Below are 56,349 nucleotides of genomic sequence, written 5' to 3'. Positions count from 1 at the left end.
TTGATGTAAGTGCGTACCATGGAACGCAGGCTAGCGTTATGCTGGCGACGTTTCTCTGCCTGGCGAGCGCGTTTACGAGATCCTGCGGAATTTGCCACAGTCCGGCTCCTTAAAATTAGTTGATAGTAAAATAGTCGGTGTAGCCACCGAAAAAATCAGAGGCGAGATTATTCATATTTGTGTCCTCGCTGTCAATAAAACAGCAGAAATTTTCTTGTTGAGACGGTAATATTCGCTCTCTAATGAGTTCTATTCATAAATTATTGGATTTAATCGGTGTCTGGCGAACAAGCACAGAGTAAGAAAAGGGCAGGATTACTGCGTTCCAGTGCGGTTGTCGGTGTAATGACCATGCTTTCCCGTGTGCTGGGTCTGGCGCGTGATGTGGTGGTGGCCAGTTATTTTGGTGCCAGTGGCAGTGCTGATGCCTTTTTTGTTGCTTTTAAGATCCCCAATTTCTTGCGCCGCCTGTTTGCAGAAGGGGCTTTCTCTCAGGCATTTGTGCCGGTTTTATCTGAATACAGAACGCAGCGCGATCTGGAGGCCGTTAAGCAACTGGTGAATTATGTTGCCGGTACTCTAGGTAGCATTCTAATTGCGGTTACGGTTCTGGCAGTTATCGGTGCGCCGATGCTGACAGCCCTGTTTGCTCCGGGTTTTTATATGGGGGATGAGGGTAAATTTGAGCTAGCCGCTCAGATGCTGCGTATTACTTTCCCTTATCTACTGCTGATCTCCTTAACTGCCTTTGCGGGGGCTGTGCTGAACAGTTACGAGCGCTTTGCGGTACCCGCGTTTACACCGGTGTTATTGAATATCTCTCTAATTGGGTCGGCGATATTCTTAAGTCCGTTATTTGATCCACCTATTCTGGCGCTGGCCTGGGGGGTGATGATTGCGGGTGTGCTTCAGTTAGTATTTCAGCTGCCGTTTATGGCGCGCATTCATCTTTTACCGAAGCCGGTCTGGGGTTGGCGTGATGAGGGGGTGCAGCGTATTATGAAGCTGATGATCCCGGCTCTGTTTGGGGTTTCGGTTACGCAGATCAATCTGTTGCTGGATACTGTGCTGGCTTCATTCCTGCAGACTGGTAGTGTTTCCTGGCTTTACTACTCTGACCGACTCGCTGAGTTGCCGCTGGGTGTGTTTGGGATTGCTATCGCCACGGTTATTTTGCCAAGTCTCTCGCGTAAACACGCAGAACAATCAAGTGAGCATTTCTCATCAACGTTGAACTGGGCGATGCAGATGGTGATGCTAATAGGTATACCTGCTGCTGTAGCATTATTTATTCTGGCCGAACCAATGTTGATTACATTATTCCATTACGGTGCTTTAACGGATCGTGATGTGGAGATGGCTGCGATGAGTCTGCGCGCTTATTCCTGTGGTTTGTTGGCGTTTATGTTGATCAAAGTGCTGGCGACAGGTTATTTCTCCAGGCAGGATACTAAAACACCAGTGAAAATCGGGATTCAGGCTGCCGCCGCCAATATGGTGTTTAACTTGATTCTAATTGGCCCGTTTGCCCATGTTGGATTGGCTGCAGCAACAGCGATGTCTGCATTTATGAATGCGGGCTTTTTGCTCTACGGCTTGATTCAGTCGGGTGTGTTTACCTGGAGTAGTGGTTGGGGCAAGCAATTGTTCCGAATGCTGGCTGCGAATATGGCTATGGCTGCTGCAGTAATCTGGGTTGCAGTGCCTTCTGAACAGTGGTTGGTCATGGATATCTGGCAACGTATTACCAATATGGGAGTGTTGGTTCTACTGGGTGTGAGTGTTTATGTGGTTGTCTTACTAGTACTTGGTTTAAGGCCCCGTCATTTGAGGCATAGGTCGTAAAAGAGCCTCTCTTTTTTAAGTCACCGTTTTCTTCTTTAATTCGGGCATTAGACAGTACTCGTTGAGTAGTATCTGAGCTATAATGCCGCGTTTATTTTTTGTGATGGCCATAAAACCTGATGGAACTGATTCGCGGTTTACATAACTTGCGTGAAAAACACCGTGGTTGTGTAGCAACTATCGGTAACTTTGATGGTGTTCATTTAGGTCACCGCAAGGTGCTGTCGCAGGTTAAGGAAAAAGCTGAGGCGTTGAATTTGCCTGCAGTTGCTATCACTTTTGAACCGCAGCCTCGGGAGTTTTTTGGCGGAGATAATGCGCCACCGCGACTGACTCGTTTTAGTGAGAAGTTTCGTCTGCTGGAACGCGAAGGCATGGACCGTTTGCTGTGTCTGACGTTCAATGAGCGTTTGCGCTCCATGACCGCAGAGGCCTTTGTGGAAGAACTCTTGTTACGAGGGTTGGCCGTTAAGCACTTTGTGGTAGGTGATGACTTCCGTTTTGGCTGTGATCGCTCTGGTGACTATGCCATGTTGTGTAAAGCGGGTGAGAAACATGGCTTTTCTGTAGTGAATACAGAGACATTTCTTAGTGCAGAAGAGCGGGTGAGTAGTACTCGTGTTCGAACTGTGCTGGAAACCAATGATTTTACTGAAGCTGCGCGCCTACTCGGTCGGCCTTATACCGTCACTGGACGGGTTATGCATGGCCAGAAATTAGGTCGGCAGTTGGGTGTGCCAACAGCCAACGTCCGCATGCATCGTTTCCCGTGCCCTTTGAAAGGGGTGTATGCGGTGGAGGTGCAAGGTAATGGCTTTACTGGTCAAGGCGTTTGCAATGTTGGGGTTCGTCCGACTGTTTGTGGCCAGCAGCCGGTGCTGGAAGTGCACCTGTTTGATTTTGATAAAGATATTTATGGGCAGTTACTAGCTGTCGAATTTAAGCAGTTTATCCGTGAAGAGAAAAAATTCGACGGTATAGAGATGCTTAAACAACAGATTTTTGCAGATATTGAAGAAGTGCGGGATTTCTTTTCCCGCAGTTAGTCGTTAATTCGGAATTTAAAAACCATGACCGATTACAAAGCAACACTGAACCTTCCGGAAACAGCATTCCCAATGCGAGGCAATCTGGCTCAACGTGAGCCTCAGATGCTGAAAGATTGGCAGAAAATGGATCTGTACCAGAAAATTCGTGAAGTGAGTGCTGGCCGTAATAAGTTTACGCTGCACGATGGCCCTCCATATGCCAATGGTGATATTCACATTGGTCACTCGGTTAATAAGATTCTGAAAGATATTATTATCAAGTCCAAAACCATGAGTGGTTTTGATGCACCCTACGTGCCGGGTTGGGACTGTCATGGTCTGCCAATTGAGCACAAGGTTGAGACTAAACACGGCAAGGCAGGCGTTAAGCTTTCTCACAAAGAGTTCCGCCAGAAGTGCCGTGATTACGCTAAGCGTCAGGTTGAAGGTCAGAAGAAAGACTTTATCCGTCTGGGTGTGTTCGGTGATTGGGATAACCCATATCTGACCATGAACTTCGATACCGAAGCGAACATCATCCGTGCGCTGGGTAAAATCGCTGAAAACGGCCATTTGGTGAAAGGCTTTAAGCCGGTTTACTGGAGTGTGGTAGGTGGTTCTGCACTGGCTGAAGCGGAAGTTGAGTATCAGGATAAAACGTCTACTGCGATTGATTTGCGTTTTACACCGGTAGATCAGGAAGGTTTCCTGTCTAAATTCGAAGGTGTCAGCGGCGAAGGTGAAGCTTCGGTAATTATCTGGACAACAACACCATGGACTTTGCCATCTAACCAGGCGGTGTCTCTGGGTGGCGATCTGGATTACGTGCTGGTGCAGCTGGATCTCGGCCTGGGTGCTGAGCGTATCCTGCTGGCTGAAGGTCTGGTTGAAGATGCGATGAAACGCTACGGTGTGGAAGAGTACAGCATCGTTGGTCGTTGCCAGGGGCAGGCACTAGAAAGCTTTGAGCTGCAACATCCGTTCTACGAGCGAACTGTACCAGTGATTCTGGGCGATCACGTTACGCTAGACGCAGGTACTGGTGCGGTACATACAGCGCCGGATCACGGCGTGGAAGACTTTGAAGTAGGTCGTAAATACGGTATCGGCACAATGAACCTGGTTAATGCTTCTGGTGTGCTAGGCGAAGGTGCGGGTGTGTTTGCTGGTGAACACGTTTATAAAGTAGATGACAAAGTTGTTGCTCTTCTGGGTGAAAACAACAAGCTGGTACTGGAGCATAAATTCCAGCACAGCTACCCGCACTGCTGGCGTACAAAAACCCCGTTGATCTACCGTGCTACTCCTCAGTGGTTTGTTAGCATGGAAGAGAAAGGCCTGAAAAAAGATGCTCTGGAAGCGATCAAAGGTGTGGAATGGTTCCCAGGTTGGGGCCAGAACCGTATCGAAGCGATGGTTGAACAGAGTCCTGACTGGTGTGTTTCCCGTCAGCGTACCTGGGGTGTGCCGATTGCCCTGTTTATCCATAAAGAAACTCAGCAGCTACACCCGAATACACCTGAGCTGATCGAGAAGGTCGCTCTGGAAGTTGAAAAAGTAGGTATGGATGCTTGGTTTGATCTGGATGCTAGCGAATTGTTGGGTGCTGAAGCGGACCAGTATGAGAAAGTGACCGATACCCTGGACGTTTGGTTTGATTCCGGTGTGACTCACTACTCTGTAATTGATCAGCGCGATAATCTGGAATTTCCGGCAGATATGTATCTGGAAGGTTCTGACCAGCATCGTGGTTGGTTCCAGTCTTCCCTGAAAACAGGTATCGCAATCAAAGGCTGTGCGCCTTACAAGCAGGTACTGACACACGGCTTCACCGTGGATGGTCAGGGCCGCAAGATGTCTAAGTCTGTGGGTAACGTAGTTGCGCCGCAGGAAGTGATGAATAAATACGGTGCAGATATTCTGCGTCTGTGGGTTGCGTCTACCGATTACAGCGGTGAGATGACCTGTTCTGACGATATCCTGAAACGTGCGGCTGATGCTTATCGTCGTATCCGTAATACAGCGCGTTTCTTCCTGGCAAACCTGAGCGGCTTCGATCCAGCTCAGCATATGGTTAAGCCAGAAGATATGGTTGCGCTGGATGCGTGGGCCGTAGACCGTGCTGCTCGTCTGCAAGATGAGTTGGTGGGCCACTACAACCAGTACGAGTTCCTGCAGGTATTCCAGAAAGTATCCCACTTCTGTTCTCAGGATATGGGTGGCTTCTACCTGGATATCATCAAGGATCGTCAGTACACAGCGGCAACAGATTCCCATGCGCGTCGTTCTGCGCAGACAGCTCTGTACCATATCGTAGAAGCTCTGGTTCGTTGGATTGCACCAATCTGTAGTTTCACAGCTGACGAGATCTGGAAAACACTGGCGGGCGAGCGTTCCGTATCTGTTCATCTGGATACTTGGTATGAAGGCTTAACTAAGCTGCCGGAAAACAGTGAGCTGGATTCAGCGTACTGGGAACAGGTTATGGCGGTGAAAACTGCTGTAAACAAACAGCTGGAAGAGCAGCGTAATGCCGGTAACGTAGGCGGTAGCCTGGAAGCGGAAGTTACTCTTTTCTGTGACGATGCGATGTTGAACCTGCTGTCTAAGCTAGGTGATGAGCTGCGCTTCGTTCTGATTACCTCAAAGGCTGCTGTTGCTCCTCTTTCTGATGCAGAAGGAGCAGAAGCTACAGAGCTTGATGGTTTGCAGGTTAAAGTCGAGAAAAGTGCAGCTCACAAATGTCCGCGTTGCTGGCATTTCCGAGAAGATGTTGGTCAGGATTCGGATGATCCAGAGCTATGCGGCCGCTGTGTAGAAAACGTTAAAGGTGAAGGCGAAAGCCGTAGCTTTGCATAATGGATACGACACCGGCTATGGCACAGGATGTTGAATCGCTAAAGCATGAGGTAAAGGCAGAGAAAAACTGCCTTATCTGGCTTTGGTTGGCTGTTATTGTGGTCGCTGCAGATCTGTTTACTAAACATCTGGCAATCACTTATCTACAGTATGCCGATCCAAATCCGGTATTGCCGGTATTTGACCTGACCTTGTTGTTTAACAAAGGTGCGGCATTTAGCTTCTTGTCTGAAGCAGGTGGTTGGCAGCGTTGGTTCTTTACTGCGATAGCGGTTGTTGTAAGCATTATGCTGGTGCTATGGCTGCAGAAAACTCAGCGCCGATACTGGTGGTTAGGTCTTGGCCTTTCCATGATTCTGGGTGGGGCCGTCGGCAACCTTTATGATCGTGTGGTTCAGGGCTATGTGATCGATTTTATCTCGTTGCATTATGACAACTATTACTTTCCAGCTTTCAATCTGGCCGATACTGCAATCACATTAGGAGCGATTCTGCTGATTGTGGATATGCTGTTCCTGGAAGCTAAACGTAACAAGAAAGAAGAGACTGAAAATGAGTAAGCTGATTGGTCCGGGTAAAACCGTTACTTTGCACTTTGCTATCAAGTTGGAAGATGGGCAGATTATCGATTCTAACTTTGAAGCAGAGCCAGCAACATTCACGGTAGGTGACGGCAATCTGCTGGAAGGCTTTGAGAAAGCGCTTTTTGGTCTTGAAGAGGGAATGAAACAGACTCTAAGCATCCTGCCAGAAAATGGTTTTGGCATGCCAAACCCAAGCAATATCCAGAATGTGCCACGTAGTCAGTTTGATGGGATGGAGCTGGAACAAGGCTTGGTTATCTCTTTCTCTGATCCGGGTAATGGTGAACTGCCGGGAGTGATTGCAGAGTTTGACGATAAAATGGTGTCGGTGGACTTTAATCATCCTTTGGCAGGGAAAAAGATCGATTTTGAAGTAGAAATCCTCAAAGTCGCCGATGCTTAATCAGAGCACGTAACCGTTCATCGTCAGACAAACCCGAATATTTTTTATTCGGGTTTTTTGTGTTTTGGGAATTTTAAGCTACTCTTCACTTAGACCCCCAATCTATCTATGGCGTATGTTCCCTTAAACGACTAATCTTAGTAATAAGAGAAGAATTTATTTACTGGAAGTAGGTAATGTCTGTAAGGGAAAAAGGCTTCACATTGATCGAGCTGTTAGTAGTTATAGCGTTGATCTCAATTTTAGTATCCCTGGCTGGCCCAAGTTATCAAGTATTTATAGTTGATTCCCGGATATCGGGTTCTGTTAACGCAGCGCAGGGGCTGCTGTCGTATGCTCGTTCAGAAGCTGTAAAAGCACAGGACACAGTCACTGTCTGTGGCTCTGAGGACTCGGCTACCTGTTCCGGAACAGCGTCTTGGTCTAATGGCTGGCTTGTGTTTGTAGATCGCGATGCAGATCGAACAATTGATGGTGATGATCAGTTGCTGAAGGTTGCTGATGCTCAACAGGGTGGAAATACTCTGCGCCTGACAGGCATTAACTTAGCAACAGGAGTGATTCAGTTTAATTCCAGAGGAGAGCTTCAGGGAGCTGCGGCCACAGCAGGAACAGCGATATTGTGTCCTGCAGACAACAATACTCTAGATGCGCGTGGAGTTGTGGTTTATTTGTCGGGTTTTACCCGTCTGGCAGTTGATGAAGATAATGATGGTGTTGTTAATGATCATGCCGGGAATGATGTGACATGCCCATAAAGAATTATTCAGTTAAGAGCCAGCAAAAAGGCGTTAGCTTAATAGAAGTGCTGGTTTCTCTGATCATTGTATCTTTCGTGATGCTGGCGATAGCGTTGTACTCGATGACAGGGCTTAGTGAAAACCAGAGTGCGTATTTTCGCAGTCAGGCAAACTTGCTGGCATATGATATAGCTGATCGTATAAGAGGTAACTCTGATTACGCCCTGGAAGATGATGATAACTACAGCATTATTACTTCCGTTTCTGGGGATATACCTGATGCCCCTAACTGCATTTCCACGTCTGGGGGCTGTACAGAAGCAGAGTTGGCTGCTCAGGATCTACGTGAATGGGCTGAAAACTTTGTAGATGTTGCAGGGCAGGGCAGTGATGGGGGGACCTATCAAGCACTATTGCCAGATGCTGTTGGAAGTGTTGTGGTTAACGGTAATGCAGTGACGGTTACTGTTGCATGGCAGGAGTTGGACTGGGACCTTACGGGGGGAGCAAACCGTGGTGAGGGGACCGCACAACTACAAATTGAATTTATGATTTTTTAATTACTGATGAAGAATTTATTGTCTAAACAAGCGGGTGTATCACTCGTTGAGATCATGGTGGCACTTACAATTAGCATGTTCATCATGTTGGGCATTTTTCAGGTATTTGTTGGCACGAATCGAAGTAACAATCTCGGTAATGGATTAGCTAGAGTTCAGGAAACAGGACGCTTTGCTATTGATTTTATGGTCAGAGATCTTCGATTGGTTGGTTATCAGGGCTGTATTGATAACGAAGCAATTGATGTCACGATTTTATCAGATGATGCTGATGATCTGACAACTAATTTGGATACAACTGAGCTTCAGGCATTCCGCATAGCTGCGGATAACAGTATTGATGGTACAGCGCCAGCGGAGCTTGATGATGATGACTTGGACTTGGATGAAATGCAGGTGTTATCGGATGTTATCTATGTTCAACACGCGTCTGCACAGTCCTTTGCATTATCAGGTGCAGCAACAACCAGTGGATCTACTGCAACAGTTCCTCTGACTGAATCACCTACAGGGGTTGGCGCAGGTGATGTAATGATTATTACTAATTGTGAGGCTGCTGATATGTTTACGGTCGAAACGGCAGCAGGAACAAATATAACGTTAACCACGACAGGTGGTGAAAATTCAGCATTACCTTCAGCCCTCTACGATGCGGGTGATCTGGATGAAAATAGAGCACCAGCAGAGGTTATGTCGTTTGATGCGGTCGCTTATTACGTTAAAGATACAGGTAGAAATAACTCTACAGATGATGACGTATTCGGCTTGTATCAAATGAACTTATTAACAGGTGTTGAGCAGGAAATACTGGAAGGGGTTGAACGGATAGTTGTTGATTATGGTCAAAAACTAAGTACGGATAATATCCGCTATGTTCCGATCACGGATGCGAATTTGGATCTCAGCGAAGTTGATCGTCTGCGAGTTTCTGTCTTGGTAGCCTCAAATGAAAGGGTATTACAACAAGATGATGCCAATACCTATCAGATGCTAAGCACGACGGTCGTTCCCGCAGGAGGAACGGCTCCTACATATGCTAATGACAGAAGGCTACGTAGAGTTTTTTCGACTAGTTTTGTTATGAGAAATAGAGCGAGGTAATCTAGTGAATCGTTCTCGTAATAGTCAAAAAGGTATTGTTTTAGTTGCTTCGCTACTCTCGTTATTAGTGGTAAGCCTTGTTGTAACTGCGATGGTATCCACTTCAGGTTCTGAGACTCAGATGGCCTTTAATAGCCAGAGTCAGAACCAGACATTTCAGGCAGCAGAGAGTGGGGTGGACTTTATGCTGACTAACACGGATCTAATTTATGATGCACGGGATGCCTCAACAGGGTTATCCAGTGTACAGACAATTGACAACACAACACCGCGTTTAAATGGCGAAGCATTTTCGCGATATATGGGTGAAGGTATTCCTTTAGGCTACTCCCTAGGCGAAGCAAAGACTTTGAAGTTTGAAGTAGAAGCGCGGGGTTATGTCGATGATAACTCGACTTACGATGATGCGGATGATGAAGCACGAACAGAGCTTATCCAGGGCTTGTACCGCATTATATTTACAGACGGTTAAAAGGTGATTTCCATGAACTTTTCGCTGAAATCCTTAGTTTACGGTGTGCTGTTGACCTGGTACACAATGAGCCCTGTCTGGGCAGATGATACCGAGATCTATTTTGCAGGTACGGCCAATCTCATTGTTCGCCCAAATATTCTATTTGTACTGGATACCTCCGGGTCTATGGATGACAGGCCAAGTGGCGTCTACAGTGGACCTGACAAAATGGACTCCCTGCAAAGTTCCATGACCACCATTCTGAGTACGGTACAGGATGTGAATGTTGGCTTGATGCGTTTTTCTATACCAGGTGGCCCTATTCTGTATCCGGTCAAGTATATTGATGAAGAAGTCTCTACTTTTGAAGCAATGACTGGTACCAGTCAGTCGACTATTTCCAGTGATGACGATGACGCTGAGGAGAGAAGCGACGGGACAGTAGTCTTAAACAGTGACAGCCTTATTATGATGGAAAGTGAAGGCTTTGCTGTATCAAATACAGTTCAAGCTACTGTCACAGCCGGTTCAAATGATGCCTACGAGATCAGTAGTAACTCCTATAACGGTTTTGTTAGAAATACCCGATCATCCATTTGGCTAAACTATCGTTCAGGTTACTACCATACTGCTGGCGTACGTTTCAGTAGTGTGGATGTGCCTAAAGATGCAGACATAACCAGTGCGACTATTGATTTTACAGTCAATAACCAACGCTCAGGTTCACCTCAGATCGATATTTATGGCCAGAAATCTACTAATGCTTCAGCTTTTAGTAATTATTACTACAACCTATCTAATCGTACGAAAACTACCGCTAAGGTAGACTGGAATATCCCCTCTAGTTATAACCCGGGTGCCGGCTCAATTCTAACAGCGCCATATACTGCAGCTGATACACCTCCCGATACCGACCTTTCTGCAATTGTTTCAGAAATCACATCGCAAAGTGGCTGGGTTTCCGGTAATCCGATGGTATTCCTATTTGAAAGGCAGAGCGGTAACAGCAGTAACTACCGTCAAGTGTATTCCTATGACGGTAGTAATGATGATGCCCCAGTTCTGAATATCACCTATGGTTCAACCCAGGCCGGGGCAACTAATGCATTGGTTGCGTTACGTTTCAATAATGTTTGGGTGCCACAAGGTGCTGATATCACATCAGCAACAGTGTCAGTAACAGCGGCCGCAGATTCTGATGCAGGTGGTGACTGGCTTTTCCGTGCTGAGGCTGCTGATGATAGTGAAGCGTTTACTGATACGGATAGTAGTTTAAGTGTACGCACGCAGACTACTGCTGTTGCCACTGACTCGCTACCCGCATGGACTGAGGGGGATTCTTATACCTCTCCAGATCTGTCTGAGGTGATCGAAGAGGTTACAGATCGGTCTGGTTGGTGTGGCGGAAGCAGTATAACGGTCTTCGTATCGGGAGTAACTGCAGAGAAGCTTATTCGCTCTCATGATGACAGCAGTGCTACTGCCCCCGTACTTGATATCGCATATGACACCGGCTCTGTTTCGGACAGTTCGTGTTTTATGCATGAAGCCGAGGTGCTCGTTACAGATAGTGATGATGATGTCGAGCAGAATGGAACAAGTGTTGACTATGATGGTACCCAACTACAGTTGGGCGGTAATGATTATACCGGCCTGCGCTTTAATGATGTGCCTTTGATCGGAAATGCGGAAATTCAGGAAGCCTATCTGGAATTCTCAGTAGCTGACAATGATGTTTCTTTACCTGCTTCCCTGACAATTGAACTGCAGAGTAGCAACGATGCACCCGCCTATACATATAGCACTCGCCCAAGTACACGTAGTACAGTGTCGGGTTCTGTAAGTTGGTCAATCAGTAGTGGTTGGACTACCTCTGGCACAGTGTATCGATCACCAGATATTTCTGACCTACTGGAGAGTGTAGTTGGCCTTTCTGGCTGGGACGCTGGCAATAGTGTGGCGGTTATTATTACAGGCTCAGGGCAAGTGGAGGGGTCATCGTATGATGGCAGTAATATTGCTCCAAAATTGGTTATCAAAGCGTCTCAAGACCAGTTTGATATTGCTTCTACCACAGTAAGGGATGAACTACTAGCGGAAATTGAAGAGCTGAGCCCCTCAGGTAATACTCCAGTGGTCGACACTTATTATGAAGGAGCGCTGTACTATAAAGGCTTAGATGTAGATTACGGTAAAACAAGGGGTTATAGCTATTCAAACCCTTCAAACCGTTATACAAGGGTTTCCCATCCTGACTCTTATGTTGGGGGCACGGTTGTTCGTGACGCTAGCTGTACAGATGCTGATCTGAGTGCGTCAGCATGTGCAGACGAATATATAGATGATTCATCATCAACCCCTACTTACACCTCGCCAATAACCGAAGCTTGCCAGAAAAGTTATATTGTCTTGCTTACTGATGGTTATGCCAATGAGAATGAATCGATCACTAAAATAGAATCGATGATAGAAACTCATCTCAAGAGTGTGGATGAGTTAGGGGATGAAGAATCATATTCCTGTGAAAATATTGATAATGATGAAGAGTGCGGTCATGAATTAGCAAACTTCATGGCCAATTATGACCAGAGTGGCTTAACCGGAACGCAGAAAGTTAAAACCCACACAATTGGCTTTGATATCAATGACTCTTGGTTACAGGGAATAGCAACCGAGGGGGATGGTACCTACTACGAAGTAGATAATGCAGCGGATCTTACTGAAGCATTTGACCAGATCATTAAAGCAATAAAAGCTGCCAACACGACCTTTACACAACCTGGTTTTACGGTGAATAACTTTAACCGTTTGAGTCACCGGGAAGATATCTACTTCTCACTATTCAAGCCACAAGAGTATGATAAGTGGTATGGGAACCTTAAGAAGTATCGCTTGGACGGCGCAACTAAGGCGATTGTAGACCTCAATGGTGACCCTGCTGTATCCAGCGAAACGGGTTTCTTCCAGGCTGATACGCAAAGCTTCTGGTCAGATGAACCAGACGGCATAGAGGTAGAGAGTGGCGGAGCAGCTGAGAATGCACCTACCCCCTCAACTCGTAACCTCTTCACCTACACCGGTGCATATCCGTCTCCACTAAATAGTGGGGGGTTGAATGTATTAAGTCATTCTAACAACAGCCTAAATGAGCTTAACGATTATGTAACCAAGGCGATGTTAGGTATCGAATCCGAATCTAACACATATCGCAGAGATCTGATTCGTTGGGCAAGAGGCGAGGACTCAAACCGTAATAATCGTCAGGAAATGGGAGACCCGCTACATTCCATTCCTATCATTGTTACCTACGATACTGACCCAGAAGAAGAGACGTATGACAGCACCGTCTTTGTCGGTACAAATGAAGGTTATATCCATGCGATTGATGCCGATGATGGATCAGAGGTATTTTCCTTCGTTCCCCAAGAGCTGTTATCAAACTTAAATGAGTTTTATGTAAACGCTGAAACGGGAACTGATAGACCCTACGGTATGGATGGCGGACTTTCTGTAATCGCTCATGATGATAACGGTGATGATGATTTCCTAGATACCTACGATTATGTCTGGTTGTATGCAGGTATGAGACGAGGAGGACGAAATTATTATTCACTGGATGTTTCAGATCGTAGCAACCCTGAGCTTAAGTGGGTAATCAAAGGTGGATCAGGAGGAACGACAGGCTTCACTGAGCTGGGTTACACATGGTCAAAACCTACTGAAATTTCAGTGAACTTTGATGGCACTACTAAAACCTTACTATTGTTTGGTGGGGGCTATGACCCTAGCCAAGATAGCAGAACAACTCGTGGTGCCGATGTTATGGGGCGTGCTATCTACATGGTGGATGCAGATACAGGGGAGTTGTTCTGGTCTGCGGGTAGTGATGATACTTATGACCTGACCCTTGCTGATATGGACTACAGCGTTCCGTCGGATATTACTGTCCTTGATATGAATCGTGATGGTAATGCCGACCAGTTCTATGTTGGAGATATGGGAGGCCAGGTTTGGCGTTTTGACATCAACAATGGTACAGATGATTTGTCTGCATTGGTCAATGGTGCTGTTATTGCTGACCTGTCTACTTCAGGAAGTACTGCAAACAATCGACGTTTCTATCATGCTCCTGACCTAGCATTGGTTGTAGATGGCAATACTGAGATCCTCACTATTGGTATTGGTTCAGGGTGGCGTGCGCATCCTCTAGATGAAGTGGTAGAGGACCGCTTTTACTTGATCAAACAGTTTTCCGGTATCTACGGCCCACCATCAAGTTATACTGAACTTTCAGAAAGTAATTTGTATGACGCCACGAATAACCTGATTCATGAAGGTACAGAGGAAGAGCAAGAAGAAGCTGAGCTGGGTCTTACCAGTGGAGCAAGCCGTACTCATGAGGGTTGGTATATTCGTTTAACCAATCCAGGTGAGAAAGTGTTGGCTAAGAGCTTAACTATCGCTGGCAAAATCGTTTTCACCACTTATGAACCTGAACCACCTGATGAAGTGAGCTGTCAGGCGGTACAGGGTACTGCTCGAGCATATTATGTCGATATTCTTTTGGCTACCCCACAAATTGATGGGGATAATGATGGTGATCTTGATAAGAGTGATCGGGCTATAGCCTTGGATCAAGGGGCTATTCCAGCATCACCTAAGATTATTGACCCAGAAACAGGTGCTCCAGTGGTTCTGATTGGTCCAGAAATACTGGATGAAGTCGATACCGGCAAACAACTCTATAAAACCTATTGGCGAGAAAATGAGGAATAGGGATTTATTGTGAAAAAACAAAAAGGTTTTTCGTTGCTCGAACTCATGATCGCTGTATTGATTGTGGGACTCATTTCTGCGGTAGCGTACCCCAGCTACCAGCAGTATATTACTGATTCTCGCCGGGTTGATGCTCAGCAAGCATTGCTGAGCTTTGCCAACGCAATGGAGCGCTTTAAAGTAGAAAATATGGTTTACACCGGGGCTGCTAGCGGTGGTGCAAATTCAGGGCCTCCCGCCGCAACATTATTCCCTTCACAAGCTCCAGTTGATGGAGGGACTGCGTTCTATAATCTGACCATTGAGTCTTCGGCAACGCGAAGCTACATCCTCAGAGCTGACCCAATTGGCACTCAAAATGGTGATGGGTTAATGGAAATCCTCTCAACAGGTATCAAACGTTGGGACAAAAATGACGATGGTGATGCCACCGATGCAGGAGAAAATAATTGGGAAGACTAGATTTGTACAAAAAGGCTCTTTGCTCATTGCATTGAGCCTTTAACTCGTTTCATGTCAGACTTGAACGAGTAGAAGATTGGATAGTGGTAATAATGATAAAAAACTAATAACCTATAGCTAATACACCCTCTGAAATGGACTTTTTCAGTGCCAAAAGGAATCGGCTTTCCCCACAGCAAAGTATGCCGTAATTTTTAAGTAGCAAACTGCTTCGATGCATTTGCTTCTTAGTTCTAGTTGGTACTCCTTAGTTCATCTCAATTAATAACGTCATACCTAAGGTCAGGGTTTTGTTTGGAGCCTGTCAGAATAGGTATGGAATTGTGGTATTGCTTTCTTCATAGAAGTACCCACCGCAATGGAAGTGGATTAAGGAATAATCTCAATGCGAAAGTCTATCAAGTCGGTTGTTTATGGTTTTCTCCTGGCCATTTATTCGACCTCTCCAGTTTGGGCCGATGACACCGAGATTTTCTTCGGGGGAACTACAAGTGTGACGGTTAGGCCAAATATCCTATTTGTCTTAGATACCTCGGGATCCATGTCTTGGGATACTTCGGGTACGAGATGGAGTACCGATGACGGGCCTATTCGTATAGATGAGATGAAAACGGCGTTGCGAACAATTCTATCTAGTGTTCAAGACGTTAACGTTGGCCTAATGCGTTTTCATGTTCCCGGCGGACCTATTCTGTACCCTGTCACTAATGTTGATGAAAATTTAACCGGTTATGATCCTATTAATGGCTCGAGTCGTTCTCAAATCAGTTCTTCCTTTGATGATGCAGAGGAGCGTAGTGACGGAACTGTAGTGATTGATGGGGATGAACTTTTCTTAATGTCAGCGGCAGAGGGAGGAGAGGACGTTTCTGTTCCTGTGGCTTTTGAGCGTAGCGTTTTGAGCAACAGTGACGATGCATTTGAGATCAGGTCTGGCAACAAAGAAGATGAAGTCAAGCTTTCCTCTAATCGTTTACATATTCCGTATCGAAACGGTAACAATAACAACAGCAGGTATAAGACCGCTGTTGGTGTTAGGTTCACCCATATCGACATTCCCCAAAATGCGACCATAAACAGCGCTTCTATAGATTTTGTGGTGGCCAAGAAAAGAAGTGGGACGCCGCGTGTTGACATCTATGGTGAAGATTCTGACAGCCCTGCTAGTTTTTCCAGTAGTGATAATGATATTACCGATCGTGACCGCACCTCTGCAAAAGTTGATTGGACTATCTCATCAAACCCTAATGATGGGGGAGTAATGTCAACCCCTGATATTTCGTCACTAGTCTCGGAAATAGTTTCCAGAGATGATTGGGACGCTCAGGATGAGATGGCTTTTATTTTCTTGAATGATCAAGGAAGTTCAGACGCATGGAGACAATTCGCTACTCATGATCACGGAAGCTATGATCCAGCACTGCTAAAGATAAATTATTCTGCAGTTCAAGGTCCGGTAACTAATAGCATAGTAGCTTTGAGATTTAATAATGTTCAGGTTCCGCAAGGTGCTGAAGTAACCAGTGCAACGGTTTCTTTCCCTATTGCTGAGGACTCTTCGGTTGGGGGGTACTTAACATTCAGAGCTGAAGATGTCGATAACAGCAGTTCATTGTCAACATCAAATGGCAGCATATCTGGAAAAGCAACGACATCGGCTTCTGTTGGTACTTCAATCTTATCTTCCTGGACGGCAGGGGAACTCTATAACTCTCCTAACCTGGCCTCTGTAGTAGAAGAGGTCACTGATCGCTCCGATTGGTGTGGTGGCAACAGCTTAACCATTCTGATTGAAGGTGCTGATGCAACTAAGTTAATGGAAGCTTATGATAAAAGCGCTACAGGGGCAGTTCTTGATATTGAGTATGATGTAAATAGTGTTTCTAGTACCGCCTGTATCGGGGGCCAACAAAGTGTGGTTGTGGATGATGGGAATGATGATGTTGAAGAACGCTCCAGTACCTTATATCCCAGCGATACAGAGATACAGTTAGGCGTAGATGAAAGTGACAATTCACAGAAAGTTGGTTTGCGCTTTAATAATATAAGGCTGAACCAAGATGCAACGATCAGTTCAGCTTATATCGAGTTTGCGGTTGTTGACTTGCCTAATCTTAGTTTGCCCGCAAACTTAACCATCAAAATTGAAAATTCTGACAACGCTGCTGCATTTACAGCGATAGATCGGCCCTCTAACCGAAGTACATTAAGTTCAAGTGTTAGTTGGACTATAAATAGTGGTTGGGATCAAACAGGCCAGATCTATCAGTCACCAGACCTTTCAACTTTAATCGAGAGTATTGTCAGTCGCTCTGGATGGACTCAGGGCAACAGTTTGGCATTTGTTATTGAAGGCTCCGGTCGTGTTGAAGCGGCTTCTCAAGAGGGTAGTACGCTCGCACCAAAATTAGTTATAAATGCGTCTTCTAACCAATTTGATATATCAACCCAAACTGTAAGGCAGGAGTTAATTGATATAACCAATGGGTTAAACGCGTCAGGTAATACTCCCATTGTGGATGCGCTGTTTGAGGCGGCTAGTTACTATAAAGGCGCTCCAGTTAAGTATGGTTTGAACCGAGGGAATGACGATGACAACCCAGAAAACCATACCTCCAGGGTGTCTCACTCATTATCCTATACTGGGGGAACTGTCGTTAGGCCGTCAGGCTGTAATGCTTCAGACCTAAGTGATGCAGACTGTGCTGATGAATATATTAGCGGTTCACCAAACTATATATCCCCTATTACTGAAACCTGTCAGAAAAACTACATTGTCATGCTAACCGACGGCGCAGCTACGTATAATGATTCTGCAGATGATGTGATGGATATGACAGGGTTAACCAGTTGTGACCACGACGACAATGATGAGGAGTGTGGTCCTGAGATACTGGAATATTTGAGTGGTACGGATCAAAGTGGGTTATCTGGCGATCAGGTCGTTAAGACCTATACCATAGGATTTAATTTCTCTAGCAACTGGCTGAGAGGCTTAGCTACTGCCGGGCAGGGGGGGTTCTACGAGGCTTCTAACTCTGCTCAACTCGTCAATGTTTTTGATGACATTATTAAGAGCATCAAATCCTCCAATACATCCTTTTCTCAACCAGGTATAACTATCAACCAGTTCAACCGGTTGAGCCATCGTGAGGATATTTATTTTTCACTCTTTAAGCCATTGGAAACCGAAAAGTGGTTCGGCAATCTGAAGAAATACCGTTTAGATGGAGCCAGTGGAACGATAAAAGATGCCTTAGATGTAACTGCGATTGATCCTGACAGTGGATTTTTCAGTGTCAATGCTCGTAGCTTTTGGTCGAATCAAACCGATGGTAGTGATGTGGAATTAGGTGGTGCGGCTGAAAAATTACCAAATCCTGATTCAAGGTCACTTTATACCTACACGGGATCTTATCCTGTCCCCGCTTCAGGCCTGAATGATCTTACCCATGATGATAATAGGGTGCATGAGGATAACTCTGATATTACTAAAGCAATGTTAGGGATTTCATCCTATACCAACTCTTATCGGGAAAATTTGCTTGAATGGACTCGGGGTGAAGATGATCAAGGTAATAATCGTAAGGCAATGGGTGATCCTTTACATTCCATCCCTATTCTCATGACATACAGTTACGATATAGCAGATGAGACTTACGATAGTACAGTGTTTGTGGGTACAAATGAGGGCTTTATTCATGCTATTGACACCGAAACAGGTGTAGAGCAGTTCGCTTTTATTCCCAAGGAACTGCTCGGCAACCTAAATAGATACTATACCAATGCTGAGAATACGACTAACCGAGCTTATGGTATGGATGGCGGGTTAACTATCATTGCGGAAGACGGCAATAACGATAGTGATTATATCGATACGAATGATGACTACGTTTGGTTATTTGCAGGCATGCGACGAGGAGGCAGAAATTATTACGCCTTGGATGTTACTGACAGGTCAAAGCCCGAGTTGAAATGGGTAATAAGGGGTGGATCTGGAGGCACAACCGGATTTGGTGAGTTGGGGTATAGCTGGTCTAAGCCTAAACCGATCACTATTAATTATGATGGAACGAACTTGCAACTCTTATTGTTTGCGGGAGGTTATGACCCTAGTCAGGATACCAATACGACTCGTAGTACCGATACTATGGGGCGAGCAATCTATATGGTTGATCCTGATACGGGAGAACTGTTCTGGTCCGCAGGTATCAGTAATGCACATGATTTGACCTTGGCAGATATGAATTACAGTATTCCTTCTGATGTAAATCCTATTGATATCAATAATGATGGTAAAACTGATCAACTATATGTCGGTGATATGGGGGGGCAGGTCTGGCGATTTGATATCAATAATGGGGCTGAAACTAAAGCCGATTTAGTAACCGGTGGTGTTATCGCGGATTTGTCCGTTTCTTCTAGCACTGTAAATAATAGGCGCTTCTATTATCCACCTGATATTTCTCTCAATGTGAGTGGTTCCAATCGAGTTTTAGCCATCGGAATTGGGTCCGGGTGGAGAGCTAGCCCACTGAATACGGAAGTTCAGGACAGGTATTACGTAATAAAAGAGTTCGATCACATTTTTGAAGCGCCTCAGTCTTACACTAAGCTTACTGAGAGTGATCTTTATGATGCGACATACAATCTAATAGCTGAAGGTGATGAGTCTGAAAAAGAAGATGCTATCGCAAAGTTATCTAATGGTAGCGATAGAACAGCTGAGGGGTGGTATATCCGGCTCTTGAATTCAGGTGAAAAAGTACTTGCAGCAAGTTTGACCGTCAATAGCCAGATTATTTTTGTGACTTATGAGCCTAAGGCTCCCGATGAAGTCACTTGTGAACCCAAAAATGGTACGTCGAGGGCGTACTTGGTTAAAGTTTTGACCGCTGAGCCTGTCTCCGATATTACCGGTGATGGCAATTTGAATAAAACAGATCGAATTGTACAATTAGAGCAAGGCACGATACCTGCAACTCCTAAACTTATTGATCCAGAAACAGGAGCTCCGGGTATTTGGATCGGAACAGAGGGACTGGAAGAAGCAGATGTTGGTAAGCTGCTCTACAGAACTTACTGGCGTGAAAAAACAGATGAATAGAGATTAACCTAAGGCCTCAGTATTGAGGCCTTTTTTCAATTCACCTCACAACACGGATGTTAAAGAGGTTTTTATGGACAAGGACGTTTATTGCGGCCCTTTGCGGCTTGGCGGCTTCTCTTTGATAGAGCTGCTTATTTCATTGGCGCTGTTTTCTATTCTGATCAGTATCGCGCTGCCTTCATATTCCTATCTTGTGCAAGACAGACATGCCGATACCGCGGCAAGGCAGTTGTTTACTTTGCTGTCTTATACTCGGCAGCAGGCGATTACACGTAAGCGGCAAGTCGTGATCTGTGCCGCGGCTGATGACAGCTTCTCACAGTGCATCCCTTTCAAATGGTCAGGCAGATCCGATTGGTCTCAAGGGGTGATGATCTTTGTTGATGGGGATAAGAATGAACGTTTTTCTGCTGAAAACGACGAGTTGTTAAAAGTTGCCCGGTTAGATAGTGCTGTAGTGGATGTAAGCTGCACAACAGGGAGTTTTATTGCCTATAAAGGTACTGGAATATTACAGGGTTTTTCCAATGGTACGTTGACCTTTACTTCTGGTGATTACAGCAGGCAACTTAAAGTGACCAATATCGGCAGAGTAAGGTTTATAGATTGAGCTAGAGCTCTGGAGATCTTGCTGTTTTAGTATCAGAATAGGTCTCCTATTTTCTAGTTTGAGTCTGGAGCTGTAATGGCTGATTTTCTGATCATTGGGGGCGGTGTCATCGGTATGATGATGGCCCGTGAACTTGCACAGAGCGGTGCTGAAATTACTTTGGTGGATCGCAAGGCTTGTGCCCAGGAATCTAGCTGGGCTGGTGGTGGTATTGTCTCCCCTTTATACCCTTGGCGTTATCCAGAGCCGGTAACTCAGCTCGCGACTTGGTCGCAAAGCAGCTATGTACATCTGGCTCAGGAACTACTGGAAGAAACCGGATATGACCCTGAGCTACGTCAGAAAGGGATGTTGATGGTTGATGTTGAGGATCAGGCGGAAGCCCTGGCTTGGGCAGAGAAATATCACCGTCCTCTACGCAAAGTAGATTCAAGTTTCCTTTATGAGAAAGAACCAGAATTAGTCAAAGGCCTGGAAGAGGGGCTGTGGATGCCAGAAGTTTGTAGTATCCGTAACCCGCGCTTGGGTCGCTCTTTGCGTAGAAGTCTGGAAATTAATCCCAGAATAACCTTGTTGGAGCATTGTGATGTCACCGGATTTGTTGCCGATGAGAATAAGATAATCGGAGTCGATACATCCGAAGGTCAGGTCTGTGGCACGCAGGTGGTAATTGCAGCGGGTGCCTGGAGTGGTGAACTTCTGGGATTGTTGGGGTTAGAACTACCGGTAGAGCCTGTGCATGGACAGATGATGTTATTCAAAGCAGAACCGGGTCTAGTAAACCGGGTTGTGCTAAAGGATGGGCGTTATGTCATCCCGCGTAATGATGGTCGGGTTCTGGTAGGTAGCACACTGGAGCGTATTGGCTTTGAGAAGCGTACAACAGAAGAAGCCGCTAGCTCCCTCTATGAAACGGCTATAGATATTATTCCTGCTTTGCAAAACTATAAGGTTGAACACCACTGGTCGGGTCTGCGACCAGGTTCACCCGAGGGTATTCCTTTTATCGGAGCTGTAACGGGCTATGAAAATTTGTATGTAAATGCTGGGCAGTTCCGCAATGGTCTGGTGTTAGCCCCTGCGTCTACACGATTGCTGGCGGATATACTGTTAGAACGAGAGACTATCATTCCGGCTGAACCCTACCAGATGTAGTTTTCAGGCAAGATAAAAGAGTAATATGGGACAGATTTAAATCTGTCCCTAAACGCTAAACGCGTTTAATCGTAAATTGTAGGGATTGGCGCTCGTTTGTGCTGGGTTTTCAAATAGATCTCAATGAGCCGATCGGATACCTCTGAGCTAACCGCTTTACCTTCTAAGAAGTCATCAATTTGATCGTAGGTCAGTCCGAGGGCATGCTCATCTGCTTTCTGGGGGGTAAGGCACTCCAAATCTGCGGTTGGTGTTTTTTCAACTAGAAGTGATGGCGCGCCTAGTGTTTTTGCGAGAAGGCGTACCTGGCGTTTGCTCAGGCCGAACAGTGGAGCCAGATCACAGGAACCGTCGCCCCATTTAGTGTAAAAACCGGTAATGTTTTCAGCTGAGTGATCGGTACCTAATACCAGCCCCCCAACGATCCCTGCCACTTCATATTGTGCCACCATACGAGCCCGTGCTTTTACATTTCCTTTTGCAAAATCAATTGCGTGTTCGCTAGCTTCATGAAGTGAAGTGCTCTCCATTGCAGTAAGTACTTCTGCATGGATACCGTCCACGCCAGGTTTTACATTAATGGCGATACTTTCGCTCGGTTGGATGAAGCTTAATGCTAGCTGTGCGTCTTCTTCATCTTGCTGTGTACCGTAAGGTAGGCGTACAGCAACAAATTTATAGTCCTGGCTACCTTCTTCGCTGTTGAGTGCCTCGACAGCTAGTTGTGCCAGCCTACCGCAGGTTGATGAGTCCACTCCACCGCTGATACCAAGAACCAAATGCTTCAAGCCAGACTGTTTTAAACTATTTTTAATGAAATGAACCCTACGGGCGATTTCTTCTGCTGGATTGATCTCAGGTAGGACCTGCATCTCTTTGATGATTGCTTCAGCCTGCATGGTAATGAATCTCTTTGCACTGGTGTTTAGAAAGCCATTGTATGCAAATGATAGATAGCCTGAAAAGAGGAAAAGAAGATCGTTGCGGGGAAATTAAAAAAGGCACCGTTATGGTGCCTTTTTCGAAGATATTTGATGCTTATTCGGCCTTTTCTGGCTCCTCTTCATCATCAAAAACACCAAAGGTCAGTGTGCTGAAGATTGAGCGTTCTGGCTCTGGAGCTTTTTCGCTCATTCGTACAGGTGTTACAACAGGAGCATTTTCCTGTGTATCGCTAAACAGATCGAATGTGGCAGCGTCGAATAGCGTTTTCTCACCACGGTATAGTGGCTGGTAAACATAATCAGGGAAGTTCTGGTTCAATACTGATTGGGCATCTGCAGCTAGGTCCTGTTGACCAAGCAAAGTATAGGCTTCGATCATGAGTGCCAGTGCATCGGGTACCGCAGGTGTTTCCTGCATGTTCTCGATAACGTAACGTCCACGGTTAGCTGCTGCAACAAAAGCCTCACGCTTAATGTAGTAGCGGCCTACATGGACCTCGTAAGCAGCAAGACGATTTTTCAGGTACACCATACGTTTCTGTGAGTCAGGTGCGTATTGGCTGTTTGGGTAGCGGGTAACTAGCGTATTAAAGCTTTCAAATGAATCCAGTGCTGCCCCTGGATCACGCATTGTTTCATCAATTGGAAGGTACTGAGTGATCCATGAAATATCTTGTTCAAAGGCGGTAAGCCCTTTCAGATAGTACGCATAATCAATATTGTCGTGATTTGGGTGTAAGCGGATAAAACGGTCTGCCGCAGCACGTGCCGCTTCCGGTTCATAATTATTGAAGTAAGCGTATATCAGTTCCAGCTGAGCCTGTTCAGAGAAACGGCCGAACGGGAAACGCGCTTCTAGCGTTTGCAGCTTTTCAATGGCGACCTCAAAGTTCGAGTCGTTCATTGCTGTCATAGCATCTTTGTAGAGCTGCTGTTCAGGTACGTCTGGAACTTCCTGAACATCTTCAAACCATGAGCAGGCAGTGGTCACAAAGCAGAATAGTGTGATAGCAGCGAGTTTGGAAATACGCATCTTTAATATTAATCCCGGTGTAGTCTCAGGCCCGAACAGTTATACTGGGCGCAATATGAGTCCGTACAAATTTAAACGGCCTATTTAAACACAACTCACCGAGCCTGTTAACAACGGAAGCAGCGAATAAGCCTGAGGTGTTCAGGATTTATTCTCAGGATCCCTTGTTAACAGGGCTCGAGCTAAATCTGACTGGTTCTGATGTCCGATCAAATACAACTTGAAGCAACTGTTTCCGAAGACCTTATCGGTAAACGCCTGGATCAGGCTGTTGCGCAGCTATTTCCCGATTATTCCCGTTCTCGTCTACAGGCATGGATCAAAGATGGTTCTCTGACCGTGGATGGTGAGGTAAAACGCCCAAGAGACAAACTGCTTGGAGGGGAGAGGGTTGCAGTAGCCGCTCAGTTGGAAGTTATTGAGGAGCACAAGCCGCAAGATATCCCGCTGGACATTGTGTATGAGGATGAGCATATCCTGGTGATTAATAAACCCGCTGGACTGGTCGTTCACCCTGCGGTTGGACACCGTGATGGCACGCTTTTGAATGCGCTGTTGTTCCACTGCCCTGATATTGCTCAGGTGCCGCGGGCGGGTATTGTGCATCGTCTGGATATGGATACCACTGGTTTGATGGTGGTAGCTAAAACCATAACTGCACAGACTGATCTGGTGGATCAGCTTCAGGAACGTTCTATGGGACGTGAATATGAAGCGGTAGTGCATGGTGTGATGACTGGCGGCGGTATAGTAGATGAGCCAATGGGACGGCACTCTAAAAACCGTCAGAAGATGGCGGTGGTTGGTGTCGGTAAAGAAGCAATCACACACTACCGGGTTTTACAGAAGTTACGAGCGCATACCCATATTCGCCTGAAACTTGAAACCGGGCGTACTCACCAGATTCGTGTGCATATGGCGCATATCAATTATCCGCTGGTGGGTGATCAGTTGTACGGTGGGCGTTTCCGTCTTCCGAAAGGCTGTAGTGACGATATGATCGATACGTTGAGGGCTTTCAAACGTCAGGCGTTACATGCCAAAAAGTTAGAATTGTGGCATCCCGAAACAGGTGACCTGATGTCTTGGGAAGTGGACCTGCCTGATGATTTTCAGCAGCTGTTGGATGTCTTGTCTGCTGATGCAGAAGCGAATGATATGGACGCTTAAGCCGTGCGTTATATTCCAGCGGAATGGCAAGCGCCTAAAAACGTTAAGGCTCTGACTACAACGCGTTTGGGTGGTTGTAGTGAAGACCTGTTTGCCAGTCTGAACCTGGGGGACCACGTTGACGACAGTCCCGAGAAGGTGGCAGATAACAGGCTGCGCTTGCTGGAAGATTTGGGACTAATTGAAAAACCTCAATGGCTGCAGCAGGTCCATGGTACGGACGTTGTTCAAGCGATAAGTGATGGTGTTTGTCGTGAAGCCGATGCTTGTTGGAGTGATGAGAAAGGTGTTGCCTGTATTGTTATGACGGCAGATTGTCTTCCGGTTTTTTTTGCGGATAAAAGCGGCTCAAAGGTTGCGGTGGCCCATGCAGGCTGGCGTGGTCTGTGTGATGGAGTTCTAGAAAAGACCTTAGCTCTTTTTGAACAGCCGGATGAAACTCATATCTGGTTGGGCCCTGCTATTGGTCCATCTGCATTTGAAGTTGGTGGCGAGGTATTACAAGCTTTTGTAAATAAGCAGGCGGAGGCCATTCAGGCTTTTACTCCTGTTCAGGGCAGGGAAGGAAAGTATCTGGCTGATATATATATGCTGGCTAAGCTTCGTTTACAGGCTTTCGGTGCAGAGAAGATCAACAGTTGCGATCTGTGCACCTATACTGATGAAAGTAACTTTTTTTCTTACCGCCGTGATGGTCAGACTGGACGGATGGCAAGTCTGATCTGGATCGAATAGCTCCACTAGGATTTTCCTGTTTTGTCAGAAACAATTAAAACTGAACTCTTTGTTGATCTACTCGCTTCAGATCCGTCTATCTCTATGGATCTAAAATACTTCACGGGTGATAACTTTGTAGGTGAAAAAATAGCTGGTTATGAGAGGGAGATCTGTCTGATTACGCAGCCAGCTGCGCAAGCGTTGGAGAGGGTGCAGCAGCAACTGGCGACTTTTGGTTTGGGCTTGAAAGTATTTGATGCGTACCGACCGCAACGTGCCGTGAATCATTTTATCAACTGGTGCGGCAGTGAAGGTCCATGTCTCACTCAGTCACGATTTTTTCCTGACCTGGAGCGTAATCAGCTGTTCAGTGAAGGGTATCTGGTTAGACATTCAAGCCATAGCAGAGGAAGTACAGTTGATCTGACCTTGGTTGATCGTCAAACAGGTCAGGAACTGGAGATGGGAACAGAGTTTGATTTCTTTGGCCCTGAATCCTGGTTTGACTGCTTAACTGTATCGGGTCAGGCGAGAGCAAATAGAATGCTGTTACAGCAGGTGATGGTTCAGCATGGCTTTGTACCGTTTCATCAGGAATGGTGGCATTTTACCTTGCAGGATGAACCTTACCCGAACAGGTATTTTGATTTTCCTATCAACTAGGCGAATTCTCCAGTTGGCATTTAGCAGTTGCTATTTCCAGTGTTCATTAATGCGGAAGGTGGCAACCCAGTCTGGGATCATATCTGCGGGCATAGGTTTCGCTATGCCGTAGCCTTGTGCATTATCACAACCCAGTTGCAGTAAGCATCGACCATGCGCAGCACTTTCTACCCCTTCGGCGATAACTTCCCGATTGAAGGCTTTGCCTAATCCAATGATCCCTTCAACAATAGTTTTATCCTCTTCGTCTTCAAGCATATCCATTACGAAACTGCGGTCAATTTTAACGGTGTCTGCAGGGATCTTGCGTAGGTAGGTCAGCGATGAATAACCGGTACCGAAATCATCTAATGCAAAGCGTACTCCCAGGTCATGGCACTGATCAATAATGGTCGAAGCTACCCCTATATCTTCAAATGCAGCAGTTTCAAGTACTTCCAGTTCAATTGTGTCATGCGGCACTTCTGAATATTCTTGTAGCAGGGAAGCCAGTTGCTCTGGGAATTTAGGGCTTTGTAAGTGTTGAGCTGAGATATTGATGCTCATAGATAGATCAAGCCCTGCAGAACGCCATATCCTTAGCTGGCTGACGGCTTCCTCCATTACCCAGGCCCCTAATGCTGTGGATAAACCAGGGTCAGTTATTTGAGGCAGAAAGCTATCCGGAGGGAGTAAATTTAATGTGGGGTGTTGCCAGCGTATTAACGCTTCCACACCATATACACATCCGGTACGCATATTAACTTTGGGTTGATAAAACAAGACAAACTCGCGGTTGTCTAAAGCAGAACGGATCTCATCCTGTGCTTTATGTTGGTCTTGAGTTTGGCGGTCAACTGCGGGATCGAAAAAGTGATAACGGTTACGCCCGGTTTGTTTAGCCGTGTACATAGCCTGGTCGGCATGGCGTATTAGGGTATCGGCATCGGCATCATCTTCTGGAAATAGAGTGACGCCGATACTCGCTGATATCGTCAGGGTTAGCTGCTTAATCTGGAAGGGAGCTGATAACTCATCTATCAGGTGTTCCAGAATTTCAGTGCATTGTTTTACGGATATAAGTTCTGTGAACAGTAGTACAAACTCATCACCGCCAAGTCGGGCAATTTCATTCTCCGGGCCAAGAGCGTCACTAAGGCGCTTAGCGACTTCTATTAATAGAAGGTCACCGACATCATGCCCATGGTTATCGTTGATCGGTTTGAATTCATCGAGATCAAGGTAAGCAACAGCCATGATCTGTTGGTTTTGTTTGCAACTTTTAAGGGCTGTTTGCAGTCTGTCTGAGAGTAGTACCCGGTTAGGTAGTTGAGTAAGCGCGTCGAAATGAGCCATCTTTTCCAGCTCATGCTGGTGCTCTTTTAATTGCGTAATATCTGAAAAAATACTGACATAGTGACTGGCATTTCCATCATCGTCATATACAGTCGCAATATTCAGCAGTTCTGCATAGATCTCGCCTGATTTATTACGGTTCCAAACTTCGCCGCGCCAGTGTCCATCTTTTTTCAGGCTTTGCCACATGGCAGCAAAAAACTCTTCACTATGATGACCTGATTTCAGCATGCTGGGACGTTCCCCGATCACTTCCTCAGCAGAGTAACCTGTTAGTTGCGAGAAGGCTTTGTTTACATCAATAATCCTGCCTTTCTCGTCTGTGATCATGATCCCTTCGCTGGCATGTTCGAAAACACTGGCAGCTAGTTTCAGTTGCTGTTGGGCGTCATGCAGTGCCGTTATATCGTGACCTATACCAAGCACTCCCACTAATTCGCCCGATGATGTTTTCATCGGAGTTTTTATGGTTTCAAGCAGCGCGCGTTTCCCGTCGTTGGCAAAGGTTACCCATTCCATATTTGTTCTGGGGCTATCGGCAAAGAGGGCTTTGTTATCGTTCTCCCTAAAGTAGTCTGCTAGCTCTTTATCAACAAAATCGTAGTCGGTTTTGCCAATAATCTGGTGCTCTTTTGCGCCGAAGAACTCTTCAAATCTGCGGTTGCAAGAGAGGTACTCTCCTTCCGGGCTTTTTAACCAGATAAGATCGGGAATTGTATGGATCAGAGAGTTCTGAAATGCCTGCTCTTTCTGAAGTTGGTGATAAGCCAGAGCTCCACCCAATGCTATAAACAGCTTGTTGATTACAGGTCGAAGTTGGCGCAGCTCTTTTACAGCGAAATAGCCTTTATCTCGGATTAGGCGTACATAGCCAAGAGATCCTAGGCGAAAAATTGCGCAACTCCCTTCCTGGCAATGCTCTTCTACTATGGCTTGTGAATAAGAGGCGTCTTCTAATGCGAAGCTGTTAAAAAAGTCCACATCACCCAGATCTAGTGCGGGATGACCTAGAGGAAGTTCAGTTTCTGTCGCTCTGCTGGCGGGGAATGCGTGGAATAATTTGTAGATACATTCATCAACAGGATGTTTTTCCGGCAGAATCCAGATGCCAATGTAGTTGAGTTGAATCTGGCGCATCATGACGCTGATAAACTCACTACATACTTTCTCAGGGTCAAGGCTGTTGCCTATTGCCAGAGAAAGTTCATACATCCTCTGTAGATCACTCCTTAAATCATCCGAGGGAGAACTCATTGGAAACAACAGATACCAAATGTTTTGTTATAAAAGTTGACTGGTCTGTCACCATTACTAGCGATCTCTCCTAGCGCTATGACTCCTTCAACGGTAGTGTCTGGTTTCACCATGTTGACCTGTTCGTATACTGTTCTCAGCTCTGTGGGGAATTTGCTATCCAGCGCGGTTGTTCTGGACAAACAGTCGCATACAAGAACGCTTTCTGTTGATGTCGTGATGGTTTCTTCGACCGCTTCCCGTGCAGCTTCAATCAGCCTGTCAGGGGATCCCTCCACTAAGTACAACAGTGCGCCTTGGGGTATATCGGACAGGAACATCACGTCGCCATTGCTGAATAGGGATATTGGATCTCGCACCACATCTTCTGAGCCGGGATGCTCTACGGCAAAGGGATAGCGAGGGGTAACATCTTTGTAAAAGCGTTCTGGCGGCGTGTTTTGTAGTTTCTCCGGAAGAGCATTGCGGTATGCGACTTCAGCATCCTCCCAGTCCAGTTCGTGAAGAACATTCCCAGTGGTTCGGCTAGCAACCACGGGTCCTGAATGGCGGACCCAGCCGTGTCTGGCGACGCTATTGCTTGATTGATCAATAATGGCAACTAATGCTGCTTTCTGAGTGACTCCCCATGCTCCGAATATACATGTGTGATGTGACAGATCATGGTAGCCAGCTCCTGCACCAAAATAGCTACAGCGGCCATTGAAGCGGTTGTAAAGCTGAGCTAGCAGATCGTCTATGCCGGTGGAAAGGCAATCAACATAGGTTAAGCATGTGGCTCCACTTTCTGGTATTTCAGAGTGTTTTGGTAACCGTTCTTCAATAAAGCTGTTATCTGCCGGCATAGGAATGCAAGTCGGTTCGACCAGGCAACTGATTTTGCGTACTACGGCACCCTCATAAAAGGTCCGTTTATCAACGATCAGTCCTGGAAAAATTGCACCACAGAAATTAATTTCTTTATCGTTGAGATTATTTACAAATGATTCCAGCTGCGGGGCATGTTTGTCCGCCAGCATGATCAGCCAGTACTCATCGTCTCTGAGGTTGTCTGCTTCGAGAGTATTGATGAGTTCACTAAGGTCATTGAGTGGGATGTACATCTACCACCTATTGCTTTTCTTATTTTTATTTAGCGTCTGTTCTTGATGGTGTTTCTATACACCTCAGAACAGTGAGTGTTTGTTCATTAATATACTGACTTTACTATCAATGCAAATACCACCAATTAGTATGTCTTACTAAATTGTTAATTGTTTGAAGACTATTAACTTAACGGCCAGGTAAAAATCCCTGCGCTTTTGATTTATCTCATGCCTCGTTATTTCTTTTAGCTCAGGACTTGCAAGATCTGTAAATTAGGCTAAAAATAAAATACCCCAAACGTATGTCCCACCTGAACCCCTTAATGGGCTTCAGGGAGAACAGCTGTCCATTGGGACAGTCAAAATAAGCGCTGTATGTTCGTTTTCATTGAGAGTGGACACAGCAAGGGATTTACGATGACCGATTACAAAGTTCTTTTCACCGGATCAGTTTGCTCAGGCAAGACAACTGCAATTCGTTCGTTGAGTGATATCGAGACTGTTGATACTGATGCCAGTGTCAGTGACTCGGCTATTCGTCGCAAACAGAAAACGACCATTGCCATGGATTACGGCGTTTTGGAACTAAGCGAATCCTCCCGTTTGCATCTGTATGGTACTCCAGGTCAGGAACGTTTTAAGTTCATGTGGCAACTGATGATGAGTGATCTGGTGCATGATGCCGAAGGTCTGGTGCTGTTAGTAGATAACACCCGGGCAGATCCATTTAAGGATATCCGCTTTTATGTGGAAGAGTTTCGAGACTTTATAGTTCGTCGTCGCTTAATTATTGCAGTAACTCACTCTGATGAGCAGGCAGAACCGGACTATCATTACTATATGAACAAGCTCAAAGAGATGGGGCTTTTCACTACGGTAATGTTTATTGATGCTCGTGACCCATCCTCTGTGCTTGAAGTGGTCAAAGAGCTGGTGGGACAGAGGGATAAGGATATTGATTGGTCTGATTTAGCTAAACGCCTGCAAGTTAACAGTTCAATGCCGAATGCGGAAAAGGCAGATGAGGATGACAAAGGTTCACAAGTTTCTCTTATTGATGCAGCCTTGAATACCCGAGGAATTGTGGGTGCTATTCATCTTGATTCTGAGCGTAATGTGATCAGTTCAAAGGTGGAGAGCAAGCAGAGCCGTGAATTGTTGAGGTCTATGGCAAATCTGGTTAGCGCGTTAGAAAATAAAGCGTCTTTCCTTGGTCATATTGATGATCTGGTGCTGTGTGGTCCGCATCAAGAAACCTTATCCGTTTTTGTTGATGAGGAGCAGGCGCTAGGGCTTTGTTCAGAATCCAATCTGAGTATCAATGTTGTTAAGCAGCAGGCAGCCGATCTGTTGCAGTGGAGTAAGTAATGATTGAGTTGTTGAACGCGGTTGATAAGCCTGGGGTAATTGATTGCAGTTGTATTTTGAAGGGCAAAGACGTGATTGCTACGTCATTTCCGGAGAAGAATCGTAATCATCAGACCATTGCAAAGCAGGCTTTCAGCTATGTGTTCCTGAATGTGTCTAAGGTTAAATCCAAGCATGATGAGGCGCATCTAGAAGTTGGTGAGAAACGCTTGAGCGCCTTTCTATTACGAAGTAACTTAATATTGGTGTGTATGTCTGCGAAGGACTCGAATATTCAACAGGTCCGTAATCAGGCGCGTCAGGCACATGCTTTTATGGTGCAAGAACAGTTACAACGAAAGTCAGCATAATCTATTTGCTGATACCCTCTTTTAGGCCCTTTGATTATGCTTAATCCATAGAGGGCCTTAGTATCTTATCTCTTCTATTAGTTGCAATCTTCTGATCTTCAGCTAGTCGTATATAGGTATGAAGTGTCTTTTTGGACTTCTGTTAAGGTCCTAGATCGCACAGTTGAACTCCTACTTTTCAGGCAAGGGATGTATGAATGCAGGATTATAAGATCCTCTTTACGGGCTCAGTTTGTTCGGGTAAGTCCACTGCAATCAGATCTTTAAGCGATATCGAAACACTGGATACTGATGCCAGAGCAAGTGATGTTACTGTGCGCCGTAAAAAAAATACGACCATTGCGATGGACTATGGTGTATTGGATCTTGGTGATCATGCACGAGTACACCTCTACGGTACGCCGGGCCAGGAACGATTCAGTTTTATGTGGGATCTGCTCTCCTCTGAATTCGCGCATGATGCTATCGGCATGGTGATGCTGGTGGATAATACCCGTAAAGACCCATTCCGGGATATCCGTTTTTATGCCAACGAATTCCGAGAGTACATTGAAAAACGCCGTCTTATAATTGCGGTGACTCACTCTGATGTGCAGCCAGAACCTAATTACCACGATTATCTTAATTTCATCAAAGAGTTGGGATTATTTACTACGGTTATGTTTGTTGATGTTCGGGATCCTCGTGCTGTGTTGGGGATTGTCGAAGAGCTGATTATGGCTGTTGAACGGGACATTCAGTGGGATCAGATCTGCGACAGAATTCTGAGCACTAATGGTTTCTCTTTGGATTTCTATAAACCGGTCTTCGAAGAGACTATGCTTGATGCGGCCATGAATAAACGTGGCATAAAAGGGGTTCTCCATCTTGATAAAGATCAGGAAGCCCTCTGTTCCAACATTGATGATCCTCAGGAAAGAACTATCCTGAAAAACCTGGGCCGACTCAGTAAAGTGATTAGCGACAAGGCTGATTTTATGGGGCATGTAAGTAATATTGTTATTGCGGGCCCTGAGGAAAATACATTGTCGGTGTTTACTGATCAGGATCAGGCATTATGTCTCTCATCTGAGCGTGATATTTCACTGCCGGTATTACGACAGCAGGCTAATGATCTGTTGCAATGGAGTAAGGAAAATGAAAATCTGGGATGAGATGCAGGAAAAGGGTCTAATTGAACAGGGCTGTATTCTCAAAGCGGGTGAGCCTGTTTCCTCATCTTTTCCGCCTGAGCTTAAAAAACACCTAGCCGTTGCCAAACAGTCCTTAAGTTATATTTTTCGTAGCGTTGGTAAGACCGGAAAAAATTACAATGAGGCACATATGGAGATCGGTGATAAGCATTTCAGTGGCTATCTACTGTCTGATGATATTATTCTCATCTGTATGTGCAGTTATGGCGCTAACCAGCAGCATCTTGGTCAGTTTGTCGAAGAGAAGAAAGATAACTTGCTTGCAGTGGCACGGACCAATTTTGCCTTAGAATAAACCTAATATAACTCTGTCTTAGATCATGTCTGTCTGATTTTTGTACAGCTTCTACTTGAAGCAATCTGACATTGCCCCCATACCTCAGTTATATCGCGATATCAGCGAGCGCTGCTGACCAGTTTGAAGCTTGGCGTAACAAGCCAGAGTTTTCAGACATTACAGCAGGTAAGTGAACGCAATTGGCGGAGGTGTTATGCGCCCAGATAAATTTACATCCAAACTTCAGGAAGCTCTGGCCGATGCTCAGTCTTTGGCAGTAGGGCTTGATCACAACTACATCGAACCGATTCATATTCTTAGTGCTTTGCTGGATCAGCAGCAGGGCACTACAGCTCAGTTACTGGTCCAAGCGGGTGCGAACCTGCAACAATTGAAGAGCCAGATTGAGCGTGGGCTACAAGGTCTGGCAAGAGTGCAGAACCCAGATGGAGAGTTGCGCTTTTCACAGGATGTAGCCCGAATTTTTAACAAAACAGACAAAATAGCTCAGCAGAACGGTGATCAATACATTGCCAGCGAATTAGTGCTGTTGGCTATGGTTGATGATAAGTCTGAGGCAGGAAAAATACTGCGTGAAGCGGGTATCAACGCGCAAGGTTTACAAACGGTGATCAATCAAGTGCGTGGAGGGGAATCTGTGCAAGATCCAAATGCAGAGGGAAATCGTCAGGCCCTGGAAAAATATTGTATTGATCTGACTGAGCGAGCTGAGTCCGGCAAACTGGATCCGGTTATCGGTCGCGACGATGAGATCCGTCGTACCATTCAGGTGCTGCAGCGTCGCACTAAGAATAACCCAGTACTTATCGGTGAGCCAGGTGTAGGTAAAACAGCGATAGTGGAAGGTTTAGCACAGCGCATAATTAACGGTGAGGTACCTGAAGGGCTCAAGCGTAAAAAGGTTCTGTCGTTGGATATGGGGGCATTAATTGCTGGGGCGAAATTCCGTGGTGAATTTGAGGAGCGCCTGAAAGCGGTCTTGAATGAACTTTCCAAACAGGAAGGCCAGATCATTCTATTTATTGATGAATTACACACCATGGTAGGCGCCGGTAAAGGTGAAGGCTCAATGGATGCGGGTAATATGCTTAAACCCGCGCTGGCTCGAGGTGAGCTGCATTGTGTTGGCGCCACGACACTGGATGAGTATCGTCAGTATGTCGAGAAAGATGCTGCGCTGGAACGCCGTTTCCAGAAAGTGATTGTTGATGAACCTGATGAGGAATCAACTATCGCTATCCTGCGAGGTTTGAAGGAACGATATGAGGTTCATCATGGTGTAGACATCACCGACTCAGCAATCATTGCTGCAGCTAAACTATCACAGCGTTATATCACCGACCGTCAGTTACCAGATAAAGCAATTGACCTGATTGACGAGGCTGCATCACGTATCCGTATGGAGATGGATTCCAAACCAGAGGATATGGACCGACTTGAGCGTCGCCTAATCCAGTTGAAAATGGAACGGGAAGCGCTGAAAAAGGAAAAAGATGCTGCGGCAAAACAGCGCTTGAAGGAGTTGGAAAAAACGATCAAGAGTGTAGAGAAAGAGTTTGCTGATCTGGATGAGGTATGGAAGGCGGAAAAAGTTGCGTTGCAAGGTTCTCAGAAGATCAAAGAGGAGCTTGATCAGGCGCGTATAGAGCTTGAGAAGTACACGCGTTCTGGTGATCTTCAGAAAATGTCCGAGCTGCAATACGGCAAGATTCCCGAGCTAGAAAAACAGCTAGCAGCTGCAGCTGAAGTAGAAGAGTCGGGTCAGCAGGAAACTAAATTACTGCGTAATAAAGTTTCTGAGGAGGAAGTGGCAGAAGTCGTTTCTCGATGGACCGGTATCCCAGTCAGCAAAATGTTGGAAGGTGAGCGTGAAAAGCTATTGCGTATGGAGGAAGCTCTTCATGCGCGGGTAGTTGGTCAGGAAGAGTCTGTCACTGCGGTTTCCAATGCGGTGCGTCGGTCCCGTGCTGGGCTTGCTGATCCCAATCGTCCAAATGGCTCTTTCCTGTTTCTGGGGCCAACGGGTGTGGGTAAAACTGAGCTGTGCAAAGCGCTGGCAAGCTTCCTGTTTGATACGGAAGAGGCAATGGTGCGTATCGATATGTCCGAATTTATGGAGAAGCACTCGGTCGCAAGGCTGATTGGTGCTCCTCCCGGATATGTTGGTTATGAGGAGGGCGGCTATCTGACAGAGGCCGTGCGTCGTAAGCCTTATTCAGTCCTATTGCTGGATGAGGTGGAAAAGGCACATCCAGATGTATTCAATATTTTGTTACAGGTCTTAGAGGATGGTCGTTTAACCGATGGTCAAGGACGCACAGTAGACTTCCGAAACACGATTGTGGTGATGACCTCTAATCTTGGTTCTGACTTGATTCAGAACTTCAGTGACGATGATGACTACCAATTGATGCGTAATGCCGTAATGGAAGCGGTAGGCCTGCATTTCCGCCCAGAAGTGATCAATCGTATTGATGAGGTGGTGGTCTTCCATAGCCTGAAGAAAAACCAGGTAGCGGGGATTGCAGGCATTCAGTTGCAGCGTTTGCAGAAGCGTTTAGCTGAGCGTGATCTGAGCCTGACTTTAACCAGTACCGCAATGGATAAACTTGTAGATGTTGGTTTTGAGCCTATCTATGGTGCTCGTCCGCTGAAGCGGGCTATCCAGCAATGGATTGAGAACCCTCTTGCTCAGGAAATTCTGGCTGGAAAATATGCACCAGGTACTGATATTGCTGTAGATGTTGAACAGGGAGAGTTTGTCTTTCGCTGATTATAGAAAGGGCCTGCCCTCATGGTGCTGAGTAGGGCGGGTCTTTTCACCATAAATATATTTTTGCGTGTACCCTTCCGGCTGACTGAGCAGGTTAGTAGGCTTGTTGGGGCTGATCTGGTCTGTAAGCACCATAGCTCTTATGCTCGATTTTGTAACCACTCATGTTAGCGTGGCTTAACAATGAATCAGCGCTTTCTGGTTAGCAGGATTTTCCTCTGATCTCTGCTTAAACTTTCTCTTGCCATGCTAGTTCACCTAGTTGCACATCAAGCCATGTAAAACCAATCCGTTTCGCAACCGCTGCTGCACCGTCAAGGCTCTTAAACTCCCTTTCGCTCTTTGAGCGTTGCAGATCCAGAGTAATCACTTCCTCATCCTGAGTGTAGAACTTCAACGTCCAGCCTCTAGACATGGATATTGGGATAGCTTTGCATGATTTGAATACGCCCGCTCTATATAAAAGGGTCACTTCTTTCTCTTGCATGGTTATTTCTTCTTTTAGAATTGTTGTTTTGATTTATTGATAATTCTATTTCTATTTACGATTAATATCAAATATTAATGCTCTATTAACCTGTTGATAATTAAAGATTATTTTTGATTTTTGAAATTATTATTTGAGGTGTTTTTTTGAGTTATTTTTGTTTTTGAATAATCAAAAATGTCAATATGATAAATCATTAATTATTATAATTATTTTGAATATGAAATTTGATTTGTTGGTGTTTTTTAGTAGCCAAGGCTTAGGTGATAAGCCAAAAAGAAAAGTAACCGTTAGGAGTAAGTGGTTGCGTCGTGTGCTCTCAAGGGAGAAAAGAGCGATACCCAGAGTATTGGATCGAACAGGGCAAGTGTTTCTTGTCCTTTGATTTTAAAGGCGATGGAGTTAGACTGAAATCAATTTGCTGGATGTCCCAATCGTATAGAGTCTATATTTATACCTGAACTTCGATTCAGCTAAGAAAGGTGTACTAGAGGGCGGTAATGAGTGAAATGAAAGTCCTAATCGTGGATGACGCGCGTTTCATCCGTGATCATGTATCGAGAATAGTCAAAGAGCATTTTCCTGAGTATCAAGTAGACTCGGCTGAGGATGGTGAAGCTGGTCGAACTCTGATGAGTAAAACTAACTATGACCTGATCCTTTGTGATTGGGAAATGCCGGGCATGTCTGGACTAGATGTGCTGCAGTGGGCACGCCAGCAAAGCCAATATGTTGATGTCCCTTTCGTTATGGTGACAAGCCGTGGTGAACGCGATTACGTTCTACAGGCTATTCAGGCAGGTGTTAACGACTATATGGGTAAGCCGTTTGAGGATTCCCAGCTAGTTGATAAGGTTAAAAAGTTTATCGGCAAACGTATTGAGACGAGTTCTGAGTCTCGGCGTAAAGCCGCTCAAATGCTGGCTGCAGGAAAAACCGCAGCATCGCAAAAGAAAACGGCTAAAAAGCCGAAAGGTTTGGCTCAGCTGCGTGTTGGGGCAGGTGTACTGAAGTGTGCAATTAAAGAGATAACTCTGCAGCATGCACAGGTGGCGGTAAAACGCGAGGACGGTGTGCCTCAATTGTTGGAGCAGTGTGTTTTGGACATTGAATCTGCTTCCGGTAAGAGCGTTGCCCAGATGAATGGCTTTGTCGGGGCCTTGGCTGCCAATGAGAGAAGTACAGAAACTACATTTATCAATGTAGATGTTCAGTTTGTGGATAATGATCCGGATAAACTTGAAGTATTAACCGGTTATATCGCAAGTTTAGGTAAGAAAGCTAAATAGATTGATTCGTTAATCAGTAACAAGGCTGCCTCATGGCAGCCTTTTTTATGCTTCAAATTAGTACAGTGCTTGCTCGTCCTTAATAACATCAATTAGAACTTCAAGAAAAAGCTTATCAGCTTCACTGTGTTCAATAGGGATCTTGATATTGGTTACTGAAGATAGTTTATCGGCAATGATGATCTCAGCGTTTTCATCGTTCAAATGTTCGCGGGCAATTTCCAGGGCTTTTTCGCAAATTTCAGGTTCAACCAATACCTTGCGAATAAAACTCATTAATTCGTTGATGACACGTTCTTTGTTTTTAATCTCAGCGATACTCATGGGGGACTTCTCCTTAACCGTATTCTGAGTTTGCGATAGGAAAACTATAACCTGATCCCGCCAGCCTGAATAGTTTCTGTTGCTAAAAGAGCTGAGCTAGAGATTAGCTCAAGGGGCTTAAGGCGGAATATTCATCTGTCCCATGTCTTATCAATTCTTTAGCCCTGCACAAACTAAGGACTAATTAAGAGCTATTAGTTGGCTAAATTCCCAGAAATTTCAATCTAATTATTAAAAATAGAGCAGATGCTGCATTAGCGAACACTTTCTATTGAACAGGGGATATTGCTATGCGACAATTGCCTCCTCGAATTTTTTGAGGCCTTGAGCGTGTAGGTAATCCCGAAGCTCAGGGGAACAACTTTCTGAGGGTTGTTTCTCCAAGGTCTGTCGGTTGGGCGATCCTCAACTCCGGCAAACACCCGAACGTGAACCTGCAGCTCTACCCCTGGAATGGTTCAGAGTGAGACCGCTAGAGATACAACAATTTTGTCTGGTACAGGCACGTTCAAAACGTTACAGAAACAAAAACTGTTAATTCCGTCAGTAACGAGACACTGACGTCGTTAGAGGGTGAACAAAGTGGAACTACTATCTGGCGCGGAGATGACGATTCGCGCGCTTGCCGATCAAGGCGTTAAATATATTTACGGCTACCCTGGTGGTGCATTGCTGCACATCTATGATGCGATCTTCACACAGGACCAAGTCGAGCACATTCTGGTTCGTCACGAACAAGCTGCAACTCACATGGCTGATGCTTATGCACGTGCTACAGGCAAAGCGGGTGTGGCACTGGTAACTTCTGGCCCAGGTGCAACTAATGCTGTGACAGGCATTGCTACGGCATATACAGATTCTATTCCGATGGTTGTTATCACAGGTCAGGTAATGTCTCACTTGATCGGTGAAGATGCTTTCCAGGAGACCGACATGATCGGTATCTCTCGTCCGGTTGTTAAGCACAGCTTTAGCGTGCAACGTCCGGAAGAGATTCCAGAAATCATCAAGAAAGCGTTTCATATTGCTGAGAGCGGCCGTCCGGGACCGGTAGTTGTTGATATCCCTAAAGATATGACAACACCGACTGAACGTTATGAGTACGAATATCCTAAGAACGTCAAAATGCGTTCTTACAATCCGATCACTAAAGGTCATACCGGTCAGATCAAGAAAGCAGTTGATATGCTGTTGGCTGCGAAGCGTCCGGTTATCTACACTGGTGGCGGTGTCATTCTGGGTGAAGCCAGTGAACAACTGACTGAACTAGCGCATGAGCTGGGTTATCCGGTAACGAATACGCTGATGGGGCTGGGTGGATTCCCGGGTACTGATAAGCAGTTTATCGGTATGCTGGGTATGCACGGTAGTTACGAAGCCAATATGGCGATGCACCACAGCGATATGATTCTGGCGGTAGGTGCACGTTTCGATGACCGTGTAACTAATGGCACAGATAAGTTCTGTCCGACAGCTAAGATCGTACATGTAGATATCGATCCGGCGTCTATCTCTAAAACCATCAAAGCGGATGTGCCAATTGTAGGTCCGGCTCAGGCGGTATTAAAAGAGATGCTGGAACAGGTAAAAGCTGCGAAGAAACAGCCGTGTGCTGATAGCTTGAAAGCATGGTGGGAGCAGATCGATGAGTGGCGTGGTCGCCACGGTGGTCGTTATAAGACTGACGATTCCGAGCTGATGAAACCGCAGCAGGTTATCGAGATGCTGAGCAAGGTGACTAACGGTGATGCTTACGTTTGTTCTGATGTAGGTCAGCACCAGATGTTTGCAGCCCAGTACTACAAGTTCAACAAACCAAACCGTTGGATCAACTCCGGTGGTCTTGGCACCATGGGCTTTGGTCTTCCGGCTGCTATGGGCGTTAAGCTGAACTTCCCTGAAGAGGAAGTAGTATGCGTAACTGGCGAAGGTAGTATCCAGATGAATATTCAGGAGCTATCTACCATCAGTCAGTACGATATCCCGGTTAAGGTTATCTGCTTGAACAACCAGTCTTTGGGTATGGTACGTCAGTGGCAGGATATGAACTACGAGTCTCGCCACTCTCAGTCCTATATGAAATCGTTGCCTGACTTCATCAAGCTGGTTGAGTCATACGGCCACGTAGGCATCAAGGTTGAACGCCTTGAAGATCTGGAAGGAGCAATGCGTGAAGCATTCGCTATGAAGGATCGCATGGTATTCATGGATATCGCTGTTGATCCGTTTGAGCACGTTTACCCGATGCAGGTACCGCGTGGTTCTATGCGTGACATGTGGCTGAGCAAAACGGAGAGAACATAATCATGCGTCATATTATTTCTGTATTGATGGAAAACGAGCCGGGCGCACTGTCTCGTGTGGTTGGTTTGTTCTCGCAGCGTAACTTCAATATCGAGTCTCTGACTGTGGCACCAACTGAAGATGAGACACTGTCCCGTCTTACAGTCACTACGGTTGGTGATGATCGTGTTGTTGAGCAGATCACAAAACAGCTGAATAAGTTGATCGACGTGGTTAAGGTTGTTGACCTGACTGAAGGTGAGCACCTTGAGCGTGAACTGATGATGATCAAGATGAAGGCGAATAACGGTACAGTGCGTGCAGAGATCAAGCGTACTGCTGATATTTTCCGCGGTACGATCATCGATGTAACGCCAAACACTTTCACTGTTCAGTTGGTTGGTGCCAGCAGCAAGCTTGATGCATTTATCGAAGCGCTGGGTACGGCTAACATTATGGAAGTTGTACGTTCCGGTGTTTCCGGTATTGCTCGTGGCGAGAAGGTATTAGCGCTGTAAATACCAGCGTTGCCTGTATGTATACAAAGCCGTACTCTGGTTAGAGTGCGGCTTTTTTATTTCTGAGGATAAAATTTTGATTTTACAGATGTCTGAAATGAGTAAATTGCAGGCTTACCATACCTTGACGCAGGTGGTGATTCCTCGTCCAGTGGCTTGGGTGTTATCGGAAAATGATTCCGGTAGTTTGAATCTGGCACCGTTCTCCTATTTTTCTGCAGTCTGTAGTGATCCCCCGGTGATTATGATCTCTATTGGTCCAGCAAAGCCTGATGGCAGTGAGAAGGATACTTACCGCAACATTATGCAGAAAAAGGAGTTTGTCATTCATATTGCGGGATCTGATTTGGCTAACGAAGTGACACAGAGCGCTGCTTCTCTCGCCCATGGGGAGTCAGAGATTGAACATTGTGGTTTGGCTACCACTGAGTTTGAGGGATTCTCACTACCAAGAGTTGAAGGGCCACAGATTGCGCTGGCCTGCAGCCTGTATCAGCAACAGGATATCGGCAATAACAATCAGCACCTTATCTTTGGCGAGATTGAAAGAATCTGGATAGATGATGCTGTTGTATCGGAGGATGAGAAGGGGCGTATGAAAATTGATGCCGGGGCTGTAGCCGCGCTGTCCCGTCTGGGTGGGATTGAGTATCAGTTGGCTGGAGATATTCTCGCTGTACCAAGACCGCAGTGAGTGCGGTCTATTTAATCATCTAATCTGCAGGCGTCGCTTTTACCGGGAACGCTCTCAAAGGTGTCTAGTGTAGTGGGGAGCTGGTACCAGGGGGCTTTATTACCCCAGAAGATATTCCTTTCGGGGGTATTGTTGAAACTCTCATCCAGAGTACCGGCCGGAATGATCATTGCTTGCCCCGATTGGGTGAGCCAGGGTAGGTTTGATCCGCAGTTTTTACAGAACCCCGTTGCAAAGTGTTTGGCATCTTTGGGCTCGAAGCGGCCAACCAGATTACTGCCTTTTGTCCACTGAAACTGATCAGGGGCAATAATCAGATTGCTGGCGTGGGCACTACCGGTTGACCTGCGGCAGCGCGAACAATAGCAGTATTGAAATGAGATAATGTCTTCACTTATTTCATAGCAGACACTTCCGCATAAGCAGCTTCCCTTATAGCTCATTTCATACCCCTGTAGACAAATAACTAGCTATCGGTCAAAAGCAGCAACCATAGAATCTAGCTGTTTGACCAGATCATGTAACTCTCGGCTGGCCGCGGCGGTTTCATCGGAGGCTTCGCTATTCTGATGAGCAAGATCGCGTATTGAGACAATATTTTGTTGAATCTCTTCGACAACGGATGATTGCTCTTCTGAAGCACTTGCTATCTGAACACAACGCTCGGAAATATTGTCGATTGAGGTTTGTACATTTTTGAACGCTTCATCGGCAACGTTTGCTACCTCTACACTTTGCTCAGCGTGGGTACGACTCTGATCCATAATTTTGACGGTGTGCTCTACTGCAGACTGAACCCGATCGATTGAGGCTTCAATCTCCTGAGTGGAATTCTGGGTTCGGGTTGCGAGGGTTCTGACTTCATCTGCTACAACTGCAAACCCACGCCCTGTCTCACCTGCGCGTGCGGCTTCAATAGCAGCATTCAATGCCAGAAGGTTAGTCTGTTCCGCAATTTCGTTGATAACCGTGACTACATTTCCGATGGTGTCAGTATGTTGCTTCAGCTCCTGCGTAGCTTCAGAGGCATGGACGACTTCATTTGAGAGGTCACGAATATGTTGAACAGTATTTTGTAGAGCTTCACGCCCCTCTTCGGTTGTATGAAGAGCGTCCTGACCTGCGGATGACATACTGCTGGTATTCTGCGCTATCTCTTGAGATGCGCATGCCATCTCATGGACAGCCGCAGCAACCATATCGCTCTCTCGATCCTGTTGACTAATCCCGGTATTAGTTCGCTGGATTGCGTTATCGGTGATGTTAATCGCTTGATCGATAGTGTGGCTGACATCCCCCAGTCGTGTAAGCACCGTTGTATTGCGTGCTTCATTCATCTGTAGGGCCAGTTCAATTTCACCAAGTTCATCCTGACGGGAGCTATACATCAATTGAATTAATGGATTACTGAAACGTTTGCGAGAAGTCTCACAGAGCTTTCTGACCGGGCTGATAAAGCGGTGCACAACACCCGCTAGAAGCAGTTGTGACAGAGCAACGACACCCAATACAGGCAAACTAGCACCCGCAAACCAAGAGCCAACCAGTGTTAGTAAGCTGACAATAGCAAAGAGCATCAATGTTTGATTGCTGGTGGATTTCAGCTTAAGGGCTTTGCCTGCTTTACCCGCGTTAGCTACTGCATAGATAACTTCAGCTTTGGCTACTTGTTCTTTTGATGGTTTAAAGCGAACCGATTGGTAGCCTACTTTCTGGCCGTTTTCATATAGAGGGGTTACGTAGGCATCTACCCAGTAGTGATCACCATTCTTACAACGGTTTTTTACAATGCCGCGCCAAGCCTGGTCGTTTTTTAGAGAGTCCCAGAGGTTGGCAAAGGCAGCGGGAGGAACATCTGGGTGGCGGACAATATTATGGGCCTTCCCTATGAGTTCCTCTTCTGTAAAACCTGCAATATCACAGAAAACCTGATTTACGTATGTGATACGCCCTTTTAGGTCTGTTGTGGAGATGATGCGTTGTCCTTCAGGTAGGACGACCTCGCGGTCGGTTACCGGCATCTTTTTCATTGAGCTAGCTCCTTAAACCCAGTGTGGAACTGGTAAATCTCTGGTCTTGTTATTATGAGAATAGTGCAGGAATCTATCGTAATGTAGCACTAATTGCTCTGATATGTTGAAGTCAGCCGCATTTTTACAATTGTTGATTTAAAGATAAGTTCGCAAATAGCTTTGCCTTCATTGCTATCTGGTTACGACTGTTTTTTTTAAATGTATTAAAAATATAACGTCCATCTATCTGTTTTTTAAAAAGAAAATTTAAACTCTTAACACTACTTATACCAGAATTGTGGTCTATACTTTTCTCATCATTTAACGCCAGTGTGTTTATTCTGATAGAGAAAGGAGTTTCTTCAGGCTTTATTGCTGGAAGTTTGTAGTCAAAGAAGCCTCTGGGGATGATTTTTAATGGTGCAGATGCGCTCTGGTAGTTCCTCGTTAAGCGACCCTTCTAATGCTGTTGAACAGATTTATGATGCTGTAATTCAGGAGCAGACCTCGCTGGTTATAATTTTTTGTTCTGGTAATTACGCCCTCTCTACTTTGGCGGAGAGTATTCAGTCTAAATTCGCGGATATCCCGGTAGTAGGATGTACAACATCGGGTTGTATTGGGCGCCAGGGATATCAACAGCAAGCACTTGTCGCTTGTAGTTTTAGTAATGAGGCTTTTGAATTTTCGACAGCGCTTATCCCCGAAGTAACGACGTTTTCGTACCATAAAGCGGATGCTGTAGTTGCTCAACTGCGAACTGAGCTGGAGGTTAAGCAGAACAGTGCGATCAATTCAGAGCAGATGTTTGCGTTTCAATTGATTGATGGATTGTGTCAACGCGAAGAAAATTTTACCCAGATGTTAGCCTCTGCATTAAATGGTGTTGCTCTGCTCGGAGGTTCGGCAGGTGATAATCTGAAGCTAGAAAGTACCCATGTTTATTATCAGGGGAAGTTTCACAACAATGCCGCAGTTGTGGTGCTAGGTTATACAGCCTTACCTTTTTCCCCGTTTATGATTCAGCATTTTAAAGCCACAGAGGCTCGCTTAGTAGTGACGGACTCTGTTCCTGAAAAGCGTATGGTGAAAGAACTGAATGGTTTGCCCGCAGCAGAAGAGTATGCTCGCCATGTTGGAGTAGATGTTACAGAACTGACCCCTGAGATTTTTGCTGCCCATCCGGTATTGGTGAAAATTGGTGATTCCTCTTTTATTCGATCAATCCAGCAGATAGGAAGTGATAATAGCCTTGTTTTCTTCTGCGCCATTGATGATGGAATTGTTTTGAATATTGCTGTAGCAGAAAACATTATTGAAAATTTGCAACAGGAGTTTCAACGTTTGGAGGAATGTTTAGGGCGTGTGGAGCTTACATTGGGTTTCGATTGTATTTTTCGTTACCTGGAATTGAAAAATACAGGGAAGCTACAAGATGCATCAGAGGTGCTCTGCCAACATCACTTTACCGGTTTTAACAGCTACGGCGAGCAGTACAACGCTACCCATGTAAACCAGACGTTAACAGGAATCGCTTTTGGTTCCGGCCATGGAGGTGAGCATGGCTGATAAAGCAATCTTACCTTCAGCATTACCTCCTGAGGAGGAGATTGAGCGTCTTCACAAAGTCATTAATGTGTTGATGAAAAGAGTGGAGCAGAGCATGGAGTCGCAGGGTTCCGACTATGCGTTGTTTCAGTCTGCGGTGGTGTTGGAGCAAAAGGTTAATCAACGAACTGAAGAGCTCAATAAGGCTCTAGTCGAGTTAGGTGGTACTAATCGCAAGCTGCGAAGGAGTCAACAGGCGCTGGAAGGAGCTATTCAGCGTTTGAACGATGCAGTAGAAAATATCTCTGAGGGCTTTGCCTTATTTGATCCTGAAGATCGTTTGACGGTTTGTAATAGCAGTTATCGTCAGATGTGGGGGTTTGATGATCGCCCTCTTGAAGATTTATTGGGAAGTTTTTTCTCCGATTTGGTGTCTGAAACTACCCGGCGAGGCCTGTCATTGAGTAACAACTTTGATTGGCCGGAAGCACGAATCCGCCAGCATCAAGAGGGAACCGGAACATTTGAATACCATTTTAGAGATGGCACTTGTGTCCAGGTCAGGGAGCGTAAAACGGAGGACGGTTGCACTGTAGGAATCTACACGGATGTGACTGAACTGAAACAGAGGGAAGAGGAAAAGCATCAACAGGAGTTGGCTGAGAAATCACTGTTGCTGCAATCCTCTTTGGACAGTATTCAACAGGGCGTTGCCGTATTTGATCATAATGAATTGCTGGTCGCATGTAATCAACGCTTTACTGAGTTGATGGAGCTTCCTATTTCAATCGCTCAGGGTAATGTCCCTCTAAGCTATATCCGAGATGTTGATGAGAACTTTCTTGCTCTGGATGCTAAGCAAAGTGAACGCCTGTTTAGTGAGGGTAAGCTTGTCAATTATGAACGGACCTTCTCTGCGGAGAAGGTGGTGGATGTCCAGTGCTCGCCTATGCCTAATGGTGGATTTGTAGCTACCTTTACTGATATCAGTGAGCAGAAAACCAACGAAAATCAGGTCCGCTATATTGCGACTCATGATGCGCTAACAGGCATTGCAAATCGTAACCTGTTTAATGAACGTTTCAGCGCTATGTTGAATGAAGCGGCTAATCTGAATCATTCGTTGGCTCTATTGTTTATGGATCTTGATGATTTTAAAGATATAAACGATACGCTAGGACATCCTGTTGGTGATCGCTTACTTCAGGCTATAACCAGTCGAATCAACAATATCTATCCAATGGGTGGGATTTTTGCCCGTCTTGGTGGTGATGAATTCGCGATAGTGATGCCGATGAAAAAAGACAGTGATGATCCATCATTGTTGGCTGAGTTGGTGATTCAGACAATCACCCAGCCTTTCCAGATAGATGGCAATGAAATTCACTCTGGGGTCAGTATTGGGCTTACCTGTTTTCCTCGTGATGGCCGTGATGTTGATATCTTGCTGCGCAATGCTGATCTTGCAATGTATAAGGCGAAGCAGAAAGTCAGTCGTCGTAGCCGTTATGCCTTCTATCAGGAGGAGATGAATCAGTGGGTTCAGGAACGTAAGGAAATTGAGCATGAGCTGCGACATGCGCTAGGTGCAGGGCAGCTGTTTTTGCAGTATCAACCTCGGTTTAATCTACAACAAAACAGGGTTGTCGGAATGGAAGCACTGGTGCGTTGGCGTCACCCAACAAAAGGTCTGATAAGCCCGGCCACTTTTATTCCTGTTGCGGAGCAGAGTGGTTTGATCAGTCAGGTTGGAAACTGGGTGATAGAAACGGCTTGTCGCCAGGCGGTAGCTTGGCAGAAGCAGGGGTTAGAGGACCTTACCCTAGCGGTTAACTTGTCTCCTGCACAGTTCCATTATGGTGATCCAATAGAAACTATAGAGAGAATCTTGCAACAAACTGGGCTATCTGCAAATAATCTTGAGATTGAAATTACTGAGAATACCTTGATGGAGGGCGTTGAGTACTCAATTCGATCGTTGCAGGCTTTAAAGCAGAAAGGGATCCGTATCGCGATTGATGACTTTGGTACAGGCTATTCATCGTTGAATTACTTAAAACGCTTTCCTGTGGACGTGGTAAAAATTGATCAGAGTTTCGTTGCCAATATTGGTGTAGATTCCAGTGATGAGGCAATTGTTGATACAGTGTTGTCGCTAGGGCACTTGCTAAATTTGGATGTGGTTGGAGAAGGTGTAGAAACAGAAGCTCAACTTGAGTATCTGCGAGCGCATGAATGTGATGAAATTCAGGGTTATTTCTTTAGCCGGCCATTATCTGTGGAGTGTTTTTCTGAGTTTTGCCTGCAGCAGAAAGAGCTTTACGAAGAGTCGTTGGTAACGCCGGAAACGTCTGGGATGAAAGATTAATGCACAAACTGCTTAAACGTCAGGTCAATCGCTTATTAGGGGATATGCCTTTATCGGGTGAGATGCAGGCATTACTGGAAGCTGTCTCCGCTACCTATGAGCAGTCGGATAAAAAGCAGACTCTACTTGAACGCTCTCTAAAATTGTCTTCCGATGAATCCCTAGCCCGATATGAGTCTCTGGAGAAAGAGCTGGAGCGTAATGAACAGCAACAAAATCAGCTTCAGAACGCTTTGGGAATTCTCAATGTCACGCTTGATTCTACAGAAGAAGGGATTATTGCATTTGATAAAGAGTTTAAGTTAATTAAGTTTAATCAACGATACCTCAATATATGGGAGCTTGAAGCGGACCAACTAAAGCTTGGTATGGATTCCGTTGATATATCTCGTTTATTAGTTGAAAAGTTGATTAACCCAGAGACGTTTTGTGAACTACGCTCTTTCCTTCATGCCAATCCCGATAAATACGGTGAAGCTATTCTAGAATTGAAAAGTGGCAGAGTCCTTGATTGGTTTGCACCGCCTCAACCGGGTGATTCAGATATCCTCCGGATCAACTATTTTCGTGATATCACTGTTTCCTACCGAACAGCAGAAGAATTAAATCATTCCCGACAAAGTTTGATTGATGCACAGCGTATAGCTGATGTCGGTAGTTGGGAGTGGGATCTGAGTACTAACATTTTAAATCTCTCTGATGAGTTTCAATCGTTGTTGAATTATTCCTCGGCTAAGGTGGGGAAAGGTTTGCAAACGCTGTTGAACTTGGTGCCAGAGAATGAGCAAGAGCGTGTGGAAACGACGATTCAGCGTCTGCTCTTTGCTGATGAAAGTTTTGATATTGAGCACCAACTAAAACGTAGTGATGGCACCTGCGGTAGTTTCCTTTCTCGCGGCAAAGTGATGCGGGATGAACGAGGGAAGCCGCATCGTATTTTGGGGGTGGTGCATGATATTACCAGTCAGAAGGAAGTTGAAAGCCAACTACGGCTTGCGAGTCGTGTGTTTGAGGTTTCGGCGCAGGGTATTCTGATCACTGACGCAGAGGTTACGATTTTGGATGTGAATCAGGCTTTATGTGATATGAGTGGATGGCGTAGAGAGGAGTTGATTGGCCATTCCCCAGCCGTTTTCCGTTCTGGCTATCATGATGCATCCTTTTATCGCCGTATGTGGGGCAAAATCAGAGCGACAGGGGAATGGTCCGGAGAGATCTGGGATCGGCGTAAAGATGGTAGCTTGAAAGCAAATTGGTTGCATGTGAGTGCAATTAAAAATCCATCAGGTAATATCGTTAATTATGTCGGCATGTGCTCGGATATTACTGATATAAAAGAAACCGAAGAGCAATTACAGAAGTTGGCCTATCATGATCCGCTCACGGGGTTGGCTAATCGTGCGCTGTTCCAGGAAGTGATCAAAGATGAGTCAAGGAAGCTGCGCTATGATGGGAATACACTAGCGCTGATGTATTTGGATCTTGATCGATTCAAATATGTGAACGATTCTCTTGGTCATCTTGTTGGAGATGAACTGTTAGTGGCCGTTGCTGAGCGTTTGAAAGCAACTGTGCGTTCTACCGATATTGTGGCTAGGCATGGGGGGGACGAATTTATTGTTGCCCTGGTTCAGCCGGGGGACCGGGTGCATGTTGAGGCGGTAGCAACCAATATTATCAACGAACTTTCCAAACCCTACCATCATGCTGACCAGGATATATATATAGGGGTAAGTATTGGCATATGTCAGATGCCTGAACAGGCGGATTGCATCAATGACGCCATGCGTAATGCTGATTCTGCGTTGTACCTGGCTAAAGAGAGTGGTAAAGGCTGTTACCGCTTTTGGGATGAAAAACATAATAAATATGCTCGTCGCCGGGTTGAAGTTGAAGCTAAGCTTCGAGAGGCTATTAAGCAGAATCAACTCATACTCTATTACCAGCCGCAGATTGATTTGAACACTGGAGAGTTGCTTGCTTATGAAGCATTGGTTCGCTGGGAGCATCCTGAGGATGGTTTAATTTTCCCGGATGAATTTATCCCTCTTGCGGAAGAAACAGGGTTGATTACAGATCTTGGTTGTTGGGTGTTGAATGAGGCTTGCCGGCAAATCCATCGTTGGGAAAGCCAGGGTTTTGAAGTGGTGCCTGTTGCGATTAATATCTCTCCGCAGAACTTCGGCACTATGCCTATAGAAAACGGCATTGCTAGTGCGTTGGAAAGCAATAAAGTCCGGCCGGATCTACTTGAGGTTGAGATTACCGAAAGTTCGGCCATGCAGGATCCAAAACATACTAGAAGGGTGTTGGAAAAACTCCGTTTGATGGGTGTTAGCGTGTCTATTGATGATTTTGGTACGGGCTACTCCTCTCTCAGTTACCTGAAAAGTTTTCCTGTCCGAAAGCTCAAAATTGACCGTTCTTTCGTTATGGATCTGGCAACCGATACAAATGATCGTGATATCGCAAAGGCGATTGTTAATCTGGGGCAGAGTTTGTCGATGAGTGTTGTTGCTGAAGGGGTAGAAACAGAGGAGCAGCGCCAGATTCTAGAAGATATGGGTTGTGATTCTCTCCAAGGTTATCTGATCAGTCGCCCTTGCCCGCCTGAAGATGCTCAGATGTTTATGCAACAGCGAGCAGGAAATCTACACTCCAAGACTTTAACCAAGTTGTGATTAATCAGAACGTGGATTAATGAGAGCTGCATGCGTACTGCAATTGTCTCGAATGAATCTATCTATGGTATAAATTGCGCAATATTCTCTTTTTCTAATTAAGGATCTATCCATGGCGTTCCGGCTTGAGTTCAAGGTGCGTGATTATGAATGTGACTTGCAAGGCATCGTTAATAACGGTGTTTACTTCAACTATCTGGAGCATGCTCGTCATGAATACCTACTCGATAAAGGCATCGATTTTGCGGAATTAACAGCGAAAAAAATCCATCTGGTGGTTGTTCGTTCTGAAATGGATTACAAAAACTCCCTGACCAGTGGCGATAAGTTTGTCGTTGAAGTTACCGTGGAGCGGATCAGCAAAGTGAAGTTTGGTTTTAGGCAGCGGGTAATCCGTCTTAGTGATGAAAAGGTAGCCCTAGAGGCGCTGGTGATTGGTGTGGCTTTGAATGAAAGAGGGCGTCCATCAGTTCTGCCAGAAATAGAAGCGATGATTGAAGGCGAGTGATAATTAGATGAGTTGGGAGCTTTGGCTTTTACAACACGAAATTAGTGTCCGCCTTGGTTTCTTTTTTGGCATTTTTCTGCTGATGGCTGGATGGGAGTTTCTTAAGCCCTGCCGTCGACAGAAGTATGGCCGTCTGTTGCGCTGGAGTAATAATCTGGCGCTGGTGTTTCTTAATTCTTTTCTGCTCCGCATCCTGTTTCCGGCCGCTGCGGTTGGAGTGGCACTATATGTGGAAGAGCAGGGTTTTGGATTGTTACAGCAACTTCCAATTCCTATATTCCTTAGTGCGTTCATCGCGGTTGTGGTGTTGGATCTACTGATATACGCGCAGCATGTGCTATTTCACAAAGTCCCTATTTTATGGCGATTGCATCGGGTGCATCACGCAGACCCTGACTATGACGTTACTACAGGTGCGCGCTTTCATCCCATCGAGATCATATTGTCGATGCTGATAAAGTCTGCCGCAATTATTGTTCTTGGTGCTCCGGCGGTTGCCGTGATCATATTTGAGGTGTTGTTAAATGCGTCAGCGATGTTTAATCACGCCAATATCAGGCTTCCTAAATCGGTGGATAAGTTGTTGCGTTGGATTTTAGTAACTCCCGACATGCACCGGGTCCACCATTCTCAGATCAGGGTGGAAACCGATAGCAACTATGGTTTCGCTCTATCTTGGTGGGACCGTATATTCAAAACCTACCGGGCCCAGCCGCAGAAAGGACATCTACAAATGGACATTGGTGTCTCGGGTTTGCAGGATGTGAAGCAGGTTTGTCTTTTACCAGGTATCTTGCTACTCCCATTTAAAAAATAACCTGGGGCCTGTTAACAGACCCTAAGCTTTAAGCTGGGACCAGAATGCACTGATCAGTGGGCTTTTCAATTTTTTCTCAAGAGTCACTATGCCCACTTCGTAAGGTTTTAATTTAGGCTCAATCTCTAGCGCTTTAACCGTTGCCGCTAGCGGGCTGTTATCAAGAACGATCTTTGGTACTACGCCCACACCAAAGCCTAAGCTGACCATACTTACAATGGCCTCGTTTCCTGCAACCTGAGCATAAATTCGGGGTTTGATGTTCTGTTCCTTAAACCAGCGGTCCACTCTTTTACGGGATAATCCACCTTCAGAAAGAATCATAGGTGTAGAGCTATCAGGAATGAGGCTTTCTTGCTGCTGGTCATCAAGCCCTCGTTCGGGAGCGATGAAAAGTAGAGGGGAAAGGGCGATCTTTTTGAAGGCCAGTCCACTGGGCATAGCGTCAGGTTTTGCGGTGATTGCAAAGTCCTCGTCGCCGGAAAGAACGCGGGCAATGGCGTCTTCAGGGTCGCCGGTATGTAGCTTGATTTCTATCTTCGGATAGTTGTGACGGAATTCGCTCAAAATATCGAATAGAAAACTGTAGCTGGCAGTCACGGAGCAGTACATGCTGATCTCGCCCTGTAATTCACCAGAGCGTTCTATTAACTGGGTACGTACCATATTCCACTGACTGAGGGAGTCTCTGGCGTAAGCTAAGAAAATTTCCCCTTCTGCAGTGAGGCTGACAGTACGATTATCCCGCTCAAAGAGAGTGGAACCCACCTCCTCTTCCAGTTGCTTAATACTTCGGCTGAGTGCTGAAGGACTGATGTGACTAGCCTCGCTGGCGCGACCAAAGTGAAGTGTCTCAGCGAGATGAATGAATTGCCGTAGCTGTTTGATATCCATGCGTTGCGTTTTTTCGAATGTTTTTTAAATTTTATGCCATTTTGTTGTCTGTTGGGAGCGGTTGGGTAATTTTTGTTCAGAGTTGTCATATTTGTATGCTATGTTGATATTATTGTGCGGTGCACAAAAAATAACTGGAGGTGCGCATGGCAAAGTCAGTGAATTTGGCATTACAAGGTGGTGGCGCCCATGGAGCCTTTGCTTGGGGGGTTCTGGATCGTTTGCTTGAGGAGGATATTTCCCCAGAAGCGATCAGTGGCACCAGTGCAGGAGCAATGAATGCACTACTTCTCGCACATGGTTGGCAGTTGAATAAAGCGCAGGGAGCAAAAGACCTGCTAGATCAGTTCTGGAACAGAGTTGCTTTGAACTCACCCTCAGAGCTGATTGGCTCGCAGTTACCAGATATGCAGATAACATCCATGACCGAATGGGTATTGGATATGCTGCGATACATATCGCCCTACGATCTTAATCCTCTTGATATTAATCCGTTACGTTTTCTTCTAGACGATATTGTTGATTTTGAAATGTTAAGGAAAGACTCCTCGATACAGCTATTCATTGCTGCGACGGATGTCGCGTCAGGAAAAATTAGGCTGTTTCGGGAATATGAACTCACTACGGAGCATGCTTTAGCCTCGGCTTGCTTGCCTACGCTACATCAAGCAATAGAGATTGATAATAGGCATTACTGGGATGGGGGCTTCTCCGGGAACCCTGCAGTGTATCCATTGATCTTTGACTGTAAGGCTGAAGATATCCTCATGGTGTTATTGCAGCCGATGCAAGGTAGAGAGTTACCAACAACTTCAAATGCTATTAATCAAAGAGTCAGTGAATTAGGCTTTCAAAGTACTTTTTTACGTGAGATGAGGGCGATCAGTTATACCCGACAGCAGGCGAAGGGTAAGTATTTTAGTGCCAGTAGTTTGGAGCGACGTTTCAAGGCGCTCCGTTTTCATCTTATAGAATCGGGTGAAGTACTCTCTAATTTGGAGCAGGCCAGTAAATATGACACCCGTCAGGTATTTCTTACAGACCTTAAGGAAAGAGGCCGAAATGCTGCAGAATACTGGATTGGATCAAACTTCAGTGCGATTGGTCGGAAGCCTAGTTGTGACATAGAGACGATGTTTTTATAGTACGCAGAACTTAATTCAGTATGGAAAGGCAAGATGGCTAAAAGTCGGGATCAGCTTAAATTATTACTGCTTCAGATTAGGGATGGGCATCAGGTCCGTCAGGAGGAGCTAGAGAGTTTTGCTGAATACTGTGAGCTGAAAATTGAGCAGATTGATGTGCTGAACGTATTCGATACGCCAGACTTCCCCGATACAGCGGCTGATCAATATGACGCTTTGCTGGTGGGTGGGGCGAGTGAAGCCAATGTGCTGCTCCCGGAAACCTACCCATTTGTTGAGCAATGTCAGCAACTGATTTTGCGCTGCGCACAAACCGATAAGCCAGTGTTTGCTTCATGCTTTGGTTTTCAGTTGGCCGTGTTGGCTCTTGGAGGTGAGATTCTGCACCGGGAGAAAGACTTCGAGATGGGGACTGTGCCAATTTCACTTGAATATAGTGTCTGGCAAGACCCAATTTTTAGGGACACACCTGATAACTTTTATGCGGTGTCAGTACATAAGCAATATGCTAGCAGCCTGCCTAAAGACTGTATTTCGCTGGCATACACTGAACAATGTATTCATGCGTTTCGTCTGAAAGACAAGCCGTTCTGGGCTTTTCAGTTTCATCCAGAAGTAGATAAGCGAATTCTGGTTGAACGGCTAACTTTCTATAAAGAGAAGTACACCGATGGAGATGGTCATCTGGATGAAGTTCTCTCTTCCGCTCAAGAAACGCCACAATCTAATGCGCTGATGGGTAAATTTGTTCAACGCGTCGTTATCGATCAAGAGCATCTCCAGGAATGAAATAGCTTCCTGGAGGCTGGCAAAGTAGAATGGACCTTTTTAGCTCAACCGGAATAATAAATAAGCGATGACTGAGCCACAAAATCAAGACAATCAGGAACCAGTGAAACCTCGTAGCAGGGGGATCTATCTGCTGCCGAATCTGTTTACTACAGGGGCACTTTTCTCTGGTTTTTATGCTGTGGTTGCCAGCATGAATGGCCACTTTGAAAATGCTGCTATCGCCATTTTTGTTGCTATGGTGCTCGATGGCCTTGATGGGCGAGTCGCGCGAATGACCAATACTTCCAGCGCCTTTGGTGCGGAATATGACTCTTTGGCGGATATGGTCTCTTTTGGTGTGGCGCCGTCACTGGTTGTTTTTAATTGGGTGTTGGATGATATCGGCAAGTTAGGTTGGTTTGCTGCATTCTTATATGTGGCAGGTGCCGCTTTACGGCTTGCCCGCTTTAATACACAGATAGGTTCTACTGATAAGCGATATTTTATCGGTCTGCCAAGCCCAGCGGCTGCAGCGGCTGTTGCGGGTATGGTGTGGGCGGCTACTGAATATGGTATTGATGGAGCTCCGTATGCCTATGTTATCGCGTTATATGTCGCGTTGGTTGGTGTACTTATGGTGAGTAATGTCCTTTATTACAGCTTCAAGGATGTTAGCTTAAAAGAGAAAGTACCTTTCCTGATTCTGGCGGGCATTGTTCTTGCTGTGGGTATTATCTCCATAGATCCAGCTACCTTCCTTTGGTTACTGTTCCTCGCATATGCTGGCTCAGGACCGATTCTCTGGGTGATGCGAAAAACCAAGCAAAAACCTTCGGCATAATTAAAGCGGCTTCCAATTAGGAAGCCGTTTTTATTTCTGCTATACCTAAATTGTAGAAGTGGTATGTTGGAGGTGGTTATGAAGCTCCTATCTTGTCAGTGCCGACAGCTGCGAATCTTGTGTTATACAGTTTTGTTTCTGCTAATGATTATCCTGATGATCAGCATGGCATTTATTCTGGTTGGTAACTGAGGGGGATAGCCATGAAAAAGGCTGGAAGTGATCATTCAACTGATTGGCCGCAGTTTTTTGCAAGTGCCCTCGCAGCTTTTTTAGGCGTCCATTCACAGAGCAATTATGAGCGGGACTTCCGCTCCGGACATTTTTGGCCCTATATCCTTATGGGCGTTTTACTACTTATTTTCTTGGTATGTTTTGCCTACCTATTGGTGAATCTTTCAATCAGTTACTTTAGTGCTGCGCCTTAGCTAATTTCTTGCATATTTTTTTTCACTGCTATACTTGCAGGTATAACCAAGCGGATTGGTCGGAAATGATAGGACGGAGTCCAGGCGAAAGAGAGCCTGCCCGAACCCTGCTGCTACCGACGTTGAAATTATAGAAGTGCAACGCCCCTAGTGAGAGGATTCTGACAGGCTCGTTTTTGTGTAACGAAAGGGGCCTGCAATGATCAAGAACAAGCTGATTCTATCGGCGCTTTTCTTATCTGCCGGAAATGTTCAGGCCGATTGGGCCGTGAATCTGACCCGTGGTGTCACGGAGATAAGCCGGGAAGTCTATGATCTGCACATGATTATCTTCTGGATCTGTGTGGCAATTGGCGTTGTAGTGTTTGGTGTCATGCTTTTCTCTGTGGTTTATCACCGTAAATCCCGCGGTGCTGAAGCACACAATTTCCATGAAAATATCTTTGTAGAAATCACCTGGACTATCATTCCATTTGTGATCCTGATCGCTATGGCGGTACCCGCCACGGCTACCCTGATCAAAATGTATGACAACACAGAAGCTGAGCTGGATATTCAGATAACCGGCTATCAATGGAAGTGGCGCTACCAGTATCTGGGCCAGGATATCGATTTTTTCTCTAGCCTTTCTACTCCTCGTGAACAGATAAATAACGCTGCAGCAAAAGGGGAGCATTATCTGCTTGAGGTGGATAATCCTCTGGTTATTCCTGCAGGGAAAAAGGTTCGCTTCCTATTAACTGCCAATGACGTTATCCACTCTTGGTGGGTGCCTGATCTTGCAGTGAAAAAAGATACTATTCCGGGCTTTATCAACGAAGCCTGGACCATTGTTGACGAACCAGGAACTTATCGGGGTCAGTGTGCAGAG

The 56,349-nt window shown here is 45.7% G+C and carries 46 protein-coding genes; 36 read left to right on the top strand and 10 right to left on the bottom strand.

The window, feature by feature from the left end; translation table 11 throughout:
• Window positions 1-98: 30S ribosomal protein S20 (gene rpsT, locus GY843_RS18080; RefSeq protein WP_297311710.1), on the bottom strand; the 98-nt coding region annotated here is incomplete at its 3' end.
• 178 nt (window positions 99-276) lie between these two features.
• Between rpsT and murJ the strand changes: the two genes are divergently transcribed.
• From murJ to thiO, 14 genes are all read left to right on the top strand, one after another.
• Entirely contained in the window at window positions 277-1,845 is a 1,569-nt protein-coding gene (gene murJ, locus GY843_RS18075; protein WP_297311707.1) for a murein biosynthesis integral membrane protein MurJ, read from the top strand.
• Between the two features lie 119 nt (window positions 1,846-1,964).
• Window positions 1,965-2,891, top strand: coding sequence for a bifunctional riboflavin kinase/FAD synthetase (ribF, locus tag GY843_RS18070; RefSeq protein ID WP_297311706.1), 927 nt, complete (start codon window positions 1,965-1,967; stop codon window positions 2,889-2,891).
• Window positions 2,892-2,915: 24 nt separating this feature from the next.
• Window positions 2,916-5,732 (top strand): isoleucine--tRNA ligase, encoded by a 2,817-nt coding sequence (gene ileS, locus GY843_RS18065; RefSeq protein WP_297311705.1) that lies wholly within the window; start codon window positions 2,916-2,918, stop codon window positions 5,730-5,732.
• Window positions 5,733-5,749: 17 nt separating this feature from the next.
• Window positions 5,750-6,292, top strand: coding sequence for a signal peptidase II (gene lspA, locus GY843_RS18060; protein ID WP_297311709.1), 543 nt, complete (start codon window positions 5,750-5,752; stop codon window positions 6,290-6,292).
• Complete coding sequence (locus GY843_RS18055; RefSeq protein WP_297311704.1) at window positions 6,285-6,719, top strand: peptidylprolyl isomerase; 435 nt, start codon at window positions 6,285-6,287, stop codon at window positions 6,717-6,719. The genes lspA and GY843_RS18055 overlap by 8 nt, the downstream gene beginning before the upstream one ends.
• A 176-nt stretch (window positions 6,720-6,895) precedes the next feature.
• Window positions 6,896-7,477, top strand: a complete 582-nt coding sequence (locus GY843_RS18050) for a GspH/FimT family pseudopilin (RefSeq protein ID WP_297311703.1) — start codon at window positions 6,896-6,898, stop codon at window positions 7,475-7,477.
• On the top strand, window positions 7,468-8,019 hold the full coding sequence (pilV, locus tag GY843_RS18045) for a type IV pilus modification protein PilV (protein ID WP_297311701.1): 552 nt from the start codon (window positions 7,468-7,470) through the stop codon (window positions 8,017-8,019). The genes GY843_RS18050 and pilV overlap by 10 nt, the downstream gene beginning before the upstream one ends.
• Window positions 8,020-8,037: 18 nt before the next feature.
• Entirely contained in the window at window positions 8,038-9,120 is a 1,083-nt protein-coding gene (locus GY843_RS18040) for a PilW family protein (protein ID WP_297311699.1), read from the top strand.
• 4 nt (window positions 9,121-9,124) lie between these two features.
• Window positions 9,125-9,592, top strand: a complete 468-nt coding sequence (locus GY843_RS18035; protein WP_297311698.1) for a PilX N-terminal domain-containing pilus assembly protein — start codon at window positions 9,125-9,127, stop codon at window positions 9,590-9,592.
• A gap of 12 nt (window positions 9,593-9,604) precedes the next feature.
• Window positions 9,605-14,350, top strand: a complete 4,746-nt coding sequence (locus tag GY843_RS18030; RefSeq protein WP_297311697.1) for a PilC/PilY family type IV pilus protein — start codon at window positions 9,605-9,607, stop codon at window positions 14,348-14,350.
• Between the two features lie 9 nt (window positions 14,351-14,359).
• Entirely contained in the window at window positions 14,360-14,812 is a 453-nt protein-coding gene (locus tag GY843_RS18025) for a type IV pilin protein (RefSeq protein WP_297311696.1), read from the top strand.
• A gap of 385 nt (window positions 14,813-15,197) precedes the next feature.
• The gene (locus GY843_RS18020; protein ID WP_297311694.1) at window positions 15,198-19,919 is read left to right on the top strand and encodes a PilC/PilY family type IV pilus protein; all 4,722 of its coding nucleotides are present in this window, start codon (window positions 15,198-15,200) and stop codon (window positions 19,917-19,919) included.
• Between the two features lie 73 nt (window positions 19,920-19,992).
• A complete protein-coding gene (locus tag GY843_RS18015; protein WP_297311692.1) occupies window positions 19,993-20,532 on the top strand; it encodes a GspH/FimT family pseudopilin in 540 nt (179 codons plus the stop codon).
• Between the two features lie 75 nt (window positions 20,533-20,607).
• Window positions 20,608-21,687 carry a glycine oxidase ThiO gene (gene thiO, locus GY843_RS18010; RefSeq protein ID WP_297311690.1) on the top strand — a complete coding sequence of 360 codons (1,080 nt, stop codon included), beginning with the start codon at window positions 20,608-20,610 and terminating at the stop codon, window positions 21,685-21,687.
• Window positions 21,688-21,752: 65 nt separating this feature from the next.
• Here thiO and nadE read toward each other — a convergent pair whose 3' ends face one another.
• Entirely contained in the window at window positions 21,753-22,586 is an 834-nt protein-coding gene (gene nadE, locus GY843_RS18005) for an ammonia-dependent NAD(+) synthetase (protein WP_297311687.1), read from the bottom strand.
• A gap of 139 nt (window positions 22,587-22,725) precedes the next feature.
• A complete protein-coding gene (locus tag GY843_RS18000; RefSeq protein WP_297311685.1) occupies window positions 22,726-23,664 on the bottom strand; it encodes an outer membrane protein assembly factor BamD in 939 nt (312 codons plus the stop codon).
• A gap of 201 nt (window positions 23,665-23,865) precedes the next feature.
• On the opposite strand from GY843_RS18000, the gene rluD reads away from it, so the two are divergent.
• From rluD to GY843_RS17985, 3 genes are read left to right on the top strand one after another with little or no spacing between them, the layout of a single operon-like run.
• Entirely contained in the window at window positions 23,866-24,834 is a 969-nt protein-coding gene (rluD, locus tag GY843_RS17995) for a 23S rRNA pseudouridine(1911/1915/1917) synthase RluD (RefSeq protein ID WP_297311684.1), read from the top strand.
• 3 nt (window positions 24,835-24,837) lie between these two features.
• The gene (gene pgeF / locus GY843_RS17990; protein WP_297311682.1) at window positions 24,838-25,569 is read left to right on the top strand and encodes a peptidoglycan editing factor PgeF; all 732 of its coding nucleotides are present in this window, start codon (window positions 24,838-24,840) and stop codon (window positions 25,567-25,569) included.
• A gap of 21 nt (window positions 25,570-25,590) precedes the next feature.
• The gene (locus GY843_RS17985) at window positions 25,591-26,214 is read left to right on the top strand and encodes a M15 family metallopeptidase (protein ID WP_297311681.1); all 624 of its coding nucleotides are present in this window, start codon (window positions 25,591-25,593) and stop codon (window positions 26,212-26,214) included.
• 30 nt (window positions 26,215-26,244) lie between these two features.
• On the opposite strand, the gene GY843_RS17980 is transcribed toward GY843_RS17985, so the two are convergent.
• Together GY843_RS17980 and GY843_RS17975 are read right to left on the bottom strand one after the other, a co-directional pair.
• Entirely contained in the window at window positions 26,245-28,761 is a 2,517-nt protein-coding gene (locus GY843_RS17980; RefSeq protein ID WP_297311680.1) for an EAL domain-containing protein, read from the bottom strand.
• Between the two features lie 38 nt (window positions 28,762-28,799).
• Window positions 28,800-29,906 carry an FIST C-terminal domain-containing protein gene (locus GY843_RS17975; RefSeq protein WP_297311679.1) on the bottom strand — a complete coding sequence of 369 codons (1,107 nt, stop codon included), beginning with the start codon at window positions 29,904-29,906 and terminating at the stop codon, window positions 28,800-28,802.
• A 399-nt stretch (window positions 29,907-30,305) separates the two neighbouring features.
• Between GY843_RS17975 and GY843_RS17970 the strand changes: the two genes are divergently transcribed.
• From GY843_RS17970 to clpB, 5 genes are all read left to right on the top strand, one after another.
• The gene (locus GY843_RS17970) at window positions 30,306-31,256 is read left to right on the top strand and encodes an ATP/GTP-binding protein (RefSeq protein WP_297311677.1); all 951 of its coding nucleotides are present in this window, start codon (window positions 30,306-30,308) and stop codon (window positions 31,254-31,256) included.
• Window positions 31,256-31,606: a hypothetical protein gene (locus GY843_RS17965; protein WP_297311675.1), complete on the top strand. Its 351-nt coding sequence runs from the start codon at window positions 31,256-31,258 to the stop codon at window positions 31,604-31,606. Before GY843_RS17970 ends, GY843_RS17965 begins: the two co-directional genes overlap by 1 nt.
• Before the next feature lie 197 nt (window positions 31,607-31,803).
• On the top strand, window positions 31,804-32,760 hold the full coding sequence (locus GY843_RS17960; RefSeq protein ID WP_297311673.1) for an ATP/GTP-binding protein: 957 nt from the start codon (window positions 31,804-31,806) through the stop codon (window positions 32,758-32,760).
• The gene (locus tag GY843_RS17955) at window positions 32,744-33,094 is read left to right on the top strand and encodes a hypothetical protein (protein WP_297311671.1); all 351 of its coding nucleotides are present in this window, start codon (window positions 32,744-32,746) and stop codon (window positions 33,092-33,094) included. Before GY843_RS17960 ends, GY843_RS17955 begins: the two co-directional genes overlap by 17 nt.
• Window positions 33,095-33,290: 196 nt before the next feature.
• Window positions 33,291-35,870, top strand: coding sequence for an ATP-dependent chaperone ClpB (gene clpB / locus GY843_RS17950; RefSeq protein WP_297311669.1), 2,580 nt, complete (start codon window positions 33,291-33,293; stop codon window positions 35,868-35,870).
• A gap of 229 nt (window positions 35,871-36,099) precedes the next feature.
• Here clpB and GY843_RS17945 read toward each other — a convergent pair whose 3' ends face one another.
• Entirely contained in the window at window positions 36,100-36,357 is a 258-nt protein-coding gene (locus GY843_RS17945) for a hypothetical protein (protein WP_297311666.1), read from the bottom strand.
• A gap of 500 nt (window positions 36,358-36,857) precedes the next feature.
• Between GY843_RS17945 and GY843_RS17940 the strand changes: the two genes are divergently transcribed.
• Window positions 36,858-37,646, top strand: coding sequence for a response regulator (locus GY843_RS17940; protein ID WP_297311664.1), 789 nt, complete (start codon window positions 36,858-36,860; stop codon window positions 37,644-37,646).
• Between the two features lie 57 nt (window positions 37,647-37,703).
• Here the strand turns inward: GY843_RS17940 and GY843_RS17935 are convergent, their stop codons facing one another.
• Window positions 37,704-37,970 carry a hypothetical protein gene (locus GY843_RS17935; protein WP_297311663.1) on the bottom strand — a complete coding sequence of 89 codons (267 nt, stop codon included), beginning with the start codon at window positions 37,968-37,970 and terminating at the stop codon, window positions 37,704-37,706.
• A gap of 582 nt (window positions 37,971-38,552) precedes the next feature.
• Between GY843_RS17935 and GY843_RS17930 the strand changes: the two genes are divergently transcribed.
• The 3 genes from GY843_RS17930 (at window position 38,553) to GY843_RS17920 (ending at window position 41,465) form a co-directional block, all read left to right on the top strand.
• Window positions 38,553-40,274 (top strand): acetolactate synthase 3 large subunit, encoded by a 1,722-nt coding sequence (locus tag GY843_RS17930; protein ID WP_297311661.1) that lies wholly within the window; start codon window positions 38,553-38,555, stop codon window positions 40,272-40,274.
• Between the two features lie 2 nt (window positions 40,275-40,276).
• Window positions 40,277-40,771, top strand: a complete 495-nt coding sequence (gene ilvN / locus GY843_RS17925; RefSeq protein ID WP_297311658.1) for an acetolactate synthase small subunit — start codon at window positions 40,277-40,279, stop codon at window positions 40,769-40,771.
• 97 nt (window positions 40,772-40,868) lie between these two features.
• Window positions 40,869-41,465 (top strand): flavin reductase family protein, encoded by a 597-nt coding sequence (locus GY843_RS17920; protein WP_297311655.1) that lies wholly within the window; start codon window positions 40,869-40,871, stop codon window positions 41,463-41,465.
• An 11-nt stretch (window positions 41,466-41,476) separates the two neighbouring features.
• Here GY843_RS17920 and GY843_RS17915 read toward each other — a convergent pair whose 3' ends face one another.
• A complete protein-coding gene (locus GY843_RS17915) occupies window positions 41,477-41,908 on the bottom strand; it encodes a GFA family protein (protein WP_297311653.1) in 432 nt (143 codons plus the stop codon).
• Window positions 41,909-41,935: 27 nt separating this feature from the next.
• Complete coding sequence (locus tag GY843_RS17910; RefSeq protein ID WP_297311650.1) at window positions 41,936-43,495, bottom strand: PAS domain-containing methyl-accepting chemotaxis protein; 1,560 nt, start codon at window positions 43,493-43,495, stop codon at window positions 41,936-41,938.
• A 399-nt stretch (window positions 43,496-43,894) separates the two neighbouring features.
• Here GY843_RS17910 and GY843_RS17905 point away from each other — a divergent pair, with 399 nt between their 5' ends.
• From GY843_RS17905 to GY843_RS17885, 5 genes are all read left to right on the top strand, one after another.
• The gene (locus GY843_RS17905) at window positions 43,895-45,046 is read left to right on the top strand and encodes an FIST N-terminal domain-containing protein (RefSeq protein WP_297311648.1); all 1,152 of its coding nucleotides are present in this window, start codon (window positions 43,895-43,897) and stop codon (window positions 45,044-45,046) included.
• A complete protein-coding gene (locus tag GY843_RS17900) occupies window positions 45,039-47,393 on the top strand; it encodes an EAL domain-containing protein (RefSeq protein WP_297311646.1) in 2,355 nt (784 codons plus the stop codon). Before GY843_RS17905 ends, GY843_RS17900 begins: the two co-directional genes overlap by 8 nt.
• Window positions 47,393-50,074, top strand: a complete 2,682-nt coding sequence (locus GY843_RS17895; RefSeq protein ID WP_297311645.1) for an EAL domain-containing protein — start codon at window positions 47,393-47,395, stop codon at window positions 50,072-50,074. The genes GY843_RS17900 and GY843_RS17895 overlap by 1 nt, the downstream gene beginning before the upstream one ends.
• A gap of 112 nt (window positions 50,075-50,186) precedes the next feature.
• The gene (locus GY843_RS17890) at window positions 50,187-50,582 is read left to right on the top strand and encodes a thioesterase family protein (RefSeq protein ID WP_297311643.1); all 396 of its coding nucleotides are present in this window, start codon (window positions 50,187-50,189) and stop codon (window positions 50,580-50,582) included.
• 7 nt (window positions 50,583-50,589) lie between these two features.
• The gene (locus GY843_RS17885) at window positions 50,590-51,399 is read left to right on the top strand and encodes a sterol desaturase family protein (RefSeq protein WP_297311641.1); all 810 of its coding nucleotides are present in this window, start codon (window positions 50,590-50,592) and stop codon (window positions 51,397-51,399) included.
• 21 nt (window positions 51,400-51,420) lie between these two features.
• Here GY843_RS17885 and ilvY read toward each other — a convergent pair whose 3' ends face one another.
• Window positions 51,421-52,293 carry an HTH-type transcriptional activator IlvY gene (gene ilvY, locus GY843_RS17880; protein WP_297311640.1) on the bottom strand — a complete coding sequence of 291 codons (873 nt, stop codon included), beginning with the start codon at window positions 52,291-52,293 and terminating at the stop codon, window positions 51,421-51,423.
• A 146-nt stretch (window positions 52,294-52,439) separates the two neighbouring features.
• Here ilvY and GY843_RS17875 point away from each other — a divergent pair, with 146 nt between their 5' ends.
• The 5 genes from GY843_RS17875 to coxB form a co-directional block, all read left to right on the top strand.
• Entirely contained in the window at window positions 52,440-53,438 is a 999-nt protein-coding gene (locus tag GY843_RS17875; protein WP_297311639.1) for a patatin-like phospholipase family protein, read from the top strand.
• Between the two features lie 33 nt (window positions 53,439-53,471).
• A complete protein-coding gene (locus tag GY843_RS17870; protein ID WP_297311638.1) occupies window positions 53,472-54,227 on the top strand; it encodes a type 1 glutamine amidotransferase in 756 nt (251 codons plus the stop codon).
• A 67-nt stretch (window positions 54,228-54,294) separates the two neighbouring features.
• Window positions 54,295-55,050: a CDP-diacylglycerol--serine O-phosphatidyltransferase gene (gene pssA, locus GY843_RS17865; RefSeq protein WP_297311636.1), complete on the top strand. Its 756-nt coding sequence runs from the start codon at window positions 54,295-54,297 to the stop codon at window positions 55,048-55,050.
• Between the two features lie 203 nt (window positions 55,051-55,253).
• Window positions 55,254-55,478, top strand: a complete 225-nt coding sequence (locus GY843_RS21070) for a DUF2970 domain-containing protein (protein ID WP_367183872.1) — start codon at window positions 55,254-55,256, stop codon at window positions 55,476-55,478.
• A gap of 199 nt (window positions 55,479-55,677) precedes the next feature.
• The coding region (coxB, locus tag GY843_RS17860; protein ID WP_297311635.1) for a cytochrome c oxidase subunit II at window positions 55,678-56,349 on the top strand (672 nt) is incomplete at its 3' end.

This window comes from Neptuniibacter sp. (assembly GCF_024231755.1).
Taxonomy (GTDB): domain Bacteria; phylum Pseudomonadota; class Gammaproteobacteria; order Pseudomonadales; family Balneatricaceae; genus Neptuniibacter.
The sequence above is the reverse complement of the archived record's forward strand: the minus strand, read 5'-3'. Positions and strand labels throughout refer to the sequence as shown.

Excerpts from the sequence above, each read along its gene's own strand:
- ribF (WP_297311706.1), top strand. The coding sequence starts at position 1,965 with ATGGAACTGATTCGCGGTTTACATAACTTGCGTGAAAAACACCGTGGT.
- ileS (WP_297311705.1), top strand. The coding sequence starts at position 2,916 with ATGACCGATTACAAAGCAACACTGAACCTTCCGGAAACAGCATTCCCA.
- lspA (WP_297311709.1), top strand. The coding sequence starts at position 5,750 with ATGGCACAGGATGTTGAATCGCTAAAGCATGAGGTAAAGGCAGAGAAA.
- GY843_RS18055 (WP_297311704.1), top strand. The coding sequence starts at position 6,285 with ATGAGTAAGCTGATTGGTCCGGGTAAAACCGTTACTTTGCACTTTGCT.
- GY843_RS18050 (WP_297311703.1), top strand. The coding sequence starts at position 6,896 with ATGTCTGTAAGGGAAAAAGGCTTCACATTGATCGAGCTGTTAGTAGTT.
- pilV (WP_297311701.1), top strand. The coding sequence starts at position 7,468 with ATGCCCATAAAGAATTATTCAGTTAAGAGCCAGCAAAAAGGCGTTAGC.
- GY843_RS18030 (WP_297311697.1), top strand. The coding sequence starts at position 9,605 with ATGAACTTTTCGCTGAAATCCTTAGTTTACGGTGTGCTGTTGACCTGG.
- GY843_RS18020 (WP_297311694.1), top strand. The coding sequence starts at position 15,198 with ATGCGAAAGTCTATCAAGTCGGTTGTTTATGGTTTTCTCCTGGCCATT.
- GY843_RS18015 (WP_297311692.1), top strand. The coding sequence starts at position 19,993 with ATGGACAAGGACGTTTATTGCGGCCCTTTGCGGCTTGGCGGCTTCTCT.
- thiO (WP_297311690.1), top strand. The coding sequence starts at position 20,608 with ATGGCTGATTTTCTGATCATTGGGGGCGGTGTCATCGGTATGATGATG.
- nadE (WP_297311687.1), bottom strand. The coding sequence starts at position 22,586 with ATGCAGGCTGAAGCAATCATCAAAGAGATGCAGGTCCTACCTGAGATC.
- GY843_RS18000 (WP_297311685.1), bottom strand. The coding sequence starts at position 23,664 with ATGCGTATTTCCAAACTCGCTGCTATCACACTATTCTGCTTTGTGACC.
- rluD (WP_297311684.1), top strand. The coding sequence starts at position 23,866 with ATGTCCGATCAAATACAACTTGAAGCAACTGTTTCCGAAGACCTTATC.
- GY843_RS17980 (WP_297311680.1), bottom strand. The coding sequence starts at position 28,761 with ATGTATGAACTTTCTCTGGCAATAGGCAACAGCCTTGACCCTGAGAAA.
- GY843_RS17975 (WP_297311679.1), bottom strand. The coding sequence starts at position 29,906 with ATGTACATCCCACTCAATGACCTTAGTGAACTCATCAATACTCTCGAA.
- GY843_RS17970 (WP_297311677.1), top strand. The coding sequence starts at position 30,306 with ATGACCGATTACAAAGTTCTTTTCACCGGATCAGTTTGCTCAGGCAAG.
- GY843_RS17965 (WP_297311675.1), top strand. The coding sequence starts at position 31,256 with ATGATTGAGTTGTTGAACGCGGTTGATAAGCCTGGGGTAATTGATTGC.
- GY843_RS17960 (WP_297311673.1), top strand. The coding sequence starts at position 31,804 with ATGCAGGATTATAAGATCCTCTTTACGGGCTCAGTTTGTTCGGGTAAG.
- GY843_RS17955 (WP_297311671.1), top strand. The coding sequence starts at position 32,744 with ATGAAAATCTGGGATGAGATGCAGGAAAAGGGTCTAATTGAACAGGGC.
- clpB (WP_297311669.1), top strand. The coding sequence starts at position 33,291 with ATGCGCCCAGATAAATTTACATCCAAACTTCAGGAAGCTCTGGCCGAT.
- GY843_RS17945 (WP_297311666.1), bottom strand. The coding sequence starts at position 36,357 with ATGCAAGAGAAAGAAGTGACCCTTTTATATAGAGCGGGCGTATTCAAA.
- GY843_RS17940 (WP_297311664.1), top strand. The coding sequence starts at position 36,858 with ATGAGTGAAATGAAAGTCCTAATCGTGGATGACGCGCGTTTCATCCGT.
- GY843_RS17935 (WP_297311663.1), bottom strand. The coding sequence starts at position 37,970 with ATGAGTATCGCTGAGATTAAAAACAAAGAACGTGTCATCAACGAATTA.
- ilvN (WP_297311658.1), top strand. The coding sequence starts at position 40,277 with ATGCGTCATATTATTTCTGTATTGATGGAAAACGAGCCGGGCGCACTG.
- GY843_RS17920 (WP_297311655.1), top strand. The coding sequence starts at position 40,869 with ATGAGTAAATTGCAGGCTTACCATACCTTGACGCAGGTGGTGATTCCT.
- GY843_RS17915 (WP_297311653.1), bottom strand. The coding sequence starts at position 41,908 with ATGAGCTATAAGGGAAGCTGCTTATGCGGAAGTGTCTGCTATGAAATA.
- GY843_RS17910 (WP_297311650.1), bottom strand. The coding sequence starts at position 43,495 with ATGAAAAAGATGCCGGTAACCGACCGCGAGGTCGTCCTACCTGAAGGA.
- GY843_RS17905 (WP_297311648.1), top strand. The coding sequence starts at position 43,895 with ATGGTGCAGATGCGCTCTGGTAGTTCCTCGTTAAGCGACCCTTCTAAT.
- GY843_RS17900 (WP_297311646.1), top strand. The coding sequence starts at position 45,039 with ATGGCTGATAAAGCAATCTTACCTTCAGCATTACCTCCTGAGGAGGAG.
- GY843_RS17895 (WP_297311645.1), top strand. The coding sequence starts at position 47,393 with ATGCACAAACTGCTTAAACGTCAGGTCAATCGCTTATTAGGGGATATG.
- GY843_RS17890 (WP_297311643.1), top strand. The coding sequence starts at position 50,187 with ATGGCGTTCCGGCTTGAGTTCAAGGTGCGTGATTATGAATGTGACTTG.
- GY843_RS17885 (WP_297311641.1), top strand. The coding sequence starts at position 50,590 with ATGAGTTGGGAGCTTTGGCTTTTACAACACGAAATTAGTGTCCGCCTT.
- ilvY (WP_297311640.1), bottom strand. The coding sequence starts at position 52,293 with ATGGATATCAAACAGCTACGGCAATTCATTCATCTCGCTGAGACACTT.
- GY843_RS17875 (WP_297311639.1), top strand. The coding sequence starts at position 52,440 with ATGGCAAAGTCAGTGAATTTGGCATTACAAGGTGGTGGCGCCCATGGA.
- GY843_RS17870 (WP_297311638.1), top strand. The coding sequence starts at position 53,472 with ATGGCTAAAAGTCGGGATCAGCTTAAATTATTACTGCTTCAGATTAGG.
- pssA (WP_297311636.1), top strand. The coding sequence starts at position 54,295 with ATGACTGAGCCACAAAATCAAGACAATCAGGAACCAGTGAAACCTCGT.
- GY843_RS21070 (WP_367183872.1), top strand. The coding sequence starts at position 55,254 with ATGAAAAAGGCTGGAAGTGATCATTCAACTGATTGGCCGCAGTTTTTT.